The sequence below is a fragment of the Aeromonas bivalvium genome, assembly GCF_000819765.1.
GTDB lineage: Bacteria > Pseudomonadota > Gammaproteobacteria > Enterobacterales > Aeromonadaceae > Aeromonas > Aeromonas bivalvium.
On sequence record NZ_CDBT01000054.1, the window covers coordinates 97609 to 154683 of the forward strand.

General features: G+C 62.2%; 47 protein-coding genes, 2 tRNA genes, 1 pseudogene and 1 other annotated feature (1 of these 51 only partly in view). Of the genes and pseudogenes, 24 read left to right on the forward strand and 26 right to left on the reverse strand.

Translation table 11 applies throughout. The annotated features are described in order from the left end of the window. Positions 1 to 272: pseudogene (locus tag BN1119_RS15290) on the reverse strand (NTP transferase domain-containing protein); the annotation flags it as partial. A gap of 260 nt (positions 273 to 532) precedes the next feature. On the opposite strand from BN1119_RS15290, the gene BN1119_RS15300 reads away from it, so the two are divergent. Both BN1119_RS15300 and BN1119_RS15305 read left to right on the forward strand, forming a co-directional pair. Then, positions 533 to 2248 (forward strand): NAD-dependent malic enzyme, encoded by a 1716-nt coding sequence (locus BN1119_RS15300; protein WP_041999851.1) that lies wholly within the window; start codon positions 533 to 535, stop codon positions 2246 to 2248. A 301-nt stretch (positions 2249 to 2549) separates the two neighbouring features. Beyond that, the gene (locus tag BN1119_RS15305; protein ID WP_041999854.1) at positions 2550 to 3788 is read left to right on the forward strand and encodes a uracil-xanthine permease family protein; all 1239 of its coding nucleotides are present in this window, start codon (positions 2550 to 2552) and stop codon (positions 3786 to 3788) included. 106 nt (positions 3789 to 3894) lie between these two features. Here the strand turns inward: BN1119_RS15305 and BN1119_RS15310 are convergent, their stop codons facing one another. Continuing rightward, complete coding sequence (locus BN1119_RS15310) at positions 3895 to 4605, reverse strand: lipopolysaccharide kinase InaA family protein (protein WP_052448076.1); 711 nt, start codon at positions 4603 to 4605, stop codon at positions 3895 to 3897. Between the two features lie 274 nt (positions 4606 to 4879). Between BN1119_RS15310 and BN1119_RS15315 the strand changes: the two genes are divergently transcribed. Both BN1119_RS15315 and BN1119_RS15320 read left to right on the forward strand, forming a co-directional pair. Beyond that, complete coding sequence (locus tag BN1119_RS15315; RefSeq protein ID WP_041999857.1) at positions 4880 to 5620, forward strand: dienelactone hydrolase family protein; 741 nt, start codon at positions 4880 to 4882, stop codon at positions 5618 to 5620. 98 nt (positions 5621 to 5718) lie between these two features. Continuing rightward, complete coding sequence (locus BN1119_RS15320) at positions 5719 to 6288, forward strand: lipid-binding SYLF domain-containing protein (protein ID WP_041999860.1); 570 nt, start codon at positions 5719 to 5721, stop codon at positions 6286 to 6288. Positions 6289 to 6321: 33 nt separating this feature from the next. Here the strand turns inward: BN1119_RS15320 and pgl are convergent, their stop codons facing one another. Together pgl and BN1119_RS15330 are read right to left on the reverse strand one after the other, a co-directional pair. Then, positions 6322 to 7368 carry a 6-phosphogluconolactonase gene (gene pgl, locus BN1119_RS15325; protein ID WP_041999863.1) on the reverse strand — a complete coding sequence of 349 codons (1047 nt, stop codon included), beginning with the start codon at positions 7366 to 7368 and terminating at the stop codon, positions 6322 to 6324. 199 nt (positions 7369 to 7567) lie between these two features. Then, positions 7568 to 8323, reverse strand: a complete 756-nt coding sequence (locus tag BN1119_RS15330; protein ID WP_041999866.1) for a helix-turn-helix transcriptional regulator — start codon at positions 8321 to 8323, stop codon at positions 7568 to 7570. A 256-nt stretch (positions 8324 to 8579) separates the two neighbouring features. Here BN1119_RS15330 and BN1119_RS15335 point away from each other — a divergent pair, with 256 nt between their 5' ends. The 5 genes from BN1119_RS15335 to BN1119_RS15355 all read left to right on the forward strand — a co-directional run bounded on the left by BN1119_RS15335 (position 8580) and on the right by BN1119_RS15355 (position 16136). Then, positions 8580 to 9659 carry a substrate-binding domain-containing protein gene (locus BN1119_RS15335; protein ID WP_041999869.1) on the forward strand — a complete coding sequence of 360 codons (1080 nt, stop codon included), beginning with the start codon at positions 8580 to 8582 and terminating at the stop codon, positions 9657 to 9659. Positions 9660 to 9716: 57 nt separating this feature from the next. Then, a complete protein-coding gene (locus BN1119_RS15340; RefSeq protein ID WP_041999872.1) occupies positions 9717 to 11201 on the forward strand; it encodes a sugar ABC transporter ATP-binding protein in 1485 nt (494 codons plus the stop codon). Between the two features lie 17 nt (positions 11202 to 11218). Next, positions 11219 to 12196 carry an ABC transporter permease gene (locus BN1119_RS15345; RefSeq protein WP_084205505.1) on the forward strand — a complete coding sequence of 326 codons (978 nt, stop codon included), beginning with the start codon at positions 11219 to 11221 and terminating at the stop codon, positions 12194 to 12196. A 30-nt stretch (positions 12197 to 12226) separates the two neighbouring features. Continuing rightward, entirely contained in the window at positions 12227 to 13834 is a 1608-nt protein-coding gene (locus tag BN1119_RS15350) for a glycoside hydrolase family 3 N-terminal domain-containing protein (protein WP_041999879.1), read from the forward strand. A 112-nt stretch (positions 13835 to 13946) separates the two neighbouring features. Then, complete coding sequence (locus BN1119_RS15355) at positions 13947 to 16136, forward strand: carbohydrate-binding protein (protein WP_244463749.1); 2190 nt, start codon at positions 13947 to 13949, stop codon at positions 16134 to 16136. 160 nt (positions 16137 to 16296) lie between these two features. Here BN1119_RS15355 and mscK read toward each other — a convergent pair whose 3' ends face one another. The 7 genes from mscK to BN1119_RS15390 all read right to left on the reverse strand — a co-directional run bounded on the left by mscK (position 16297) and on the right by BN1119_RS15390 (position 25932). After that, positions 16297 to 19599 (reverse strand): mechanosensitive channel MscK, encoded by a 3303-nt coding sequence (gene mscK / locus BN1119_RS15360; RefSeq protein WP_041999883.1) that lies wholly within the window; start codon positions 19597 to 19599, stop codon positions 16297 to 16299. Between the two features lie 142 nt (positions 19600 to 19741). Then, positions 19742 to 21154, reverse strand: coding sequence for a pyruvate kinase PykF (gene pykF, locus BN1119_RS15365; protein ID WP_041999885.1), 1413 nt, complete (start codon positions 21152 to 21154; stop codon positions 19742 to 19744). 308 nt (positions 21155 to 21462) lie between these two features. Beyond that, complete coding sequence (locus tag BN1119_RS15370; protein WP_041999887.1) at positions 21463 to 22668, reverse strand: transporter; 1206 nt, start codon at positions 22666 to 22668, stop codon at positions 21463 to 21465. 69 nt (positions 22669 to 22737) lie between these two features. Beyond that, the gene (locus BN1119_RS15375) at positions 22738 to 23415 is read right to left on the reverse strand and encodes a hypothetical protein (RefSeq protein WP_041999890.1); all 678 of its coding nucleotides are present in this window, start codon (positions 23413 to 23415) and stop codon (positions 22738 to 22740) included. 7 nt (positions 23416 to 23422) lie between these two features. Beyond that, on the reverse strand, positions 23423 to 24100 hold the full coding sequence (locus tag BN1119_RS15380; RefSeq protein ID WP_041999893.1) for a C39 family peptidase: 678 nt from the start codon (positions 24098 to 24100) through the stop codon (positions 23423 to 23425). Positions 24101 to 24154: 54 nt separating this feature from the next. After that, positions 24155 to 25285, reverse strand: a complete 1131-nt coding sequence (locus BN1119_RS15385) for a hypothetical protein (RefSeq protein ID WP_244463750.1) — start codon at positions 25283 to 25285, stop codon at positions 24155 to 24157. A gap of 65 nt (positions 25286 to 25350) precedes the next feature. Next, the gene (locus tag BN1119_RS15390; RefSeq protein ID WP_244463751.1) at positions 25351 to 25932 is read right to left on the reverse strand and encodes a hypothetical protein; all 582 of its coding nucleotides are present in this window, start codon (positions 25930 to 25932) and stop codon (positions 25351 to 25353) included. Between the two features lie 367 nt (positions 25933 to 26299). Here BN1119_RS15390 and BN1119_RS15395 point away from each other — a divergent pair, with 367 nt between their 5' ends. Both BN1119_RS15395 and BN1119_RS15400 read left to right on the forward strand, forming a co-directional pair. After that, on the forward strand, positions 26300 to 27601 hold the full coding sequence (locus BN1119_RS15395; protein WP_041999899.1) for a sigma-54 dependent transcriptional regulator: 1302 nt from the start codon (positions 26300 to 26302) through the stop codon (positions 27599 to 27601). Positions 27602 to 27705: 104 nt separating this feature from the next. Next, the gene (locus tag BN1119_RS15400; RefSeq protein WP_041999902.1) at positions 27706 to 27900 is read left to right on the forward strand and encodes a hypothetical protein; all 195 of its coding nucleotides are present in this window, start codon (positions 27706 to 27708) and stop codon (positions 27898 to 27900) included. A 61-nt stretch (positions 27901 to 27961) separates the two neighbouring features. On the opposite strand, the gene ggt is transcribed toward BN1119_RS15400, so the two are convergent. Beyond that, on the reverse strand, positions 27962 to 29743 hold the full coding sequence (gene ggt, locus BN1119_RS15405; RefSeq protein ID WP_041999905.1) for a gamma-glutamyltransferase: 1782 nt from the start codon (positions 29741 to 29743) through the stop codon (positions 27962 to 27964). Positions 29744 to 29876: 133 nt separating this feature from the next. Between ggt and BN1119_RS15410 the strand changes: the two genes are divergently transcribed. Beyond that, positions 29877 to 30473: a GDSL-type esterase/lipase family protein gene (locus tag BN1119_RS15410; RefSeq protein WP_041999908.1), complete on the forward strand. Its 597-nt coding sequence runs from the start codon at positions 29877 to 29879 to the stop codon at positions 30471 to 30473. An 81-nt stretch (positions 30474 to 30554) separates the two neighbouring features. Here the strand turns inward: BN1119_RS15410 and rdgC are convergent, their stop codons facing one another. After that, on the reverse strand, positions 30555 to 31466 hold the full coding sequence (gene rdgC / locus BN1119_RS15415; protein WP_041999912.1) for a recombination-associated protein RdgC: 912 nt from the start codon (positions 31464 to 31466) through the stop codon (positions 30555 to 30557). Positions 31467 to 31647: 181 nt separating this feature from the next. Here rdgC and BN1119_RS15420 point away from each other — a divergent pair, with 181 nt between their 5' ends. The 3 genes from BN1119_RS15420 (at position 31648) to BN1119_RS15430 (ending at position 37141) form a co-directional block, all read left to right on the forward strand. Next, entirely contained in the window at positions 31648 to 32076 is a 429-nt protein-coding gene (locus BN1119_RS15420; RefSeq protein WP_041999915.1) for a GNAT family N-acetyltransferase, read from the forward strand. An 89-nt stretch (positions 32077 to 32165) separates the two neighbouring features. Continuing rightward, positions 32166 to 33392, forward strand: a complete 1227-nt coding sequence (locus BN1119_RS15425) for an exonuclease SbcCD subunit D C-terminal domain-containing protein (protein ID WP_041999920.1) — start codon at positions 32166 to 32168, stop codon at positions 33390 to 33392. Next, positions 33389 to 37141 (forward strand): AAA family ATPase, encoded by a 3753-nt coding sequence (locus BN1119_RS15430; protein WP_041999923.1) that lies wholly within the window; start codon positions 33389 to 33391, stop codon positions 37139 to 37141. The genes BN1119_RS15425 and BN1119_RS15430 overlap by 4 nt, the downstream gene beginning before the upstream one ends. Positions 37142 to 37210: 69 nt before the next feature. Here the strand turns inward: BN1119_RS15430 and BN1119_RS15435 are convergent, their stop codons facing one another. The 5 genes from BN1119_RS15435 to cysK form a co-directional block, all read right to left on the reverse strand. Beyond that, complete coding sequence (locus tag BN1119_RS15435; protein WP_041999926.1) at positions 37211 to 37756, reverse strand: cytochrome b; 546 nt, start codon at positions 37754 to 37756, stop codon at positions 37211 to 37213. 275 nt (positions 37757 to 38031) lie between these two features. Next, complete coding sequence (gene crr, locus BN1119_RS15440) at positions 38032 to 38541, reverse strand: PTS glucose transporter subunit IIA (protein ID WP_041999928.1); 510 nt, start codon at positions 38539 to 38541, stop codon at positions 38032 to 38034. Between the two features lie 43 nt (positions 38542 to 38584). Then, on the reverse strand, positions 38585 to 40312 hold the full coding sequence (gene ptsI, locus BN1119_RS15445; protein ID WP_041999931.1) for a phosphoenolpyruvate-protein phosphotransferase PtsI: 1728 nt from the start codon (positions 40310 to 40312) through the stop codon (positions 38585 to 38587). A gap of 45 nt (positions 40313 to 40357) precedes the next feature. Continuing rightward, entirely contained in the window at positions 40358 to 40615 is a 258-nt protein-coding gene (locus BN1119_RS15450) for an HPr family phosphocarrier protein (RefSeq protein ID WP_041999934.1), read from the reverse strand. 442 nt (positions 40616 to 41057) lie between these two features. Continuing rightward, a complete protein-coding gene (cysK, locus tag BN1119_RS15455; RefSeq protein ID WP_041999937.1) occupies positions 41058 to 42026 on the reverse strand; it encodes a cysteine synthase A in 969 nt (322 codons plus the stop codon). A 266-nt stretch (positions 42027 to 42292) separates the two neighbouring features. Between cysK and BN1119_RS15460 the strand changes: the two genes are divergently transcribed. Further along, complete coding sequence (locus BN1119_RS15460; protein WP_041999940.1) at positions 42293 to 43414, forward strand: beta-ketoacyl-ACP synthase III; 1122 nt, start codon at positions 42293 to 42295, stop codon at positions 43412 to 43414. A 101-nt stretch (positions 43415 to 43515) separates the two neighbouring features. On the opposite strand, the gene tsaA is transcribed toward BN1119_RS15460, so the two are convergent. After that, entirely contained in the window at positions 43516 to 44220 is a 705-nt protein-coding gene (tsaA, locus tag BN1119_RS15465) for a tRNA (N6-threonylcarbamoyladenosine(37)-N6)-methyltransferase TrmO (RefSeq protein ID WP_041999943.1), read from the reverse strand. Between the two features lie 163 nt (positions 44221 to 44383). Between tsaA and BN1119_RS15470 the strand changes: the two genes are divergently transcribed. Then, a complete protein-coding gene (locus BN1119_RS15470) occupies positions 44384 to 44773 on the forward strand; it encodes an MAPEG family protein (protein ID WP_041999946.1) in 390 nt (129 codons plus the stop codon). An 8-nt stretch (positions 44774 to 44781) separates the two neighbouring features. On the opposite strand, the gene BN1119_RS15475 is transcribed toward BN1119_RS15470, so the two are convergent. The 4 genes from BN1119_RS15475 to cydD all read right to left on the reverse strand — a co-directional run bounded on the left by BN1119_RS15475 (position 44782) and on the right by cydD (position 49277). Next, complete coding sequence (locus BN1119_RS15475) at positions 44782 to 45168, reverse strand: DUF488 domain-containing protein (protein ID WP_041999949.1); 387 nt, start codon at positions 45166 to 45168, stop codon at positions 44782 to 44784. A gap of 134 nt (positions 45169 to 45302) precedes the next feature. Continuing rightward, positions 45303 to 45674 (reverse strand): Rcs stress response system protein RcsF, encoded by a 372-nt coding sequence (gene rcsF, locus BN1119_RS15480; RefSeq protein ID WP_041999952.1) that lies wholly within the window; start codon positions 45672 to 45674, stop codon positions 45303 to 45305. Between the two features lie 110 nt (positions 45675 to 45784). Beyond that, on the reverse strand, positions 45785 to 47515 hold the full coding sequence (cydC, locus tag BN1119_RS15485) for a heme ABC transporter ATP-binding protein/permease CydC (RefSeq protein ID WP_041999955.1): 1731 nt from the start codon (positions 47513 to 47515) through the stop codon (positions 45785 to 45787). After that, positions 47508 to 49277, reverse strand: a complete 1770-nt coding sequence (cydD, locus tag BN1119_RS15490; protein ID WP_041999958.1) for a heme ABC transporter permease/ATP-binding protein CydD — start codon at positions 49275 to 49277, stop codon at positions 47508 to 47510. Before cydD ends, cydC begins: the two co-directional genes overlap by 8 nt. A 201-nt stretch (positions 49278 to 49478) precedes the next feature. Here cydD and BN1119_RS15495 point away from each other — a divergent pair. Both BN1119_RS15495 and BN1119_RS15500 read left to right on the forward strand, forming a co-directional pair. Continuing rightward, positions 49479 to 49552: transfer RNA gene (locus BN1119_RS15495), tRNA-Gly, on the forward strand. A 75-nt stretch (positions 49553 to 49627) separates the two neighbouring features. Beyond that, positions 49628 to 49702: transfer RNA gene (locus BN1119_RS15500), tRNA-Gly, on the forward strand. Positions 49703 to 49848: 146 nt separating this feature from the next. Here the strand turns inward: BN1119_RS15500 and arcA are convergent. After that, a complete protein-coding gene (gene arcA, locus BN1119_RS15505) occupies positions 49849 to 50568 on the reverse strand; it encodes a two-component system response regulator ArcA (protein ID WP_041999962.1) in 720 nt (239 codons plus the stop codon). 386 nt (positions 50569 to 50954) lie between these two features. On the opposite strand from arcA, the gene BN1119_RS15510 reads away from it, so the two are divergent. Then, positions 50955 to 51374, forward strand: a complete 420-nt coding sequence (locus tag BN1119_RS15510) for a DUF3293 domain-containing protein (RefSeq protein ID WP_041999965.1) — start codon at positions 50955 to 50957, stop codon at positions 51372 to 51374. Positions 51375 to 51502: 128 nt separating this feature from the next. Beyond that, complete coding sequence (locus BN1119_RS15515) at positions 51503 to 51982, forward strand: putative 4-hydroxy-4-methyl-2-oxoglutarate aldolase (RefSeq protein WP_041999967.1); 480 nt, start codon at positions 51503 to 51505, stop codon at positions 51980 to 51982. Between the two features lie 3 nt (positions 51983 to 51985). On the opposite strand, the gene BN1119_RS15520 is transcribed toward BN1119_RS15515, so the two are convergent. After that, a complete protein-coding gene (locus tag BN1119_RS15520; RefSeq protein WP_041999969.1) occupies positions 51986 to 52465 on the reverse strand; it encodes a hypothetical protein in 480 nt (159 codons plus the stop codon). Between the two features lie 156 nt (positions 52466 to 52621). Between BN1119_RS15520 and BN1119_RS15525 the strand changes: the two genes are divergently transcribed. Then, the gene (locus tag BN1119_RS15525) at positions 52622 to 53017 is read left to right on the forward strand and encodes an META domain-containing protein (protein ID WP_041999971.1); all 396 of its coding nucleotides are present in this window, start codon (positions 52622 to 52624) and stop codon (positions 53015 to 53017) included. A 131-nt stretch (positions 53018 to 53148) separates the two neighbouring features. On the opposite strand, the gene aceK is transcribed toward BN1119_RS15525, so the two are convergent. Beyond that, positions 53149 to 54921, reverse strand: coding sequence for a bifunctional isocitrate dehydrogenase kinase/phosphatase (aceK, locus tag BN1119_RS15530; RefSeq protein ID WP_041999974.1), 1773 nt, complete (start codon positions 54919 to 54921; stop codon positions 53149 to 53151). Between the two features lie 156 nt (positions 54922 to 55077). Between aceK and BN1119_RS15535 the strand changes: the two genes are divergently transcribed. Together BN1119_RS15535 and thrA are read left to right on the forward strand one after the other, a co-directional pair. Continuing rightward, a complete protein-coding gene (locus BN1119_RS15535; RefSeq protein WP_041999977.1) occupies positions 55078 to 55773 on the forward strand; it encodes a tRNA/rRNA methyltransferase in 696 nt (231 codons plus the stop codon). 75 nt (positions 55774 to 55848) lie between these two features. Next, positions 55849 to 55983: a sequence feature (Thr leader region), on the forward strand. Between the two features lie 25 nt (positions 55984 to 56008). Next, on the forward strand, positions 56009 to 57075 hold the 5' portion of the coding sequence (gene thrA / locus BN1119_RS15540; protein ID WP_041999980.1) for a bifunctional aspartate kinase/homoserine dehydrogenase I. 1393 nt of this gene lie beyond the right edge of the window; 1067 of the gene's 2460 nt are visible here — the first part of the coding sequence; the start codon lies at positions 56009 to 56011; the stop codon falls past the right edge of the window.

Below are 57075 nucleotides of genomic sequence, written 5' to 3' on the forward strand. Positions count from 1 at the left end.
CCCGCCTCCATGCCCGCGAGAGGCCCCTGAAAATCGACCTGTCGATCGGCGATGACGGGAGCCAGGGCGCGATAACGCTCCTCGCTGCGATTGGCATTGATCAGCACCTCGTCCACCTGGGGGCGCAAACGCTCCAGCACGTGGGTTATCAGGGGCTTGCCCGCCAGGGGCACCCAGCCCTTGTCATCGCCCCCCATGCGGGTGGCGCGGCCACCGGCCAGGATCACGGCACTCACGGGAAAAGGCGGGCGGGTCGGGCTCTTGATCTTCATGACGCTCCATGGGGTCGATAGGGGGGACATGCCGCGCCCGGGATGCCGGGCTGCGGGCGGCATGGCAAGTGCACCGATCTTGCGCCAAGGGCCCCGCCGGGGCAAGCCCATCCCGGCCCGGTTCCGGCAGGAGAGGGCGTTTTGGCCGCAGGGTATGGCCGAGCTCACAAAATCGAATGGTCAAACGTCATATGATCGCGTTCTTATGGGTCTTGCACTCCTGCCAACTGGCAACTTCATGTAAATCAAAGAGAATGACTATGGCTACTGGACAATATCTGCTCTGGAAAGATGCAGAAGGCAACGCCTTTCGCCCCGTGTCCCTCACCGGCACAGACTTGCTCAACAACCGCTACCTCAACAAGAGCACGGCCTTCACCGAACAGGAGCGGGCCGACTTTGACTTAGATGGCCTGCTGCCGCCCCAGGTGCAGACGTTCGAGGCCCAGCTGGAGCGGGTCTATCAGGGATTTCAGAGCGCCTGCAGCGACATCGAGAAGTATCAGTACCTGAGGGCGCTGCAGGACAGGAACGAGACCCTGTTCTACGCCCTGCTCTCCCGCCATGTGGAGGAGATGACCCCCATCATCTATACCCCCACGGTGGGCAAGGCGTGCCAGGAGTTCAGCCATCGCTTCCAGAAGGCACGCGGCCTCTACATCACGCCGCACAATGTCGAGGAGATGGGGGCCCAGGCGCGTCACTTCGACAGCAAGGCGATCCGCATCATAGTGGTCACCGACAGCCAGGGGATCCTCGGCATCGGCGATCAGGGTGTGGGGGGCATGGGCATTCCCATCGGCAAGCTCTCCCTCTATACCCTGGCCGCGGGCATCCATCCCGCCTGCTGCCTGCCCATCGCGCTGGACGTGGGGACCGACAACCAGGCGCTGCTGGACGATCCCATGTACCTGGGTCAGCCCCACAGACGTATCCGCGGCAAGGAGTATGACGACTTCATCGACAAGTTCGTGGCCGGGGTCCGCCGTCATTTCCCCAATGCGGTGCTGCAGTGGGAAGACTTCAGCAAGTCCAACGCCTTCAACAACCTGGCCCGCTACCAGCAGGCGTTGCCGTCGTTCAATGACGACATCCAGGGCACGGGGGCCGTGGTGCTGGCGGGGATCATCGGCACGGTCAAGGCCAAGGGGGAGACCCTGGGGGAGCAGACCTATCTGGTCTATGGCGCCGGTGCCGGCGGGGTCGGGGTGGCGGATCAGATCTGCGCCGGCCTCATCCGCGAGGGGCTTGAGCCCCAGGCGGCGCGGGATCGCATCTACATCCTCGATAGCCAGGGGCTGGTGTGCGACAACCGGGAGGGGCTGGACGAATACAAGCGCCGCTACGCCAAGCCGGGGACCCTGCTCGCGCAGTGGGACACAGAGACGGCGGGGCGTGCCAGCCTCACGGACGTGTTGCGCCAGGTGCCGGTGACAGTGCTGCTGGGCACCAGCGGAGTGGGGGGCGCCTTTCGGGAGGAGCATATCCAGCTGATGCTGAGCCACTGCGAGCGCCCCATGGTGTTCCCCCTCTCCAACCCGACCGCCAACTGCGAGGCCCTGCCGGCGGATATCTATCGCTGGAGCCAGGGCCGCGCCGTGGTCGCCACCGGCAGCCCCTTCGCGGATGTCGAGTACGAGGGGGAGCGCTATCGGGTCGGCCAGGGCAACAACGTCTTCATCTTCCCCGGGGTGGGGCTGGCGGCCATCGTCGGTCAGGTCAGGGAGATAGGGGCCGACATGTTCACCACGGCGGCCTTCGCCCTGGCGGAGTGCGTGAGCCCGGATGATCTGGCCCGTGGCACCGTCTTCCCGCCGATCCGCTCCCTGCGGGCCATCTCGGTACGGGTCGCCACCGCTGTGCTCAAGGACATAGTGCGCCGGGATCCGGGTCACCCCCTGATCGGCCAGGATCTGGAACAGCACATCCTCAGCCATATGTGGGAGCCGACCTATCTGCCCTATCGCCGGGTCTAGGCAGCAACTTCATGATCAGCAGGCGGCCCTCGGGCCGCCTCGTTCGTCTCTGGCTCACGAAACAGACAAATAAAAGATTGTCTCGTGAGCAAACGATTGGCATTTTCGGGAAAGGTGCGTAAAATCGCGTCCTCGATGCTTGTAGCAACGAATCCCGCCTAAAAGGTTAGTTTCCTGCCCTCCCCAAGCAGTAAAAGGTCACGATTGACGCTTTTCTGTGTCATTTTTGCCTTGAAGATATGTTGTGATGATTGAAAAGTGTGACATTTGGCTGTCAGTCATCAAAATCGTAAGGACGCTCATGTTTTCCTTAGTCAAGCAAAGTGTCGCCGGGCTGCAAATCCTGTTTGTCGCCTTCGGTGCCATGGTGCTGGTGCCCCTGCTCACCGGTCTGAACCCCGCCATGGCATTGCTCGGCGCCGGTGTCGGCACCCTGCTGTTCCAGCTCTGCACCCGCCGTCAGGTCCCGATCTTCCTCGGCTCCAGCTTCGCCTTCATCGCCCCCATCATCTATGCCACCCAGACCTGGGGACTGCCCTCCACCATGTTTGGCCTGTTTGCCGCCGGCTTCATGTACTTCATCCTGGCCGCCATCATACGGGTGCGGGGCATAGGCCTGGTACACAAGCTGCTGCCCCCCGTGGTGATTGGCCCCGTGATCATGGTGATCGGCCTGTCGGTGGCCCAGGTGGCCTGCAACATGGCCATGGGCCGCGCCGGCAGTGAACAGGTGGTCGATCCGACCACGGCCCTGATCCTGGCGGGCATCTCCCTCGCGGTGACCCTGATTGCGGCCGTGTTCTGCAAGGGCTGGATCAAGCTCATCCCCATTCTCTCCGGCGTCATCGCCGGTTATGTGGCCGCCGTGCTGATGGGGCAGGTGAGCTTCGAGGGGATGGCCAATGCCCCCTGGCTGGCGCTGCCCCACTTCGAGACTCCGGAGATCAACTGGGCCGCGGCGCTGTTCATGCTGCCGGTGGCCATCGCCCCCTGCATCGAGCACATCGGCGGCGTGCTGGCCATCGGCGGCGTGACCGGCAAGGATTACACCAAGGATCCCGGCCTGCACCGCACCCTGGCTGGTGACGGCATCGGTGTCTGCTTCGCCGGCTTTATCGGCGGTCCCCCCGTCACCACCTATGCGGAAGTGACCGGCGCCGTGATGATCACCCGCAACTTCAACCCGGTCACCATGACCTGGGCTGCGGTGTTTGCCATCATTCTGGCCTTCTTCGGCAAGTTCAACGCCCTGCTCACCTCCATCCCCATGCCGGTGATGGGCGGCATCATGCTGCTGCTGTTCGGATCCATCGCCGCCATCGGTCTCAAGACCCTGGTGGAGTCCAAGGTGGATCTGGGGCTGGCGCGCAACATCGCCATCGTGGCCGTGACTCTGACCGTGGGCGTCGGCGCCCTGGAGATGAAGATTGGCGACTTCGCCCTGGCCGGTGTCGGTCTGGCCTCGGTGGCCGCCATCCTGCTCAACCTCATCCTGCCCCAGCATTCCGAAGAGGGTGCCATGGAGTCCGCCAAGGACTGAGCGACGATTCGTCCACCACAAGGATGACAAGAGGCCACCCCAGGGTGGCCTCTTCTTGTTGCATTACGTCCCGCCGGGACGCACTGCCTCGCCCGGGCGAGACCGGTTATGTGGCCTGGTGGGCACGGTCCAGCTGTTCCAGCTGGTTGAGCAGGTAGTCGCGATACGCCTGGCCAAACAGCTTGCCCGGCTCAAGGGAGGCGATCAGGGCCTGCCTGCGCTGGGCGCGCAGCAGAGGAAGGCGGCGCACATGGGTATCTATCCAGACGATGGTACCGGAAGGCGCCTGCATCAGATTGCCGAGATGGAGATCCCTGTGGTAATAGCCGCGCCTGGCCAGCCGGAAGATGTCCCTGGCCATCTGACGCAGCAGGGCGAGTCTGCCCGCCTCGTCGGCGTGCTGAAAATAGGTTTCGCCAGACTGGTGATCCTGCAGGTAGGTCACGGCGAGAAAGGAGCCGAGCGGGTTGAGGGGATTGAGGGCGAGACCGGCAGCGGTGCAGGGCACCACCTTGAGCTCGGCCTGGCGAAGCAGGCGATTGCTGCGCCATTCCCGGAGGGCATCGATATGGCCGATCAGCCGCTTGCCGAGCAGGTCTCGACAGAACCAGCGCAGGGTCCAGCGAGGGTACTTGTCGGGGACCAGCTTGCAGAGGCTGTTGCTGGGAGAATGGTGCCAGAAGAGGCTGCTTCCCTGTCGTTCGCACTGCCGGGTATGACTGGTTTTGTCCAGGATCCAGCTGGGCAGATGGAGATCGTCATTGATCATCAGATAGTAGTGTTTGCGACCATTGAAGTTGAGGGTGGTCAGTGTCATAGCGCAGTTTTTTTATAAGAGTGGCCCATGGTTTGCCATTCTCGCCCTGGCAAGCTGACGGCAGCTGAATGGCGAGCCAGAAAGTGGCGTCACAGGGGCGCTGCCCTGATCTCCGCTTTTGCTCGCTCCCTGGTGCCAAGTGCTGTGGTCAAGGTATGCGACACCGGAAGAAGGGGGCGAGCATGAGGAGCCGGGCCGGGCACCGGGGGCATCGTCACGGCTGGGATGCTGGCGACTACACTCAGGGGCGTCGTTCACAGTCAAGGAGAGGAAGATGAAGACGAGAGGGATGCTGGCCCTGCTTGGGCTCATATGGGGGGCTGCCGCCCAGGCGGGAGTGGTGCGCTACCAGGTCGATGGTCAGCCCTTCGAGGGCTATTACCTGGCCGCCGCCGACAAGCAGGCCCCCCTGGTGGTGGTGGTTCACGACTGGGACGGGTTGACGGAATATGAGGTGAAACGGGCCGAGATGCTGGTCGGGCTCGGCTACAGCGTGTTCGCGGTGGACTTGTTCGGTGCCGGAGTCAGGCCGACCGAGGTGGAGGAGCGCAAGCGGCTCACCGGAGCCCTGTATCAGGACAGGGCCAAGATGCGCAAGCTGTTGCAAGAAGGGCTCGCCGAGGCGGGCAGACAGGGGGGGCGGCTCGACAATGCGGTGGCGATTGGCTACTGCTTTGGCGGCGCCGCCGTGCTGGAGCTGGCCCGCAGCGGCGCCAGCCTCAAGGGGATCGTCAGCGTCCATGGCGGCCTGACCACCCCCCAGGGCCAGGACTACCAGCAGGCCAAGGGGCGGCTGCTGATCCAGCATGGCAGCGCCGACGAGGCCGTCTCCCTCACCGATCTGGCGACCCTGATCGGCGAGCTGGAGGCGGCAGGGGTCAACCATGAGGCGACCAGCTACAGCGGCGCCCCCCACGCCTTCAGCGTGCTGGGTGGCGCCAACTACCGTGCCGACGCCGATGCCAAGTCCTGGCTGCGCTTCACCGAGTTTCTCGGCGAGGTGACCAAGGGCTAGGAATGGTGGCAGAGAAGGGGCCAGATTGCCCCTTGCCCCGGATGACAGGGGAGAGGGGCTCTGGCCATCGCGGGAGTGAGACGAAAAGGAGTGATGAAATGCGTCAATGGATTCAGATGTTGGCCGTGCTGCTGCTCGTCGGCTGCGCCGCCAAGGGGGATACCCCGGCCGAGCAGCGCAACAGCATCTTGCAGATGCGTCAGCAGGCGCTCTCCACCTTGTATGGACAGGATCCCAACATCAGACAGGAAGTGGCGAGATCCCGAGGCTATGCCGTTTTTACCAATGTGAACAACAACCTGCTGCTGCTCAGCGCGGGCAGTGGTTACGGTGTGCTCCGTGACAACCGCACCGGCCGTGACACCTATATGAAGATGGCGACGGCGGGGATGGGGATCGGCATGGGGATCAAGAAATTCCAGGCGTTGATCATCTTCAACGATGTTGCCGCCCTGGATCGCTTCATCACGACCGGCTTCGATGCCAGCGCCCAGGCGGATCTGGCCGCCAAGTCGGCGGACGATGGCAAGGTGGTGGTCAGCGAGGCGGCCAACGCCGATTTCCAGAAGGTGAAGATGTATCAGCTCACCGAGCAGGGGGTGGCGGTGCAGGCCACCATGCAGGGTTATAAATACTGGCCGGATGATGAGCTCAACACGGCCCGATAACCCTGAACGGATCCTCTCCACACGCGGCGCTTGTCAAGGCGCCGCGTCCATTTCTGCGGCCCGGGCTCCCTGGATGCCCTTGCCCAGAATCAGCACCCTCACCCACATGGCCCCTTCCCCCACCGGATGGCGGGCGATGAGCTCGAGCTGGCCGCTCCCGGGATCGATGCGGTGCAGGGCGACCTGTCGGGACTGCTGCCCGGTGGCGATGAGCCAGCGGCCGCCGTGGTCGATGGCAAAGCCGCGGGGACAGGACTCGGTCGGGAAGTGGCCGAGCGGGGTCAGGGTGCCGTCCTTCTCGTCGACGCCGAACAGGGTGAGCAGGCTGCTGGCCCGCTCGCTGGTATAGAGAAAGCGGCCATCCGGGGTCAGGTGAATGTCGGCCCCCCAGCGCTCCCCCTGGTAGCCTGCCGGCAGCATGTCCAGGCTTTGCCGCGGGCGGATGCGGCCATCTGCTTCCCTCTGGTAACGGTTGAGGGTGCCATCGAGTTCGTTCAGGCAGTAGAGATCGCCGTTGCCCGGGTGCAGGGCGAGATGACGCGGCCCTGCGCCGGGGGCGGTATGGATGTCGCCCTGGGGGTGGGGAGCCAGGCGAGCGTCATCGTTCAGGGCGAAGCGGCGGATGACATCCTCCTTGAGGCAGGCTACCAGCAGCTCCTGTGCCCCCTCTTTCCCCGCAAGCCAGGTCACCGAGTGGGCGGCCATCAGGCCGTCGAGACGCTGGTGGGGAGCCTGCACCCGGCCCGTCTCGTCCATGGCGGAGACGCTGACATGGTCGAAGGCGTAGGAGGCGGCGAAAAAGAGGCGCCCCCTCCCATCCGTGCAGGTATGGGAGGCACTGCCTGCGAGCGGCGCCGACGCCGGTTCGCCGAGTCGGCCATCGGCCAGGATGGGATAGCTCAGCACGCGAAAGTCGGGCCGTACCCCGGCATAGAGCCAGCGTCGATCAGGGCTGATGACCAGGGGTTGTACCTGGTCCCCGGTCTGCACCTGTTGCAAGGGGGTCAGCCCCTCTTCGCTCAGCGCAAAGACATGGATCAACCCGCTGAGCGGATTGGCGACATAGACGACTTGTTGCATGCAGTTCTCCTTTGCGCCGATCACTATCAGTCAGTGGGGCAGTGGGCCATTGTCCACATTGAGCTTGCCCCCGCGCCTGGCCAGTCCCGACCCTGTTGCCGCGCGCGCTATTTTTCCAGGCTGAGCAGCTCCAGGCTGAGCAGATAGTTGCGCAGCTTGACCCCGCGGCTGGCCTGCCCCGACCCTGTTGCCGCACACGCTATTTCTCCAGGCTGAGCAGATAGTTGCGCAGGTTGACGCCGCGATTGGCCAATCCCAGTTTGATGCGCACGCTGTTGCGGTGATTTTCCACCGTCTTGCGCGCCACATTGAGGGCGCTGGCGATCTCCTGGCTGGACATGCCGCTGCGAATAAATTCGGCCACCTGCAGTTCCGAGGGGGTCAGTACCGCCAGCAGGCGCTGGTTTCCCTCCTCCTGCAGGCTGTTCTCCATGCTGGTGCGGATAAGCTCCAGGCACATCTTGAGGGCCGGATCCTGGATCTGGGCGAGCTTTTGCTCGACCTCGGGCAGGTGGCGGGCGATCAGTTGCAGACGCGGTTCGCCGGAGGCCGCCGGGTTGTCACCGAGTGCGGCCAGGGAGTGGCCCAGCTCGTTGATGAGACGGTGATCCTGCTCGATGGCGGAGGCATCCTGGTCCTCGCTCGGCTTGATCTGCAGGCACCAGATGCGGACACCGTCCGTGCCATCGTGGGCGAACAGCTCGAAGGCGAGGTTGAGGATCTCGAACTGCAGGGGGGGCAGGTTGGCCCGGATCCGCTGGCGGATGGCTCTCAGGTGATCGGGTCCTACCAGAAACACCAGGTCGTCGAGGCGGCTGAGGGTCAGGGTATCCACCGGATAGCTGGATGCCACCACCTGCTCCTGCTCATCGAAGCTGATGAAATAGATGTCATTGCGCGCCAACAGTCGATGGCAGAGTCCCTGCTCGTCTGTGGGGGTCAGCTTGTTGCTCATGTCCGATCCAGTCCTGCCTCTCTCATCTCGCCCGTGTCTCCTGATCCGTCCGGTTTTCCGCCCCTGTGTTGCCGCCTGTTCACTCAAGAAATACCCAGGCAGCCAGGTTTATTTTTATGGGTAATTAACAATTAATAAACATTTTGTGAGGCGGATCCCGAAAACAAGCCGCGCTTTAGTGAGGTATGTCTCATTAATGGCTATAAAACACCTAGATAATACCTACAGACCACTCAATGGATATAGGGAGAATACCATGTTGGCAATGCGCTCACACTGTTTACTGGCGGGACTGATCGCCACCCTGCTGCTGGGCACCCCGGCCCACGGCGCCGATATCACCACCACCCTCGGGCCGAACGGTGAACAGCCGACCCCCTATACCCAGGTAACACTCACCCCGGCCCAGCAGGAAAAGGTGAGGGCCCAGGACTACACGGCCGCCATCCTGATGCACACCACCTCGGACTGGTCCAGTGCCCTCATCAAGGGGGCCAAGGACAAGTTCCAGGAGTTGAACGTCAAGGTGGTGGCTGTCACCGATGCCGAGTTCAATGCCAACAAGCAGAAGACGGACGTGGAAACCGTGATGGCCATGGCTCCCGACATCATTCTCACTCTGGTGGTCGATCCCGTCTCCGGCGCCGCCGCCTTTCGTCCCGCGGTGCAGCAGGGCAGCAAGCTGGTGCTGATCAGCAACCTGCCGACGGGGTTTGAATACGGCAAGGATTACGCCGGCATCGTCACCGATGATCTGTTCGAAATGGGGGGACTGGCCGCCGACATGCTGGCCAGGACGGTGGGGGAGCAGGGCAAGATAGGTTTCATCTACCACGAGGCGAACTACTACGTCACCAACCAGCGGGATCAGGCGGTGCTGACCCATCTGGCCAAGCGCCACCCCGGCGTCCAGATCCTCGCCAAGCAGGGCATCGCCAACGCCAATGACGGCGAGGTGGTGGCCTCGGCCCTCATCACCCAGCACCCGGACATCCAGGCCATCTATGCCCCCTGGGACTCCATCGCCGAAGGGGTGGTGGCCGCGACCCGCGCCGCCGGGCGCAGCGACATCAAGGTGATCACCATGGATCTGGGGGCTGCCAATGCCCTGGACATGGCCAAGGGGCGCAACGTGGCCGGCATAGTGACCGACCTGCCCTACGATCTCGGCCAGACCCTGGCCACCATGGGCACCCTGGCCAAGCTGGGGGAGCGGACCCCGCCCTTCGTCACCGTCTCCGCCGATGCGGTCACCCGGGACAATCTGGCCGAAGCCTGGCAGCAGGCCCTGCGCCGGGATCCGCCCGCCGCCGTGACCAAGGCACTCAGCCAGTAATCCCAGGGGCCGCCGCCGTGGCGGCCATCACGCCCATCACAGGGAAGGAGTCATCACATGGAGCTGTACGCCATCGAGGCGAGCGGTATCAAGAAGGGGTTTGACGGCATCCCCGTGCTCAAGGATGTGTCGTTTCGCCTCAAGCGGGGCGAGGTGCATGCCATCGTCGGCCAGAACGGCGCGGGCAAGTCGACCCTGGTCAAGCTGCTCAACGGTTTTCATGGCCGTGATGGCGGCGAGGTGCTGCTGTTTGGCAAGCCCTGCCGCTTCGCCAGCCCGAAAGAGGCCCAGGCCGAGGGGATTGCCATGGTCTATCAGGACTTGAGCCTGGTGCCGACCCTGTCGGTGGCCGACAACATCTTCCTGGCCGGTGGCGGGGAGCCTGGGTCTCTCATCTCCAACCGGGACAGAATACGCCGGGCCGGGCCCCTGCTGGCCATGCTGGGGGTGACGCTGGATCCGGCCTGCGAGGTGGGGCGCCTGAGCGTCGGCCAGCAGCAGTTTGTCGAGATAGCCAAGGCCCTGGCCCAGAATGCCCGGGTCCTGGTGCTCGACGAGCCAACCGCCTCGCTGTCCAACAACGAGATCAACGAGCTGTTCAAGGTGATAGCCACCCTCAAGGAGCGGGGGATGTCCATCATCTACATCACCCACTACTTGAGCGACATCATGCGGGTCTGCGATGCCGTGACCGTGCTGCGGGACGGCCATACGGTGCTCGCCACCAACACCAGCAACACCAGCGTGGCGTCTCTGGTCGAGGCCATGCTCGGCAGCAAGGGGGATACCAGCCTGAGCTGGCCACGCCCGGCCCCGAGCGCCGATGCTGTTCCCCTGCTGGAGCTGGACGGCGTCTGCAACGGGCAGCTGCACGACATCTCCCTCAAGGTGATGCCGGGCCAGGTGGTGGGGCTGGCGGGCCTGCTTGGCAGCGGCCGCACCGAGATACTCGAGGCCATCTATGGCCTGACCCCCATCCAGGCCGGCGAGATCCGCATCGAGGGCAAGGCGGTGCGGATCCGCTCTCCCAAACAGGCCATCGCCCATGGCATCAACATGGTGCCCGAGGAGCGGCGCAGCCAGGGGTTGGTGCTCGATTTCTCCGTGGCCGACAACATGCTGATGGCCGCCTACGACCGCCTCAGCCAGGGGCTGAGTCTGGACAAGCCCAAGGGAGACGCCATGGTGCGCGCCCAGATCAGGAGCCTGGGGGTCAAGACCAGCGGCCCCGACCAGTCGGTGCGATTCCTGTCGGGGGGCAACCAGCAGAAGGTGGTGATAGGCAAGTGCCTCTCCACCGAGGCCAAGGTGCTGCTGCTCGATGATCCCACCTTCGGCATCGATATCCATGCCAAGTACGAAATCATGAAGATAGTGGACAGCTATGTCGCCGAAGGCAACGGCGCCATCTTCGTGTCGAGCGAGTATGCCGAGGTCGCCAGCTTCTGCGATCTCATCTACGTGGTGAACAAGGGACGCATTGTCGCCTGCCTGGAAGGGCGGCGAATGAATGAAGAGACGCTGCTGGCGGCGGTTCAATGACAAACGAGGAGTCAAGGATGAAAGAATTAACCCTGCCGGCCCCCAAGGGGAGCCGCATCAACTGGCGCGACTACATCATCTACTTGGTGTTCGTCGGCATCTTCGTGTTCTTCTCCGTGGTGCTCCACGACAAGGGCTTCCTGAGCGCCGTCAACCTGATGAACATAGCGCGCCAGACCGCCACCATCGCCATCATGGCGGTGGGCATGACCTTCGTGCTGAGCGCCGCCGAGATAGATCTCTCCTTCGGCGCCACCGTGGCCCTCAGCGCCATCGTCTCGGCCCTGACCCTGCAGGAGACGGACAGCATACTGCTGGCGGTCTCGGCGGCGCTGCTGGTGGGCACCATGATAGGGGCCATCAACGGCCTGTTCGTGACCCAGGTGGGCATCCCCTCCTTCCTGGTGACGCTCGGGACGACCGGCATCATCACAGGGGTCGCCCGCTGGTCTACCTCGCTCCAGTCCATTCCCATCGACAACGATCTCTATGTGTTCATCTTCGGCTCCGGAGACATAGGGCCCGTCTCTGTGCTCTTCATCTGGGCTCTGCTGGTGACCGTCATCGGGGCCCTGGTGCTGCGCAACACCCGCTTTGGCAAGCAGGTGCTGGCCACGGGGGGCAACAAGATCTCCGCCATGTACTCGGGCATCAACATCAACCGCATCAAGCTCTACGTGCTGATGCTCAACGGCTTTCTCGCCGCCCTCGCCGGCATCCTCTACTCGGGACGGCTGCAGAGCGCCCGCTACACCCTGGGGGAGAACGACCTCATGCTGGTGATCGCCGCCGTCATCATCGGCGGCACCAATCTCTTTGGCGGCAAGGGCATGGTGGTGGGATCCGTCATCGGCGCCCTCATCATGGGCATGGTCAACAACGGCCTGATCCTGATGGGGCTCAACGTGGATCAGCAGCTGATCCTGCGCGGCATCATCGTCATCGTCGCCGTCACCTTCACCATGGGGCAGCTCAAGCAGCTTCGCAAAAAATAACTTTATTATCATAGCGTTAAGGACAACATCATGAAGATAGATCCCAAGGTGGCGAACATCATCTCCGGCTGGAGTCTCAAGGAGAAGGTGGGTCAGCTGTTTATTCTGGCCTTCCCCGGCAAGTCGGCCGACAAGATCCGCCCCATGATCACCGAATACAACCTGGGGGGCTGTTATCTGAGCCAGGACAACGGCGATACCTTCGCCGAAGCCCGGCAGTTGACCCGGGAGCTGGCCAGCATAGGGAGCGAGCAGGACCGCCTGCCCCTGCTGCTGGGGGTGGATCAGGAGGGGGCCTGGGGCGTGCTGGTGGGAGAGTCCACCACAGGGCCTGGCAACCTGGCCCTCGGCGTGGCCGAGACGGGGCAGGAGACGGAGCGCATGTATCGGGTCATGGCCGAAGAGATGCGCTTTGCAGGCTTCAACTGCATCCTGGGACCCTGCTGCGACGTCAATCTGAACCCAGGCTCTCCCATCATAGACACCCGGGCCTTCGGTGACAGGCCCGCCAAGGTGGCACTCCATGCGGCGGCGGCGGTGCGTGGTCTGCATCAGGGCGGCATCTGCGGCAGCGGCAAGCACTTCCCGGGGCACGGGGATACCCATGGCGATACCCACAGGGAGATCCCCAGGGTCGACAAGTCCCTGGACGAGTTGCGTGCCCAGGATCTGCGCCCCTTCCAGGCCGCCATCGATGCCGGGGTGGATCTCATCATGACCAGCCATATCCTCTACCCCCAGATTGACGGGGACCACCCGGCGACCCTTTCCCGAGTCATCTTGCAGGATCTGCTGCGCGCCGAGATGGGTTTTGACGGCATCATCATCTCAGACAGCATGAACATGGGGGCCATCGTCCATCACTACTCCCCCGCCACGGCGGCGGTGCAGGCGCTCAAGGCGGGCATCACCATGATCATGCTCTCGGAGGAGCATTACGATCACAGCGACGCCTACCTCGACAAGCAGTTCGCCATGATCCACGGCATCATGGCCGCGGTGGCGGCGGGGGATCTGGACGAGGCGGTGATCGATGCCGCCCTGGTCCGCATCGTCGCCTTCAAGCTCGCCAAACTGGTGCCCATGGCGCGCTATCAGCCTATCGACATGGCGGGCAACCAGCAGGTGGCCATGGGCTGTGCCGGAGCGGCCCTCACCTGGTTGCGTCAGGTGCCCGAGCTGGGGGAGGCCCCCTTCTATGTGCTCAACGCCACCCCGGCGGCCAGCTATCACAACCTCACCAACCCCAGGGGCATAGGCCCCAATCAGAAGGAGCCGGCCTTCGATCACTTCCTCGCCGCCCTGAGCCGGGGCAAGCGGCTGGTGCGCGCCGTCATGGTCGATCAGCTGGAGAGCCTGGGAGACGGCTGGCTGTTGGTGGTGACCGAGAACCACCCCCTGCCTGGGGAGGATTTCGCCCAGGAGGAGGCCCAGGCCCTGGTGCGCCGACTCAGCCGCGAGGTGGAGAAACTGATCGTCGTGGCGCTGCGCAGTCCCTATGACCTGCTCGGTTACCCGGATGTGCGCTATTACCTGTGCAGCCACTCGGCTCGGCCCGAGAGTGCCCGCGCCGCCGCCGAGGTGTTGCTTGGCACGCCGGCAACCCAGCAGGGGAGGGCGGTGAGCCTGGTCAGTTAAGGTTTGGTTTTCCTGCCATCCCGGATGGCGGGTTATCTCCTAGGTGTCTGTGGTTGGGAGCTTGTGTGGGCGTTTGCCCAGTGATTAATGGACTAATACGAGGGTTCAAGCTTTGAAAACCACCATGAAGATAGTGTCGGCAACCGTGTTGCTGGCGTTGGCTGCCCCTGCCCTGGCGGCGAAGGGCGGCACCCAGGACTTCCTGGATGCGCTGCGCGATTTCGAGTCAGGCATCAATCCGGCGCTGGCCGATTTCTATCTGCAAAACCTCGACAACCCCGTCTATACCTATGCCCAGGTGACGGCGCCGGGTCGTCTGGTGCGAGACTGTTCCACCGGCACCATGCTCTCCGAACCCACCACCATCAGCGGCTTCTTCAACAAGCTGGGGGTGGGCAATATCTACAACCCGGCCACCCCGACCGATGCGGCCATGTTCAGGACCATGCAGTACAACTCCCTGAACGCCTGGGGTTTCATCGGCTATCAGCTGGGGGAGGCTGTGCTGATCGATGCCGGCTACTACAGCCCGAAACAGGTAACGGTGGACGGCAAGGAGTACGACAGCTTCTACATGTTCGTGCCGGACTCCACCTGGGCCGGTTGCAAGACCGAGGCCCTGGCCGAGATCGAGGGCTCGGGTGGCAACAAGGTCTATGTAACGGACGTGAACCGCTGGCAGGGCACCTTCGTTGGCAAGAATGGCGTCAACAGCCTCGCGGATCTGCGCCTGCCCGAGAAGCAGGAGCTGGTGATGCGCGATGCCATGCATTTCAACTATCAGGTGATCAGCAAGCTGCTCAAGGACGCCAACATGACCTGGGCCCAGGCCCTGGCCAAGAGCTGGCCCGATACCGATGACAACGGTCAGCCCATCCAGGTGCAGGCCACCATGTCCGGCATACTGGCGGCGGCGCACCTGCGTGGCGCCTGGGGGGTGGGATCCCTGCTCACCAAGGATCAGATCACCTGCGACGAGCTCGGCACCTGCATCACCAAGTACGTCCACAAGTTCGGTGATTACAACAGCCTGTTCGATACCCCGGGGGACAGCACGACCCAGGGCTCGCCCTATGATGAGGTGCTGACGGCGGGCTGGGGCAATGACACTGTCATCACAGGTGGCGGCAAGGATCAGATCCTGCTCAACGAGCAGGCAAACGGTCTGACCACTGTCAACGACTTCACCGTCGGAGACGATCTCATCGTCTTGCGTGGCTGGAGCCTGGCCGACCCCCTGGCGGATCTGGTGATCGGCGAGGTGGCCGAGGGCGCCGAGCTGCAGTTCGCCGGTCAGCGGGTGCTGCTCAAGGGCGTCAGCGCGGCTTCGGTACAGGCCAACCCGGCTGCCGTCATCACCAAGTCCGACATCTACACCCTGGCCTGGAACTCGGGCAAGCAGGTGGTGCAGGGCTTCGATCCCGCGGTCGACAAGATTGCGGGCAGCGCCGGCATCGGCTTCAAGCATCTGAAAGCCTATGAAACCGCCACGTCCGTGGTGATGGGTCCCCAGGCGGAAGATGGCGGCATCTACTCCTCCTTCGAGCTGGTGGGGCTGACCCTCAATGATCTGCGGCCCGAGATGTTCAGCAATGTGACCGGCAGTTACGATCGCCTCGGTTACATAGTGCCGCTCAGCTCTCTGAACTGGGGCTGGAACATGACCCTGGTGGTCAATCGCTTCGATCCGGCCAAGACGGTCATCACCACCCCGAGCAATCAGCCGGTGCCCTTCTCCGGCATCAAGCTGACTCAGGAGGGGAGCGATGTGGTCATCACCCTGGTGGAACCCTACGCCAAGGGCGATGCCAAGAAGATAGTGTTGAAGAACACGGCGGTGAACACCATCACGGCCGCCAACTTCGCCGGTTTCAGCGGCAGCTACAGCGAGGCCACCATCGACATTCCCGTCTTCTTCGACATCAGTGTGGACATAGGCACGGGTGGTACCATCTCTCCGGCACCGGCGAACGGCATCCTGCAAGGGAAAGGCGGCACCAACGTCACCGTCACCCTGCTGCCCGATACCGGTTACAAGGTGAAGTCCCTCATCGTCGATGGGGTGGCGCAGGCCGTGACAGGCAGCTACACCTTCAATGCCTTGAATGGGGCTCATAGCCTGTCGGTCAGCTTCGAGCCTGGCAGCAGTAGCACTTGCCCGGCGAGCTGGGCAACCGGCTCCGTCTATACCACGGGCAATCAGGTGACCTACAACGGCAACATCTATGAGGCCAAGTGGTGGAGCAGCGGCAACGTGCCGAGCGCCGGGGATCCCTGGAAGCTGATAGGCCCCTGCAGCTGAGGGGGCAGCACATAGAGATAGACCAGACAGGCCCCTTCGCGGGCCTGTTTTCGTGGTGGCGTCCGTTCGCGACTGGCGCCGGCAGAGGGCAAAAGCGACAGGCCCTGAAGCGGGCCTGTCTGGTAGCAAGGGTGGTCGCCCCTCGGGGGGCGGCAAGGGATCAGGCCGGTTTGTCCTCACCCGGGGCTGGCTGGGGGCTGTGGGACGCTATCTTCTGCTCGTCCCCCTGCATGTTCTTGATGTAGACATCCATCTGGTTGAAGGCGATCTCGATGCCATGCTCCTTGAACAGCCTGTCTATGGTGCGGTTGAGTTCGTCGATGGCGGGGTTGCGATCCCCCAGTTCGTTGACGAAGAAGCGCAGCTCGTGGTCCAGGGTGCTGGCACCGAAGGTGAGGAAATAGACCAGGGGTTCCGGCTCCTTGAGTACCCGGCTGTTGGACTGGGCAGCCTGCATCAGCAGCTGGCGGGTCAGATCGAGATCCGAGCCATAGGCCACCCCGACCCGGGCGATGACCCGGGTGACGGTATCGGACAGGGACCAGTTGATCAGCCGCTCCGTCATCAGTTGCTGGTTCGGGATGATCACCTCCTTGCGGTCGAAGTCGGTGAGGGTGGTGGAGCGGATCCGGATCTTGTTGACCGTGCCCGAAATGGTGCCGATGGTGACCGTATCCCCGATCCGTACCGGCCTCTCGAACAGTATGATGATGCCGGAGATGAAGTTGGAGACGATCTGCTGCATGCCAAAACCGATGCCGACCGAGAGACCGGCGGCGAGCCACTGCAGCTTCTCCCACTGGACGCCCAGCATGGCCAGGGTGGTGAGGGTACCCACCCCTATCAGGGTGTAGTTGAGCATGGTGGTGATGGCGTAGGCCGACCCCTGGGCGAGGCGCATCTTGGAGAGCACCAGCACCTCCAGCAGACCGGGCAGGTTGCGGGCCAGCGACAAGGCGCCCGCCAGGATCAGCAGGCCTGTGATGACATCGCTCAGGCTGATGGGGTAGAGCACGGCGTTGGCACCTGTCCCCTCGCTCTTGTGCCAGAGCACCACGCTGTCGAGGTAGGTGAACACCGCAATCAGATCGGACCAGAGCCAGTAGAAGGCGACGCCGAAGATGGCGAGCAGCACGATGCGGGTCAGCCGCAGGGATTGCTGGCTCACCTCTTCCAGCGCCATGGGTTGCTCCTCGATGGACTCGCTCCCTTCCGCATCCTCCTGGGCCTTGTGCTCGCGGCGCGCCACGGCACGGCGCCAGGCGAGGCGACGGGCCGCCAGCTCCAGACCGCGCAGGGCGGTGCGATAGACCAGGCTCCACAGCAGCAGCAGGTAGAAGGACTCGATGAGCCGGCCGGTGAGCTTGAGCGCCGTGTAGTAGTAACCAAACAGCACCAGGCCGATGAGGGCGATGGGGGTCAGCACCAGCAGCAGGGTGAACAGGGAGGACATCATGCCCAGGCCGCTCTTGAGTCTGGTGCGCAACAAGGGGTAGAGCAGCCAGGCCGTGAGTCCCAGTAGGATCAGGGTCATGGTCTGACCGAGGACATCGTTGCCCAGGGTGGAGGGTTCGATCACCGCCTTGGTGGAGAGCATGATGAGGGGCATCAGGGTGAACCAGAGCGCGCGCAGATGCTTGTGCTTGCTGATCAGCTCCTCCTTGGGCAGACGAAAATGGAGTTCGCCCATGCCCCCCGGCCGCATGACGGCGAGGTAGATGCTGAAGACCAGGTAACCCAGGGCCAGGTTGAGGGTGATCTGCATGGTCAGGTTGACGCTGAGCAGGCCGTTATAGGCGATCAGCAAGCCGGCGGCGCAGATGAAGAGCGCCCCCGGCAGGGAGAGCAGGGCCGTCATCATCAGTGCCTTGGGGGTGTGCCACTGGCTGTCTTGCCGAAAACGTCCCAACTCCTTGTTGATGCGTTGCAGGCGTTGCTTGATGGCTTGGCGCTTCCACAGCAGCAGCAGCCCTATGATGATCAGGGGCAGGGCAAGCAGGCTGATGGCGAGCAGCACCTTGAGCCAGTCCTTGGGTGTCAGGGTCCAGTCACTTATCTGCTTGGCGACCTGGCTCGGCCAGGAGAGGAACCACTTGCCGTCGATGGCCTTGTTGCTGCTGACCCAGAAGATGTGCTGTTGCAGGGTCAGTTCGATGGAGGCATAGACGCGGGCAAGCTGCTGCTGGGTCAGCTGCAGGCTGATGGCATTGGTGAGCTGGGCGTCGAGCTGGCGGTTGAGCTGGTCGAGCAGGGAAATCCGGGTATCGAGCAGGTGCGAGAGGTTGTCCCTGTCTTCCTCGCTGACGGCGAGGCCGCTGCTGTCGATCAGCTTGTCGAGGAACTGGTTCTTCTGAAACAGCTGGTCTCGCTGCTGGCTCAATTCGAACTGGGCCAGATGAAGGTCGGCTATCTGCTCCTCCAGGTTCTTGACCGCGCTGGTGGGGGCCGTTTCCAGCTGCTGGTAGAGCTGATAGAGGATCCGTGACAGCAGCAGGTTGCCCTTGAGCATCTGCACCTGTTCGTTGAGGTTGCGTTCGGTCTGGGTGCCGCGCTCCAGCCAGCTTTTGGCCTGCAGATTCTTCTGCATCAGGGAGTTGAGGTTGTTGGTGGCCGAGACCAGCTGCTGGCTGAGCTGGTGGTTGAGCTCCTGCTCCCGCTGGACCAGGGGGTTGTCCTGGTTGGCGACCAGCTCCCCCGTCTGCTCGGCGGTCTTCTCGGTATTGCCGAGTCGCTTGGCACTGATCTCCTTTTGCAGCAGTTGCAGCTTCTGCTCTTCCAGGGCGAGACGGGCATTGTGATAGTCCCGCTGCTTGATGGCGAGATCCTGCATGCTGGTACGGTTGTCCAGCTCCTTTTGCAGGTAGGCGAGCTGCAGGTCGAGCAGGGCCTGCTCGGCCGTCAGCTTGCTGCGCTCGGCGCTGCTCACCCCGTCGCCGGCATTGAGGCGGTTGCGCAGCTCCTGGCTACGCTGGTACGCCTTGCTCATGGTGCTTTGTGCCCGCTCGGGCAGGGTCTGCAGATTGGTGATCTGGCTGGCGATGGCCCCCAGTGATTCCTGGGCATTCTGCATGTTGGCCATCACCTCGGGCTGACGGCTCTCCAGCTCGTCCAGGCTCATGGCGGCGTACTCGTTGGCTATCTGCTCGGCGCTCTTGCCCTGAGCCAGGGCCTCGAGGCGAGTCGATATCTCCTTGAGATCGGCGGGCAGGGCCTTGATCCGCTGGCTCTGGACCTTGGCCTTGGTGTTTTCCTTGTCGATGCTGTCGAGCAGGGCGAGGGTCTCGCTCAAGAAGGCCTTGTCCGCCTGCTGGCCGGCGGTCAGGTTGTCGGACTTTGACAGGGCGTCGAGTTGACGCTGGACGCCGTCCTGCCGGGGCAGATCCTGGGCCAGGGCCTGACCTGCCGACAACATGATGAGCAGAGACAGCAGGGTGGCGACGCGTTTGAACGTGAATGAGGGCATAGAGGTTCCGCTGATGACCTTGAGAGCGGGTAAGACCCGCACTGATAATTGCGCGAGATTCTAGCACTCACCTCGCTGGGGAAGCAGAGGGGGCAATAAAAAAAACGGCGCCCGAAGGCGCCGTTTTCATCTGTCCTGTCGCTTACAGCACGTGGACGGAGGCGGTGTTGGTGGTACCGCTCGGTACCAGGGCACCGGAAACCATGACGACTACGTCGCCCTTCAGGCCCATGCCGCTTTCCAGCGCCGCTTCCTTGCCGATGCGATAGAAATCGTCGGTGGAGGCGATGTTGTCAACCACGTGAGTCATCACACCCTTGGTCAGTACCAGCTGGGCAGCGGTCTTCTTGTTGGTGGTGATGGCCAGGATCCAGGCTTTCGGGAAGTACTTGCGGATGGCCTTGGCGGATTTGCCGCCTTCGGTTGCTACCACGATCAGCGGGGCATCCAGCTTCTGAGACGTCTCCACCGCACCTTTGCACACGGCTTCGGTGATGCGCAGCTTGTTGCTGTCGTTGGCAGCAGACAGGTTGGACGGCATGACGCCATCGGTACGCTCGCAGATGGTGGCCATGATGGTCACGGCTTCCAGCGGATACTTGCCCTTGGCGGACTCACCGGACAGCATGACGGCATCGGTGCCGTCCAGGATGGCGTTGGCCACATCGCCCGCTTCGGCGCGAGTCGGACGCGGGTTCTTGATCATGGAGTCCAGCATCTGGGTCGCGGTGATGACCACTTTGCGTGCCTTGTTGCACTTCTCGATGATCATCTTCTGGGCGAAGATCACCTCTTCCACCGGGATCTCGACACCCATGTCGCCACGGGCGACCATGATGCCGTCGGAGACAGCCAGGATCTCGTCGAAGTTGTCCAGGCCTTCCTGGTTTTCGATCTTGGAGATGATCTGGATATTCTCGCCACCGTGGGCCTTCAGGTGCTCACGGATTTCCAGCACGTCTTCCTGCTTGCGGATGAAAGAAGCCGCAACGAAATCAACACCTTGCTCACAGCCGAAGATGAGGTCGCGCTTGTCTTTCTCGGCCAGGGCCGGCAGCTTGATGGAAACGCCCGGCAGGTTGACGCCCTTGTTCTCACCCAGATCGCCGTTGTTGAGCACCTTGCAGATGACTTCACGTTCGGTGATTTCGATGACGTCCATGCCGATCAGGCCATCGTCAACCAGGATGCGGTTGCCGACGCGCAGATCGTTGGCGAAGCCGGCGTAGGTCACGGCGACCTTGTCCTGATTGCCAATCACGGTCTGATCAATGGTGAAGGTGAATGTCTGGCCGGCGACCAGAGAGACATCGTTGCCACCTTCCAGTTTCATGGTACGGATTTCCGGACCCTTGGTGTCGAGCAGGATAGCGGCTTGCTTGCCAGTCTCGGCCATGACTTCACGCAGGTTGTTGATACGACCGCCGTGCTCGGCGTAATCACCGTGAGAGAAGTTAAGGCGCATGACGTTCATGCCGGCATCCAGCATCTTGGCCAGCATTTCTTTGGATTCGGTCTTGGGACCTATGGTGCAGACGATTTTGGTCTTTTTCATGTCAGTCTTCATGGTTAAGGAGTTTCCGCCGAGTAATATACACCAGTTTTTGAATACTTTTTATGATCCAGAAACAACGTTTTGAGCCAAAAATGCCTCATTTTGCGCGATAACGTTTTCGTGACCACGAGATTTTAGGCCCTAAAATAATGGCACTTTTCGCATCGAGCCCATATGTGGCTGATGGGTCATGGATCTGGCAGACAGGGAAGATGTAGTTAAATGACGATCTGGACCGACCTCTTGTTGCGGCCGGTGAAAGCATGCCTTCACCGGCCTGGGTGGGGGCCAGAGACGTGATCAGGATGCTAGAAACGATAGGGGAAACGGATCCCTATGCTGTAGTCGGGGGCGTCTGTCGTTAACCCTGCCGACCAGTTGACCGCCATGGAGAGCTTGTCCGTCATGGCCCAGGTTGCGCCCATGCCGAAGCTGGCAGCATTGGCATCGGAGCCCGTCACCTTCTCCATGGGGAAACCTTCGGAACCCTGCTCCGATTCCAGCGTGATGCGCTGGTTGATGTTGAACGACAGACTGAAGCGCTCGTTGAGGGCAAACGCCACCCCCAAACCATATTCGTACCAATCACCAAGCTGTATGCTGCCCGGCTGGTTGCCCGGTAGGTAGGAGATATCATTAAAGTCTCTTTTGAGGCTATGTCCATAGTTGAGGTTGGCGAACAGGATGGCCGGATCCAGGGTCTTGACCAGAGAGAAACCGGTCGAGAGTTGCCACAGGCCGTTGCCGGTGGCCAGCTCCTTGGGGGTGATCAGGTTGCCAGATTCCGAGGTATCGACTTCTATGCCGTAGGGATCCTTGCCGGTCGGTGCCTTGGCTCTCAGGTTCCAGACCAGATCCGGCCAGTTCTCGTCTTCGGCTAGCACCCGGTAGTAGATGGCCAGGCTCAAATCGCCCAGACCACCATCTGTGACGCTCTCCTCCTCGAAGTCACGACTGGAGTTCTCCTTGCCCGTGCTCTGGTAATTGGTGCTGCGCATCATGTAGGGAACGGCCAGTTCCAGCTGCCAGCGATCATTGATGGTGTAGCGGGTGACAAGGTCGGCAACCCATTGATCCGAACGAACCCGGTCGAGGTTGATCTCGCCGAGGAAGATGGCATCGAGGGCAAGAAAGCCACGCAAGGCGAGATCCTTGCGATTGTAATGTTGATAGGAGAGGCCGAAGTCGAGTACCCAGGCTCTGTCGAACACATTATGCTGCTCGATCATCAAGTCTTCCGTGCTACGCCCGGCCTCCGGGGTGCGACGTGTCGTATCCGCCTGGGCGGCCGTCGCTCCCGCCGTACCCGCGACGGCGCCAGTGGCTGCCGCCGCGTTATTTGAACTGGCTTTGACGGCCTCCAGACGGGCTTGTATCTGGTGGAGTGCCTGGTTTTGCTGGATCAGCTGTTGTCGCAGCAGGTCGAGTTGTTGTTGTAGCGCTTGCTCTTCCGCACTGGCTGCCAGACAGCTGAGCGGAGCCAGTGTCAGTAACACAATGGCGTGTTTTTTCATTGGATCCATCCTTGTTGATTTTTGTCTTTGTGTTAGCGCCGTCCAATGATGTCAAGTCAGCAAGAAACGTTAGCGGGAGAGCCAGATGCGAGTCTGATTAAGTGCTCGCAAGCCATCTCCTCTTACTCGGTTGAGCTGCAACAATCCCCGGCTGAAGTTGTCTCCTCGCAGACTCTGTTCCAGTAGGACGTGTCCATCGGCCGAGTTTAGTTGCAGTCCGGCATAATTGCCTGAGATCCGATAACTGGCGGTACCGAGTGCCCCCTGGCTCTCATAATTGCCGGCGACCACGCTCTGACCCACATTGGGTTGGGCGTTCAAGGCGATACCGGTCTGGTTGACGGCGCTATTGCCGCTGCCTTGAAGCTGAAGCACCTGTACCAGGCCAGAACCATTGATGTTGCTGGCGGCGGGGGCTTGCTCCTGAGACTGGCTCTTGAGCGTGGAACCGGGATCATTCTGGATACGGATATCCAGCTTGGGGTTGTTTTGGATCACGCTCAGGGTCAGGTTCATGGCTGCCGTCTGTTGTGCCTGGGCCGTGGTCAGGGTCGAGATGAACTCGATACCGAAATAGCGGATCCCTTGTGAGTTGACATAGCGGCCACGCAGGTTCGCCAGCGCGCTGTCTTCCAGTTGGGGGGCAAAGCTCTCCGAGAGGTGAGCCAGGGGATCCGGTAGAGCCAGAGCCGGGCCAGCCAAGCCTGTCAACAGGCTGGCGAGCCAAACAGAATGTAGGTTGTTCATATCGGCCTCACATCAGCTCCTTGTGCTGGAATCCAAACTCCAGCAAGGAGGTTTCATTGATTGGCGCGAACAGGCCATCTTTCCCTCGCACCGAGAGCGGGGGAGCCGGGTTGGCCAGTGGGGCATCCGGGCGGTATCCGGATCCGATCACTGCCAGCAGGATCCCGTTCCAACTCTCTTTGAATTCGTTGAACGAGATGATGCGATTACCAAGGGCTGGATCGGCCAGATAGACGCGGTCTTGTTTATCGATGGCACGCAGCACGGCGAAGTGCTGATAGCCACGAATATTGAGGAGGACTATGGTCGGGACTCTCACTTGGCGCAGTTTCTCATCGTCAAGTCGATAGCCTCTGACCCGCATGCCCAGCATTTGCAGATACTGCTTCATGTCGAGCATGGAAAAACCATAACGTTGTACCAGGGCTGGATCGGCCATGGCCATCATGCCATCCATGACCCAGCGCTCATTGGTCACTTGACCATAGGCGTAGCGCAGTATGGTCGCCACGGCGGCGGCCCCGCAGCTGAAATCGGTATATTGGCGCTCAATATTGGCAAAGCGCCGCTCCATGATGCTCTGAACTGGCTTGTTAAGACCGCCAACAGCCGGAAGGTGCTCACCAATAGGCAGGTTGGCAGCCCAGACTCCTTGGCAGAACAGCAAGAGAACTAGCCAGCGCATCTTCTCCTCCTTGAGCAGATAAAAGAGGGGGCCTGAGCCCCCTGTATAGACAGATTACTTGGCAAAACCTGCGGCCAGCGACAGGTTGTTCGCTTGCAGGTTGTTGGTGCCAGAGGCCACGTTCACCCCAATGTTGCCCACGGCGCCGTTGAAGGCTCCGCCATTGATTTTGGCGTGGTTGAAGGTTTCACGACTGGTGTAGGTATTGACCACGGGGATGTAGCCAACAGCTGCCCCTGCGAGCGCCACGTTACCCGCTTCCTTGAATTCGAATTTCGAATCATGGCTGCCATCGTCATCCTGGTTGTCATAGTCGATGTGGCCCCAGAGGCTGCCGCCATTGGGATGATCACCATCTTTCCAGATTTCCGGATAGACGTTATTGGACTGCTTGCTGGTTCCGCTGTAGGTACCACCTGCCACGAAGCCCATGGCAACTTTGTTGTAGCCCACGGTTTTGGTCGAGCTCAGGCTTTCGTTGGTGGTGAGGTTATTGGAGACGTTCTGGCTGTTGGCGACGGTGGCCACCGCCATGTTGCCGGTCGAAACGGAGGCTGCCATGTTGTTGGCCTGCACGTTACCCGAGCCGGATGCCACGTTGACCCCTATGTTGCCTGCCGCATCCTTGAAGGCGCCATCACCGATACCGGCCTTGTTCTGGTGACCTTTGTTAGAGGTCCAGTTGTGGCTGGCGCTCTGATCGGAGAAGATTTCCGCATCTGAAGAGCCGCCGGCAGCCCCGTTTTGACCGGGATAGCCACGACCCATCATGAACTCGGCATCGACCTCGTCATAGGCAGCCAGCGAGGCGCTGTTGCCTTGCACGTTGGAATCCCCCGCCGCGACGTTGGCGCCGACGTTACCGGACACATCCTTGAAGGAGCCGTCGATCTGGCTGGTGTTGTCGGTCCGGAAATTGGAGGTGCCAATCATGGAGCTGGATTGCTGGTTGTCCACCACAGCCATCCCCAGCTTGTTGACATTGATATAGCCACCCACGTTGACCCGGCCTTCATATTCCACATCCACCTCGGCTTTGACCTTCTTGGTCAGGGTGGCACCGGTTTCATCTCTGTCGCCTCTGTCATAGGCGAGTGCTGAGCCTGACATGGCCATGACGACCGCGGCGGCTAATGAGCTGTAAATAAGTCCACGCATAATGAGTCTCTCCATTGAGCTTGCCATGGGGGCTTTACCTTCGGCTCCTTTTATCCCTGGAGCGTCAGGGTGGGCCTCCTATCCCTGCGGCATCAAGGCGATGCCGTTACTGCGCCTGCCAAGGGCAGGGAAACCATGTTGACTGCTTGATTTCCCTGTCCCGTGACCTGGTTAACCTGAATGACTCCTTTGCTCCCTGCGAGGGCGTTGTCATCCAGATAGATGCTGGTTGTGGTATTTGCCGGTACCTTGCCACCGGGCAACTTGGCGACACTGGTGCTGAGGTTGATGTCGGTGACCGTACCTATGCCGGTGTCGTCGCCCAGAGACAGCGCGAAGGCATTGACCTGCTGGTTGGCTTCCCCAGCGCCTTGGTTGATGCCGATGAGGCCTTTGCTGTTGGTCAATGCCGAGTCGAAGATGGCAACGCGCTGGCTGCCATTGAGGGTCGAGATGGCTTGAGTTTGTTGACTAAACTGGATGACAGCAGGCCCGGAGATGGCGATCGCCGCGAGGTTGCCCTGCTGGTTGTTGCTGCCAGACACCATGTTTACCCCCATGCTGCCCCGAATATTACTCAGGGCCTGCTGGCCTAAATTGACCTGATTTTCCGCGTGGGGCTGTGTCGTGAATAGCAACAAAGTATAAGCAGCCAATGCAATATATATTTTCACGCTCTCTCTCCATGCCAAGGGGGGGCGAAAGAGATAGAGCAAGGGCTGTGCCAATAGCTAACCAATTGTTTTTTATTGTAAATTAAAATGACCTCTTTATTAATTAGTCTCATAGGTGAGATGGCGATTATTTTTATTTTTATAACGTCATGTTTATTAATGTATTTATATTTTCTCAGGATTAGATCTGGCGTCTCATTGGTGTTGTGTCATTAGTCTATATCTGGGATGGGTTATAGTTATCCCGTCATCAGATCATGAATGCGGTGCCGTTTGATATCGATTTTGTTTCATTCTCTGTCGCTTGCCGATGACAAGGAGTCGTTGGTCTGCGGCGCAATCGGCACGGACGACAGGAGAGCTCAACATGCCGGAAGAAGCATTGCTGGTCATCAATCCCTGTGCAGATTTGCCACCTCTGCTTGCCCGGGGAGAGTGGCGTTTATCTCAGGCGCGCACGTTGGCGGTGGCAGAAGAGAAACTGCGCCATGGGGATTACCCTCTGGTGCTGGTGGTGATAAACCCAGTGGAAAATGAAGCCCTGCGCGCCCTCATCGCCCAGCACCCCAATCGGCTTTGGATAGGGTTGGTCGAGCGAGATCAACTTGCCAATGAGGCGCTGCGCAATCTGCTTGCCGCCTGCTTCCATGATTTCCATACCTTTCCTCTCGATGCCGAGCGTCTCTGCCATAGCCTGGGGCACGCCCTGGGGATGGCGCGCCTGATAGGGGATCACCGCTCTGCCTTGTCTGGCAAGGTGCGGCTCATTCAAGGGCAGAGCGAACCCATCGTCCAGCTCAGGGCGCAGATGATGCGGCTGCAACATTGCCGTCTCCCCGTGCTGGTGACGGGGCCCAGCGGCACCGGCAAGGAGCTGGTTGCCCGGGAGCTGCACTACGGCACTTTCGGGGAAGAAGCGCCCTTCGTGGCCGTCAACTGTGGGGCCATGCCGCACCAGCTGATCCAGTCAGAGCTGTTTGGCCATGTGAAAGGCGCCTTTACCGGGGCCCAGACCCACAAGATCGGCAAGATTGAAGCGGCCGATGGCGGCACCCTGTTTCTCGATGAAATTGGCGAGTTGCCGCTGGAAGACCAGGTCACCTTGCTGCGTTTCTTGCAGGAGCAGTGCATCGAGATGGTCGGCAGCCATACGTCGCGCAGCGTGGATGTCAGGGTGGTCGCCGCGACCAATATCGATGTGGAGCAGGCGGTCGCACAGGGGCGTTTTCGCGAGGATCTCTATTACCGGCTCAATGTGGTGCGGCTGCGGACCCCGGCTCTGCGGGACAGGCGAGATGATGTGCAACTGCTCGCCAACGAGATCCTGGCCGAGGTGCGGGGCAGCAGGCCACTGACCTTTTCCCACCAGGCGCGTCAGGCCATGCAGGCCTATGGCTGGCCCGGCAATGTGCGCGAGTTGCGCAACCGGGTGCAGCGGGCCGCTGTCATGTGTGCGGGGCCCTGTATCGAGGCGCAGGATCTGGAGTTGTCCCACTCGGAATCCCTGTTGTTTGACGGCTCGCTCAAGGCGGTGCGCGAGGCCGCGGAGCGCCAGGCCTTGCTGCAGACCCTGGCCCGTTTTCCCGATCGGCTCGAAGAGGTGGCCCGTCAGCTTGCCATCTCCAGGGCGACCCTCTATCGCCTGCTGGACAAGCATGATCTGCACTAGCGGCACTGGATGGGCAGGGGGATGGGCGCTGTCACGCAGTCGTCATAGGTGAGGAGGAGAATAGGTCGCCGAGAGTGAGACAACCCACAGTACTGGAGCGCCCCATGGCCTGGTATCTTGCAACCCTGTTCGCCCTGCTGCTGACCCTGCCCGGGTGGCCGCTGCCCAGTTGGCCCGTTGCCCCCGCCCAGACATCCCAGACCCAGGCCGCACGACTGGAGCGGATAGAGCGCCAGCAGTGGCAGCAGGCCAGCGCAACGGGGCAGGCTCAACTGACCGTGAGCCTGCCCCGTTCCTGATCATCCTCTTCTGTTTCATCTCTTCCCCCGCCACGAGGAGATCCATGGCGGGGCGTCGGGATCACTCCCCCTTGGCGATGCCTTCCCGGCGCGGATCGGCGGCGCCAAACCAGCCCTGGGCATTGCGCTCCACCCCCTGCAACCCCGAGGTCTGTTCGTTCAACACCACCTCGTGCCCCCTGGCTTTCAAGGCATCGACCACCAAGGCAGGGGTGCGCCCCTGCTCCAGTTCGGTGGGGCCATTGCGGCTGCCGAAGTTGGGCAGGTTGATGGCCTCTTGCAGGTTCAGGCCCCAATCCTGGGTGCCGAGCAGGGTCTTGCCCACATAGTTGATGATGGCCGAGCCCCCCGGTGAGCCCAGGCTCATCTCGAGGGCGCCGCTCTCTTTGTCAAACACCAGCAGGGGAGACATGGAGGAGCGTGGCCGCTTGCCCGGCTCCACCCGGTTCGCCACCGGCAGGCCGGCGGCATCCACCGAGGTGAAGGAGAAGTCGGTCAACTCGTTGTTGAGCAGGTAGCCGTTGACCATCAGCCGTGAACCGAAGCCATCCTCGATGGAGCTGGTCATGGAGACCGCCATGCCCTCGCGGTCGACGATGGAGACATGGCTGGTGGAGGGCAGCTCGGGGGTGGCGTCCTTGCCACGGGCGATGGCCATGGGGGGCGTGCCGGGTTTGGCTGTGCCCATGGAGGTCTGCCCGATGAGGCGTGCCCGCTGCGCCAGGTAGCCTTTATCCAGCATGCCGGCCACCGGCACGCTGACAAAGTCCATGTCCGCCACATACTGGTTGCGATCGGCGAAGGCGAGCCGTGCCGCCTCGCTGTAGAGGTGGATGGCTTCCGGGCTGGCGCTGAGCCTGCCATCGGCGCCCCGCACCGGCTTGAGGGCCGCCATGTCGCGGCTCTCCAGCATGCCGAAGATCTGGCCGAGGGCCAGGGTGCCGGAGGAGGGGGTCGGGAAGCCGCACACCTCGCTCTGGCGATAGTCAAAGCAGAGGCCATCGCGCAGCTTGGCGCTGTAACCGGCCAGGTCGGTTGCCGCCAGCACCCCGGGATTGACCGGGTGGGATCGAACCTTGGTGACCATGGCCTCGGCCAGGGGGCCGCGGTAGAAGGCGTCGGCGCCCTCGTCTGCCAGGGTACGCAGCACCCTGGCCAGGGCCGGGTTGGTGAGTCGGGTTCCCGCCGCCTTGGGGGTGCCATCGGCCTGGTAGAAATAGGCGCGGGCATCCGGGTCCCTGGCGAGATAGGGATCCTTGGCCAGCAGGGTGGCCAGGCGTGGGCTTATCACAAACCCTTGCTCAGCCAGGGTGATGGCGGGCGCGAACAGGCTGGCCCAGGGCAGTTTGCCATAGCGCTCGTGCGCCAGGGCCAGGGCGCGTACCGTGCCGGGGACCCCCACGGAGCGCCCGCCCACCACGCCGTCGTAGAAGGCCATCGGCTTGCCATCTCGCATGAACAGCTGATCCGTGGCGGCGGCGGGGGCGGTTTCCCGGCCATCCACGGAGGCAACCCGTTTGCCATCCCATACCAGCATGAGGGAGCCGCCGCCGATGCCGGAGGATTGCGGTTCCACCAGGGTCAGCACCAGCTGCACCGCGATGGCGGCATCCACCGCAGAACCGCCCGCCTTGATCACCTGATAGCCGGCATCCACCGCCAGCGGGTTGGCGGCGGCCACCATGAAGGCACTGCCTTGCCAGCCCTGCTTGTCGGTCCAGCCACTGGCGGCCTCGGGGGCGATCAGGGTCTGGGGGGGCGGAGCATAATGGAAGGCATCCTGAGGGGCGCAGCCGGCGAGCAGGCCGAAGGCGATCAGCAGGCTGAGGGGTTTGAGGGACATGACACTCTCCTTGTCTGTTTTCTCTACGGGGATAACGAATGTGGCACAGTTGAAACCTGATTGAAAGATTGCCTTTATACTCAAGTGCTTACAAAACTATCAATGACGGCATGGCCCGTGCGGGGAGGAAAGGATGGGAAGAGGCGTGATAGGGGCACTCTGCCTGCTGCTGGTCGCCTGTGGCGAGCCAGGGTTCAGACCTCTGGCGGCGGGGGAGACCATACTGGCGTTCGGTGACAGCCTGACCGAGGGGCGCGGTGCCCCTCCGGCCCAGAGCTACCCCAGCGTGCTGGCGAGCTTGAGCGGCCACCCCGTCATCAATGGCGGAGTATCGGGGGAGTTGAGTGAGGCGGGCAGGGCACGCCTGCCCGGGCTGCTGGCCGAGCACAGGCCCGGACTGGTCATCCTGCTGGAAGGGGGGAACGATATCTTGCGCGGCACGGGGGAGGCGGCTCTCAAGGCCAATCTCGCCGCCATGATAGCGGCGGTGCAGGGCAGCGGTGCCCAGCTGTTGCTGGTGGCTGTGCCCCGCAAGTCCCTGTTTGCCGATGGCGCCCCTCTTTATGGAGAGCTTGCACAAGAGTACGGACTGGTGCTTGACAACGACACCATGGGGGAGCTGCTGCGCAGCCCGGCGCTCAAGTCCGATGCGGTGCACCTCAATGGCGAGGGGTACCGCGCCCTGGCCGAGCGGCTTCACCGGCTGTTGCAGGCCCGCGGTGCGCTATGAGGCCGTGATCCTGCGCGTCTGCGGGGCCGCCCGGAATAAAAAAACCGCCATCAGGCGGTTTTTTTACCGGCAGGGGACAACTCAGATGGACTGCTCTTCCCCGCCCAGGGCGGCAAACAGCGCCGGGATGAACTGGGCCAGCTCGGCGGTCACCAGGGCGAAGTCGGCGTCCAGACGGGCGGCGGGATCCTCGCTGGTGACGTCGTCGTTCTGCTCGCGCAGCTCTTCGCTGAACTTGAGGCGCTTGATGGAGAGGTCATCCCCCAGCACGAAGCTCAGGGTCTCGCCCCAGTTCAGAGCCAGCTTGGTCACCAGCTTGTCGTTGGCCAGGTGATTCTTGATCTCCTCGCTCATCAGATCCTGCTGCTTGCAGCGGATGATGCCGCCGTGTTCCATGGCGCTGCGCAGCTCGGCCTCGTCCTCCAGGGTGAAGGCGGCGGGCAGGTTGCCCTCGTTGAGCCACTCGGTCATGGTGATTTCGGGCGGGTTCTTCAGGGCCACCGGCACCACCGGCAGGGAGCCGATGGATTTGCGCAAGAGCGCCAGCAGATCGTCCGCCTTCTTGGCGGAGCCTGCATCCACCACCATCAGGTTGTCGGCCGGGTTTATCCAGGCAAAGGTCTGGCTGGTGCGGCTGAAGGCGCGGGGCAGCAGGGTGTGCATGATCTCCTCTTTCAGCGCCTCCTTCTCCTTCTTCTTGAGGGCGCGGCCCTGCTCGAATTCGATCGCTTCCACCTTCTCCGCCAGCATCTCCTTGACCACTGTGCCCGGCAGCATCTTCTCTTCCTTGCGGGCGCAGATGAGGATGTGACCCGCCGCGCTGTGGGTCAGGGTCGAACCGAATTTGCCCAGGGGCTTGACCCACCCGAATCGGGAGATGTCCTGACTGCCGCACGGGGTGAAGGCGCAGGCCTCGAGCTGGGGTTCCAGCTGGTCGACGGTCAGGTCAAAGGGGCGGGTAAAGCGATAAATCTGCAGGTTCTTAAACCACATGGCGTCCTCGGTCGTAACAATTGTCCGGCGGGCATTGTACTGCAAAGCGACGCTTTGTGATCGACCAATCACTCCCGGGAAAAAAATCGGATGCGGCTCACAGGCCATGAGGGCTCGACGCAGAAGCGGGGAAAAAGTCTCCTAGACTGCCAGCAGGCGAGTCAGGGATAAGGATGAGGGTATGCTCAGAGCGAGTCGGGCAGAGGATAGGGATGGTATCGTCGAGATCTGGTTGCTGGCTTCATTGCAGTCCCATGATTTCGTCGATGCCTCGGTCTGGTGGAAGGCTCAGGAGGAGCTGCGCACCCGCTACCTCGAGCAGGCCAGGATCTGGGTCCATGAGGAGGGCGGCGAGCTGCAAGGCTTCATCGCCCTGGTCGACGATTACCTGGCCGCCCTGTTCGTGCGTCCCGAGCGTCAGGGCCAGGGGGTGGGCCATGCCCTGCTCCAGGTGGCAAAAGGGGAGGCCCGCAGCCTCCATGCCAGGGTCTTCACCGAGAATGAACCTGCGGTACGCTTCTATCGCCGGCACGGCTTCATCATAGATGGCGAGACGCAGGATCCCCTGACCGGTCACGGCCAGTACCGGATGCACTGGTTCGGCGCCTGAATCCGCCCCGTCCTTGCTTGAAAGGCGCGGGGTCAGGCACCATGTTGACGACATATGCCCATGGCACCCCGCGACCGAGTCCCGATCCAATGAAAATCCTCCATACCGCCGACTGGCATCTGGGCCATCAACTCCATGGCCACGATCGCCGCTTCGAACACGATGCCTTCCTCGACTGGTTGACCGACACCATCAAGGCGCGCCAGATAGACGCCTTGCTGGTGGCAGGGGATCTGTTCGATACCGCCAATCCTCCCGCCAGCGCCTGGCAGCAGCTCTATCGCTTCCTGGCGCGGCTGCGGGCGGAACATCCTGCCCTCGACATGGTGCTGCTCGGTGGCAACCACGACTCCCCCTCCAAGCTCGATGCCCCCCACGAGCTGCTGCGGGCCTTCGACCTGCATCTGGTGGGCAGCATCAGCCGGGACGACGAGGGGCGCCTCGAGACAGATCGCCTGCTGGTGCCGCTGAGGGGCAAGGATGGCGAGGTGGCCGCCTGGTGCGCCGCCGTGCCGTTTCTGCGCAGCAGCGACCTGCGGCCAGAGGGGCTGAGCGAGGGGCAGGACAGGCTGATCGAAGGGGTTCGCCAGGTGTACCAGGCGGTGCTGGCCGAGGGGCGAGCACGCTGTCAGCCCGATCAGGCCCTTATCGCCATGGGCCACGCCTACCTGGCGACGGGCCAGCTCTCCGAGCTCTCCGAGCGGCGGGTACTCGGCGGCAATCAGCACGCCCTGCCCGCCGACATCTTCGCGGCCGCCGATTACACGGCGCTGGGCCATCTGCACCTGGCCCAGAGCCCGGCCGAGGGCGTGCACTACAGCGGTTCGCCGCTGCCGCTCTCGCTGGCCGAGGCGAACTACAACCATCAGGTGCTGGAGGTGACGTTTGAGGGGGGCAAATTGGCGGGGCTGGCGCGGATCCCTGTGCCCAGGCGCGTCGATATGATCCGGCTGCCCCAAAGCGGTCTCGACGAGGCGCTCAACGCCATCGCCGCGCTCGAACTGCCAGACCGTCCCCAGGAGGCGCAGCCGTTTCTCGAGGTGCGGCTGCTGCTGCCCAAACCCGAGGCGCGCATACGCGAGCGGATCCTGGCCGCCATCGGGGGCAAGCCGGTGCGCCTGGCCCGCATTACCACCAGCTATCAGGGCTCGGGCCAGGGGCTGGCCGATGGCCGCGCGCGGCGCAGGCTCGATGAACTCCCCCCCACCGAGGTGTTCCGGCTCTGCTATCAGCGCCAGTTCGAGGGGGAGCCGGAGGCCGCATTGGTTGCCTCGTTTGAAGAGATCCTGGAGCAGGTGAAGGAGTCCGGCGCATGAAGATCTTGTCTCTGTCAGGGGAAAATCTGGCCAGTCTGACCGGCCCCTTCACCATCGATTTTGCTGGTGGCGCCCTGGGGGCGGCGGGCCTGTTTGCCATCACCGGCAATACAGGCGCGGGCAAGAGTACCTTGCTCGACGCCATCTGCCTAGCGCTCTACGACGAGATGCCCCGTTTCATCGCCAATCGCAAGCACGTCGCCGAAGTGGGCCGCATGGATGACGAGGAGAAGCTCAAGGCCAACGATGTGCGCGGCATCCTCAGCCGCGGCCACGCCAGCGGCTGTGCCGAGGTGCAGTTTCGCGGCTGCGATGGCCGCATCTGGCTGGCCCGCTGGGCGGTACGCCGGGCCCGTAACCGCGCCGAGGGGCGCTTTCAGGCCCAGGAGCGCAGCCTGACCGACCTGGCGTCGGGTCAGGTGTTCAGTGGCAGCAAGCGGGAGCTGCAAGAGCGCATCGACGAGCTGGTGGGACTCTCCTGGGAGCAGTTTCGCCGCGCCGTCATTCTGCCCCAGGGGGAGTTTGCCGCCTTCCTCAAGTCGAGCGCCGACGAGCGCTCCGCCCTGCTTGAGCGGATGACGGGCACAGAGCTCTACTCCGCCATCTCGATCCAGACCCACGAGCGGGCGCGGGCCGAGCAGCAGGCGCTGTCGGCCCTCCAGCAGCGCCTCGGCGACGTGGCCCTGATGGACGACGAGACCCGCGAGCAGTGGGCCGCCCAGCAGGCCAGTCTTGCGACCAGCCTCAAGCAGGAGCAACAGCAGCGTCAGCTGTTGCAGGCACTGCGGGATCTCCACGAACGGATTGCCGCCCAGCAGCAGGCCTGTCGGGAGGGGCAGGCGGCGCTGGCCGCGGCCGAGGCGGCCCATGGCGAGGCGGCGTCCGGGCGGGAGGAGTTTGCCCGTGCCGAACAGGCCCAGGTGGCCCGCGCCGATCACGACGAGCTAGCCCGCCTCACCCTGGAGGGGCAGCAGCAGGAATTGCTGATAAGCCAGCTGGGCCCCGAGCTCGAGCAAGGGGAGCAGGCCCGGCAGCGGGCCGAGCTGACCGAGCAGCAGCGGCTGGCGGACAAGATAGCCGCCGAGCGCGAATGGGGCGCCCTGCAGCCCGAGCTCAAGCGGGCTCAGGAGCTCGACACCCGGCTCGAGGAGAAGGGCCAGCAGCTGCAAGAGATCCAGCTGCAGGGGACCCAGGCCCGCACGGCGCAACTGGCGCTGCAGCAGGCGTGGCAACAGCAGGCAGACAAGGTGGCGGTACTGACGGCGCGCCGCCAGCAGTGGGCGCTCTGGCTCGAGCAGCACAAGGCACTGGCCCCGCTGGCACGTCAGTGGCAGCCCTTGCTGACGGCCATGCAGGATTGGGCCGCGGATGGGGAGCTGTTGCAACGCGTACTGCAAAGCCGCGAACACAAGGGCCATGCCCTGGAGGATCTCAATGGCCGCCTGGCAAAGGGGCGGCAGGAGCGCGACGCCTTGCAGCAGGCCCGCGCCCGCCTGCAACAGCGGCACGACGAGTTGCAGGCTCAGGAGTGGGACGCCGAGGTCGCCAGGGAGCAGGAACTGCGCCAGGCCCGGACAGAGCAACTCGCCCGCCTGGGTCAGCTCCTTGAGCTGGCCCAGGCGGGCCGCAACCACGGCGAGCAGCAGGCGCGGTTGCAGCAGGAGATGGCGCAGCTTGCGCAGCAGCTTGCCCGGCTCACCGAACAACATGAGACGCTGGTCCCGGCACTCGAGCGCCTTGTGCTTCAGCGAAACGAGGCGCGCCATGGGTTGGAGCAGGCCCGGGCCGTGGCCAGCCTGGTGCAGTATCGCCATGAGCTGCAAGAGGGCAGCCCGTGCCCGCTGTGCGGCGCCGAGGAGCATCCCTACACCCGGCATCAGCCTCAGGTGGCCGGCATCCTGACGCAACTGGCCGAGCGGGTCAGTCAGCTGGATCTGGAGTGGGAGCGGCTCAATCATCAACACATTCAAGGGGAGGGGGAGCGGGCCGAGCTGAGCCGCCAGCTGGCCATTCGCCAGCAGCATATTCCCGATCTGGAGGCCAGATCCGAGCAGCTTGCCCTGCGCTGGTCGCAGCTGGGGGGGGAGAGCCTGCTGGGTCAGGGGCTGCCCTTGCAGCAGGCGCCGGCACAATGGACCGGCCTGCTGGCACAGCTGGTGGCGCAAGGGGAGGCGCTGGAGCAGGCGCTGGCGGTCGGTGCGCGGCAGCTGCAGCAGGCCCAGCAGGGAATGCAGGCCTTGATGGCGCTGCGGGAGCAGCTGGGGGAGCTGACCACCCGCCAGCAGCTGGGCGAGCAGCAGTGGCAGGAGGCCGAGCGCCAGCAGATAGCCTGGGAGGCGGAGCTCAAGGCGCTGGCCGAACAGGAGACCGCCCTGCGCCAGCGTCTGGCACAGGGGGAGGCCCGCCTCGACGAGCAGATGGGGGCCGAGCCCTGGCGCCAGTGGCTCGGTAGCCGACAGTGGCAGGAGTGGCAGCAGATCTGCGAAGACTATCTGCGTGGCCAGAGTGAGTGGGAGCAGCTTGGCAACGAGCTAGCCAGCCTGACTCCCGCCTTGAGCGCCCAGGAGGCGCGGGTGCAGAGCCAGAATGCGCAGCTGCAACGACTCGAGCAGGAGTACAAGGAGGCCGAGCTGCAGCGTCAGAGGCTGCTGGCCAGTCGGGAAGTTTGCCTCGGAGGGCGCGCCGTCGCCCAGGTCGAACAGGAGTGGCAGCAACGGCTGCAGTTGGCCGCCAGCCAGCACGAGGAGGCCGTGGCGGCCCTGGCCACGGCGAGGGAGCAGCAGACCGAACTAAAGGCCCGTTTGACTCACCTTGACCAGGAGCGGCAGAGGAGCAGCCAGGGGCGGCGCGAGGCGCTGGCGCGCTGGGCGGCGCACGTCACTGCGCTCGGGATCGCCGAGTATGATCTGCGCCGTCTGCTGGCCATCACACCGGACGAGCTCAGGGCTCGTCGCGCCGCCCTGCAGGGGCTGGACGATGCCCTGGCCGAGGCCCGCACCCGGCTGACCGAGCGGCAGCGGGCGCTGGCCCAGGAGCAGAGCAAGCTGGCGCACTATCGGGAACATCATGAGGCCCTGAGCGCCCTCACGGTCGAGGCCCTTGCCGTGGCGCTGGATGACTGCGAGTCACGCTGCCGGGCCCTCGACGAGCAGCTGTTCCAGTGCAAGAGCACCCTGGCGCAGGCCGAGGCGGCGGCCCTCAAGGCGGGAGCGCTGCAGGAGGCGCTGATCGCCCAGCAAGGGGTGGCGGATCACTGGCAGCGCCTGTCCGATCTGATTGGTTCCGCCAGCGGCGCCAAGCTGCGCACCTTCGCCCAGAGCCTCACGCTTGAACGTCTATTGTTGGAGGCCAATGCCCAGCTCGCCGAGTTGTCGCCGCGCTATCGGTTGGAGCGGGTGCCCGGCACGGATCTGGCGCTGCAGGTGGTGGATCTCGACATGGGGGACGAGGTGCGTTCCGTGGACTCCCTCTCCGGCGGCGAGAGCTTCCTGGTCTCCCTGGCCCTGGCCCTGGCTCTCTCCAGTCTGTCGTCGCGCCAGACCCAGGTAGAGTCGCTCTTTATCGACGAGGGCTTTGGCACCCTGGATCCCGACAGCCTGGATCTGGCGCTCGCCAGCCTCGATTCCCTGCAGGCGGCGGGCCGCCAGATCGGGGTCATCTCCCACGTGCAGACCCTGGTGGAGCGGATCGGCGTGCAAATAAGGGTCGAGGCCCTCGGCGGGGGGGAGAGCCGGGTGGTATTGCCCTGATGGTATCGATTGAGTCATGACAAAGACCCCTTCAAAGGGGCCTTTTGTTGGCGTGTTCGAGGCGGGTGCTTATTTCCGCTCGGGCAACATATTGGTCAGGGTGTTGTCCCTGAGCACATGGTGGTGATAGAGAGCGGCCCCTGCGTGCAGGGCAATCAGGGCATAACCCAGGTTGGCCAGCGTTTCGTGCAGATCCTTGATGGTCCCTTTCAGGCCATCATCCGGTCCTATCAGCGCGGACAACTCAAATCCGAAGAAGGGGATGGGCTTGCCACCCGCGCTCAGCAGCAGCCATCCCAGCAGCGGCGTCAGGATCAAAAAGCCGTACAGGGCCAGATGGGCGAGGTGGCCGAGCTTGAGCATCAGGGGCGAGGGGGCGGGCACTATGCGCGGTGAGGGGCTGCCAAAGCGCACCAGCCGCCGCACCACCACCAGCGCCAGGATCAGCAACCCCACCATGAAGTGGTACTCCTTCATCAGATCGCGTCCGGCCGAGCCCTTGGGAAAAATATCCCTGAACTCCATCAGCCCATAGACGGCCACTATCAGCAGCAGGGTCAGCCAGTGCAACCCTATGCTCAGGCTGCCATAACCTTGTTCCGTATTCTTCAGCATCTTTATCTCCTTCCGGAGGGCGCGTTGCATCGCCCTGGTCCATCCCGTCACGCACGGTGCCGGGATCCCGTGGTCTCCACACCCATACTGCAAGGCTTGTCGGGCAATGCCTTGATCTCGACCGCGCTTTTGCATCGGAGTGCCCCTGTCCGGTCAGGGAACTAGCCAGCCCCTGATGGTTGAGAGCAGGTGGACCTAAGGTGTTGCCCATAAAAAAACCGAAGCACCAGGCTTCGGTTTTTTATCGCGGTCACTGGCACAGGGCCAGAGGCGTCTTATTTCTTGATGCGGATCACCGGGGTCTCGCCCACGGTCACGGCGCCGGTCATCTTGATCAGCTCCTTGATCTCATCCATGTTGGAGATGACAACCGGGGTCAGGGTAGACTTGGCTTTCTCTTCCAGCAGGGCCAGATCGAACTCGATGATGGTGTCGCCTTTCTTGACCTGTTGGCCTTCCTGAGCGATACGGGTGAAGCCTTCGCCTTTCAGTTCGACGGTGTCGATACCGAAGTGAACGAACAGCTCGATGCCAGTGTCAGATTCCAGCGAGAACGCGTGGTTGGTCTCGAAGATCTTGCCGATGGTGCCGTCGCACGGCGCGACCATCTTGTTGCCAGCCGGCTTGATGGCGATGCCATCACCCACGATCTTCTCGGCGAATACCACGTCAGGCACATCTTCGATGGGGACGATTTCGCCAGACAGGGGGGCAAAGATTTCGATGCCGCCGGTGTCAGAGCTGTCATCGGAAACTAGCTTCTTCAGTTTATCGAACAGACCCATAGTAAAAGCTCCTAAAGATGATTGTCGCTGTTTGCAGCCGATCTTAGCAGACTGCTTTCTGCTTTATAAAGTTATCTACACAGGCTTCGATTTCGGCGGCGGTGGCATAGCTCAATGCTTGCTCGGCCATGGCCTTCACATCTTCGAAGTTGGTGTTGCGAATGAGTTTCTTGATGCGCGGCACAGAGATGGCGCTCATGGAGAATTCATCCAGACCCATGCCCAGCAGCAACAGGGTGGCGCGTTCGTCACCAGCCAGTTCACCACACATGCCGGTCCACTTGCCTTCGGCATGGGACGCATCGATCACCATCTTGATCAGGGTCAGGACGGAGGGGGACAGCGGGTTGTACATGGCGGAAATCATCTCGTTACCACGGTCGACCGCCAGGGTGTACTGGGTCAGGTCATTGGTACCGATACTGAAGAAATCCACTTCCTTGGCCAGATGATGAGCCATCACGGCGGCGGCCGGGGTCTCGATCATGATACCCACTTCGATGGATTCATCAAAGGCTTTACCTTCGGCGCGCAGTTCAGCCTTGAGCTGCTCCACTGTGGCCTTGAGGCTGCGGAACTCTTCGACGGAGATGATCATCGGGAACATGATGCGCAGTTTGCCGAAGGCAGACGCACGCAGGATGGCCTTCAGCTGGGCGTGCATGATGTCTTCGCGATCGAAGAAAATACGCACGGCACGCCAGCCCAGGAAGGGGTTCATCTCTTTCGGGAAATTCATGTAGGGCAGTTCTTTGTCGCCGCCGATGTCCATGGTGCGGACGATGATCGGCTGATCCGGCATGGCCTCTGCCACTTCTTTGTAGGCCTTGAACTGCTCATCTTCGGTCGGCAGCGCATCGCGGTCCATGAACAAGAACTCGGTACGGTACAGACCCACGCCTTCGGCGCCGTTGCGGATGGCACCTTCGGTATCCTTGACGGTACCTATGTTGGCGCACACCTCGACCTGATGGCCATCCAGGGTGATGGCGGGCAGATCCTTGAGCTTGGCCAGCTCGTCTTTCTCGGCCTGGAACTGGGCCTGGAGTTCTTTGAACTTGGCCAGTTGCTCGGGGCTCGGATTGATGACGACCTGGTTGTTGATCGCATCCAGCAACAGCAGATCGCCATTGTTGACACGGCGAGTGATGTCGTTGGTACCCACGATGGCCGGCAGCTCTAGGGAGCGGGCCATGATGGAGGTGTGAGAGGTACGGCCACCGATGTCGGTGACGAAACCCAGCACGTATTTCAGGTTGATCTGAGCGGTTTCGGACGGAGTCAGGTCGTTGGCGACCAGGATGACTTCTTCGTCTATGGTGCTCAGGTTGACCACTGCGATGCCCAGCGCGTTCTTCACCAGACGGGTGCCGATATCACGAAAATCGGTGGCGCGCTCCCGCAGATAGGGATCATCCAGGTCGGCCATCATCTTGGCGTATTGCTCGATGACCTCATAGATGGCCTTGTCAGCGGTGGCCTTGTTGTCCTTGATGAAGGATCTGATATCCCCTTCCAGCTCCTCATCTTCGAGCAGCATGATGTGGCCTTCGAAGATGGCCTCTTTTTCTTCACCGAAGGTGCGACCGGCCATCTCTTTGATGGCTTCCAGCTGAGCGGCTGACTTGGTGCGCGCTTCGAGGAAGCGGTTGATCTCGGCGTCAATCTGGTCAACAGAAATCTTGCCCTGATTGATAACGATTTCATCTTCTTTCAGAAGAAGCGCCTTACCGAATGCGATACCGGGGGACGCAAGAATGCCAGATATCATAATCCTTCCTATTAAAACGACTGTGGGGGAGGAGTGTGAGCCGGATTACTCCAGCTCGTCCATCAGGGCAACCAGCTTGTCAACGGCTTGCTTGGCATCCGGGCCATCGGCCTGGATGGTGACGTTGGTGCCCTTGGTCAGGCCCAGGGTCTGCAGCTTGAACAGGCTCTTGGCGCTGGCGGACTTGCCACCGGAGACCACAGTAATCTCGCTTTGGAATTCTTTGGCTTCTTTTACGAATTGCGCTGCCGGACGGGTGTGCAGGCCGTTTTCAGCAGTGATAACAACAGACTTCTCGTACATGGTTCACCCCATATTATTGATATTTTATGGTCAATCAGGCCGCTTTGACGCCGCGCTATTCGACCGTTTAAGTATGCATATGTTGTAAAGTAACGAAATCAGACCCGCAAGAGCTTAATCCAGGTCAACTTTCTGTTCAGTATTTGCAGTCTCTGTCAGATTTCCCGAAACAAAGTGTCGCAAGCCGCGCTGTATCTGGCTCTTCGTTATTTTATAACGAAAAATAACACTTTGTTACTTTGTGATACCTGACCCGCAAAAGGTGCGTTACGCCGCACAGGATATGAGATTTATCACAGAATGTCTGCTTTTTTTGTGGCAGCACTCCTTGTTATTTTACCCCAAAAAATAAGGGGGTCGACTGGCACTGTTTGGCGACAAGTTTAGCGTAAAAAAAAACGGCGCCCACCCGGGGCGCCATTTTTACGGAAACCAGCATCACTTACTGTTGCAGTTCCTGCTCGCTGAATACGCCGGCGAACAGGGCGCTGGAGAGGTAGCGTTCGGCGGCGCTCGGCAGCACGACGACTATGGTCTTGTCTGCGAACTCCGGCAGCTCGGCCAGACGGGCGGCAGCCACCACGGCGGCGCCCGAGCTGATACCGGCCAGGATGCCTTCCTCTTCCATCAGGCGGCGAGCCATCTCGATGGCCTCATCGCTGCTCACCTGCTCGACGCGGTCCAGCAGGGTCAGGTCCAGGTTGCCCGGAATGAAGCCGGCGCCTATGCCCTGGATCTTGTGGGGGCCGGGCTTTATCTCTTCACCCGCCAGTTTCTGGCTGATGACGGGGGACTCGGCCGGTTCGACCGCCACGGAGACGATGGCCTTGCCCTTGGTCTGCTTGATGTAGCGGGAGACCCCTGTGATGGTGCCGCCGGTGCCGACGCCTGCCACGAACACGTCCACGTCACCGTCGGTGGCGTCCCAGATCTCGGGGCCCGTGGTCTGCTCGTGAATTTCGGGGTTGGCGGGATTTTCGAACTGCTGCAGCAGCACATACTTGCCCGGCTCGGATTCGAGGATCTCGTTGGCCTTGGCGATGGCGCCCTTCATGCCCAGCGGTCCTTCGGTCAGCACCAGGTTGGCACCGAGCGCCTTGAGCAGCTTGCGACGCTCCAGGCTCATGGTGGCCGGCATGGTCAGGGTGATGGGATAGCCACGAGCGGCCGCCACGAAGGCCAGAGCGATGCCGGTGTTACCACTGGTGGGTTCGATGATCTCCTTGCCCTGGGTCAGGACGCCGCGCTTCTCGGCATCCCAGATCAGGTTGGCGCCGATGCGGCACTTGACGCTGAAGCTGGGGTTGCGGCTCTCGATCTTGGCCAGCACGCGGCCCTTGGTAACACGGTTGAGACGAACCAGCGGGGTCTGACCTATGGTCTGGCTGTTGTCCTCAAAAATCTTGCTCATGGTGCTATCCCTGTTTGTTACGGCGATGAAACAAGATTACTCTGAGATTCCTGAATGAGAAGTGACGTTTTGTTATAACAATATGTTATTACAAGATATAGGGTTTATACCCTCTCGTCTGAATTAATCGCCGACCCACACCGGGTGCCCGGTTATAACGACCCCTTGGGCCACGGCGGCGCCGGGGCGGGCCTGCGACTCGCCTGTCGCCGTCCCGTCCGCCTCGACCCCGATAAGCCGGGAACCAACCCGGCACAGGAGCAAAGATGACCCAGATAGTGATCAGCGGCAGTGGCCTCTATACCCCGCCTTTTGCCGTCAGCAACCAGGAGCTGGTGGATGCCTTCAACCAGTATGTGGACCTCTACAACGAGGAGAATGCTTCCGCCATCGATGCCGGTCAGCTCGCGGCCAGGCAGCACTCCAGCAGCGATTTCATCGAGAAGGCATCCGGCATCAAGAGTCGCTATCTGATGAGCAAGGAAGGGGTGCTGGATCCGGATATCATGCAGCCACTGCTGGCGGAGCGCCCCGACGAGCAGCCCAGCATCATGGTGGAGATGGCGGTCGCCGCCGCCGAGCAGGCGCTGCTCGCGGCCGGGCGCAGGCCCGAGGAGATCGATCTGGTCATGGTCGCGGCCTCCAACATGCCCCGTCCCTATCCGGCGCTGGCCATCGAACTGCAGCACTATCTGGGGGCGGCCGGCATGGCGTTTGACATGAACGTGGCCTGCTCATCCGCCACCTTCGGCATCAAGACGGCGGCGGATCTGCTGGCGGCGGGCACGGCGAAACTGGCGCTGGTGGTGAACCCCGAGATCTGCTCGGGCCATCTCAATTTTCGTGACAGGGACAGCCACTTCATCTTCGGCGACGCCTGTACCGCCGTGCTGCTGGAACGTGCTGAGGATTGCAAGGTGGCCAAGCCCTGGCATCTGGTGGCCAGCAAGCTGACGACCCAATACTCCAACAACATTCGCAACAACTTCGGCTTCCTCAACCGGCTCAGCCCCCGCACCCGCTTTGCCGACGACAAGCTGTTTCGCCAGCAGGGACGCAAGGTGTTCAAGGAGGTGCTGCCCCTGGTGTGCGACCAGATAGCCGATCAGCTGGCCGCCCAGGGCTGGGGCGTCGATGGCTTGAGCCGGCTCTGGCTGCATCAGGCGAACCTCACCATGAACCAGTTCATCGCCCGCAAGCTGCTGGGCCACGACGCCAGCCAGGAGGAGGCTCCGGTGATCCTGGACCGTTACGGCAACACCAGCTCGGCCGGTTCCATCATTGCCTTCCATCTGCATCAGCAGGATCTGCCGAGCGGTGCTCGCGGCGTGCTCTGCTCGTTCGGGGCCGGTTATTCCATCGGCAGCCTGCTGCTCGAGCGAGGGTGAAGCGACCTCTTGCCGTCGGGAGCAAGCCAGCAAAAAGGGCTCTTAATGAGCCCTTTTTTGTTGGCAACAGGATGTGACGCCACTGCCTCGGTACGGCCGTGTCAGGCGGGCTCTATGGCCAGCACCTCGCACTCGGGCTCCCGGATGCGAAAGCGCACATTGAGGTCGAACAGGCGAACCCCGTAGATCTTGTCGTCCGGCTTGCCCTGCTTGTAGGCGGGGCGAGGATCCTGGGCCAGCACCTCGCTCACCAGCTGACGCAGCTCGGGATGGGCCTGGCGCCAGGGTTGCAGCTGCTGCTCCGCCTCTGGGCTGAAACGCACGGTGAGCGGCGGGGTGGGGGCCTCGGGGGCGAAGCCACCCCGGGCGTGGGGCAGGCTGTCGGCGTAGGGGATGTAGGGCTTGATGTCGACGACAGGGGTGCCGTCCAGCAGATCCACGGCGCCCAGATCCAGCCACAACTTGCCACGCTCGCGGCCGACGCCGAGCAGCTCCACCACCGACAGACCCAGCGGGTTGGGGCGAAAGGTGGAGCGGGTGGCGAACACGCCGACCCGCTCGTTGCCACCCAGGCGCGGCGGGCGCACCGTCGGGTGCCAGCCCTGATCCATGGTCTGGTGAAACACGAAGCTGAGCCAGAGGTGGGAAAATTGCTCTATGCCCCGCAGCACGTCGGGCTGATCGTAGGGGGGCAGCAACTCGAGCCGGGCGCGGCTGGCGGTGACCAGACCGGGTTGGCGAGGGATGGCAAACTTCTCCTTGTAGGGGGAGTGGATCACCCCCAGGGTATCGATGTCGAATTTCACGCGGCGCGGCCCAAGCAGAATGGAGAGGGTAGAAAATCGGGGGCAATCTAGCACAGTTCCCTGCAAAAGGCATGAGCGGGCCGAGGCGGACGCCATCGCCAGGGGAGAGCGGTGCGGCTATAGTGCTGCCACTGATCGTCCCCGCCCATCTGGAGGAATCCCTATGATAGTCGCCCCCTATGCCGCCCTGCTGGCCTGCCTGTTTGTCTATCTGAGCCTGAGGGTGGTGCGTTTGCGTCGCCAGCTTCAGGTGGCGGTGGGGGACAGGCAGGAGCCGCGGCTCACCCGCGCCATCCGTGCCCATGGCAACTTCGCCGAATACGTGCCCCTGTGCCTGCTGCTCATCCTCTTCTTCGACGGTCTGGGCGGCCCCATCCCCCTGGTGCACGGGCTGTCACTGCTTCTGCTGTGTGGCCGCAGCCTGCATGCCTATGGCATCAGTCAGCCCAAAGAGGAGTTCAGGTTCCGGATCCTGGGCATGGTGCTCACCTTCACCAGCATGCTGGGGGCGGCCCTGGGGATCTTGCTGCTGACCCTGATCGATCTCTGGTAGGCACGGTATCAGGCCAGGTTGGCCCCCAGCTCGACGAGCAGCTGGCGCAGCACGGCGCGGTGGCAGTGGGCCTCCTGCTCGCAGTAGCAGCCGATGGCGATATCCGTATGGTGGGAGAGGGCCGCGAGCAGGGCCAGGCTGTGTCTCGCCTGGGGGCTGTTCATCTCTTTCTTGTATTGACGCACGAAGTGCGCCCACTGGGCCTGACTGGTGGCCCCCCGACCCAGCTTCATGGTGTCGTTGCTGGGGGCGAGGTCGGGATACCAGACGTCATACCAATCCTGGCTGGCAAATTCCTGCCTGGGCACGCCGCGGGGCGGGCGGCGTACCGTGCCGATGCGCAGCCCCTCTCCCGGCTGGCGCGGGCTGCCGAGGCGCACGATATGAATGCTCATCTTGCCTCCTGATGACGGACATGGGACGGGTTGTCCTGATCCTGCCCCCGGCCGAGGGGGCGGGTCAACCGGGGCGACGGGTCTGGTACGGGGGGAGGCAGAAACAAGCACCCCGGCCAGGCCGGGGTCGGGACTTATTTTTGTTCGGCGACCTTGAGGGCCTGACCGTAGCAGATGATCTGCTTGAGGCAGCCAGGGACATCGCTGTACTCGGCGCACTTGTCGATGGTGATGCCGTTGCCCCCCATGTCGGCCGCTCGGCGCCGGGCCAGGGTACGGGCCTCCCCGGCATTGGGGACCGGCTGGTTGGCATCGCTCTGGCAAGATTCCCCTTCCACTGTGCCGAGGTAGAGGTAGTTGAGCTCGGCCAGGTCGGCCTGATCATAGATGGTCACACGGCCCGGCTTGAAGTACTCATCGAAGTTCTCCTTGTCCAGGTTGCTGTTGAAGGCGAAGTTGGCACAGCCGGAGGCGAGCAGGGGCATCATCAGGATCAGGGGTTTCATATCGGCATCTTGTTGATCAGTGAGGGCAACATTATAGGGGCCAGTCGCCACCGGCGACCAGCCCCTATTTTATCTGGCGGCCCGGGAAGCCGGACCATGGCGGATGGCGATCAGGCCGGGGCCAGCCGCCGATACAGGCTCTGGTAGTAGTCGTCGGCCAGCAGCGCCTGGTGAGGGGCGCACAGCCGGATCTGGCCCTGCTCCATCAGGGCTATCCTGTCCATCTGCTCCAGACCCGTCAGTCGGTGGGAGATGAGCAATATGGCCCGATCGGACCCCAACCTCATCAGCAGCGCCATGATATCGCGCTCGGTCCGGCTGTCGAGGCCCTCGGTGGGCTCGTCCAGCAGCCAGAGCGGGGCATCGTGCAGCAGGGCGCGGGCGATGCCGATCCGGCGGCGCTCCCCACCGGAGAGCGGACGACCGCCATCCCCGAGCCAGGCATCCAGCCCGGCTTCATCCCTGAGCAGGGCATCGAGCCCGACCTGTTGCAGCACCTCGGTGAGCCGTGCATCGCTGGCATCGGGCGCCGCCAGGGTGAGGTTGTCTCGCAAGGTGGCGGCAAACAGATGCACCCGCTGGCTCACCACAGAGAGGGAGGCGCGCAGGGCCTCCTCGCTGTAGTCGGTGAGCGGGATCCCGGCCAGCAGGATCTGGCCGGACTGGGGCGTCCACTCCCGGGTCAGCAGTCCCATCAGGGTGGATTTGCCGCAACCCGTTTGACCCAGCAGCGCCAGCTTCTCGCCGGCCTGCAAGGTGAGGGAGCAGCCGTGCAGCACGGGCTGGGGGTTGCCAGGATAGGCGAAGTGGAGCTTGCTCAGCTGCAAGGCTCCCCCTTCGGCGCGCCGAGTGTGCGACCCCCAGACGGGGGGGCGGGCATCTTGCAGTATCTCGTTGAGGCGGCGGGCCGAGGCCAGGCTGGTGGAGAGGTGCTGGAAGGCTCCGGCCAGGGGCAGCAGAGCCTCGAAGCTTGCCAGGGTCGCGAACACCATCAGGGCCGTCTTGGGATCCGGCACCGCGCCCCCCACCCCATGGCCGGCGAGCCAGAGCATCAGGGTCAGGGTCCAGCCGCTGAGCAGCTGCACGGAGGCATTGGCCAGGCCGCTCACCCGGGCCATGCGGGCCTGGGCGCGGATCAGGGCCTGCTCGGCCTCTTGCAGCTCGGCGAGGGACTGGGGGGCGGCGGCGAACATCTGCAACTCGGCCTGACCGTCCAGATAGTCCACCATGCGGGTACGCAGGTTTGACTTCTCGGCGATGAGCTGGCGGCCCGGCGCGCGCCCGGCAAAATAGAAGACCAGGGGCAGGGCCAGCATGCCAAACAGCAGGATGGCCCCCAGGATCAGGGCGAGGCGCCCGTCAAAGAACGACAGGAAGAAGACCAGACCGGCTGTGCTGAGCAGAGCCGCCCCTATGGGGGTGAGCAGACGCAGGTAGACGTGGTCCATGGCGTCGATGTCGGCCACCAGTCGGTTGAGCAGATCCGCCTGACGAAAACCGGCCAGGGCGCCGGTGGAGAGCGGGGAGAGCTTTTGCCAGAACCAGACCCGCAGCCGGGTCAGCACCCGGAAGGTGGCATCATGGCTGACCACTCGCTCCCCCCAGCGGCCCGCGGTACGGACGATGGAGAAAAAACGTACTCCCCCGGCCGGGGTCATGTAGTTGAAGGTATCGCGGGTGGCGACCGCCATGCCGGCCACGGCGGCGGCAGAGAGGAACCAGCCGGAGAGGGAGAGCAGTCCCATGCCGGCCACCAGGGTGACCAGGGCGAGCAGCAAGCCCAGGGAGAGGCTCAGCCAGTGCTGGCGATAGAGACGCAGAAACGGCAATAAATCAGTCATCGAGAGATCCCCCGGCGCGTTGGGACAAGAGCTGGGCGAAGGGACCCTGCCCCTCGCTCAGGGTGTGATAGTGACCCTGCTCGACCAAGTTGCCATCGGCCAGCACCAGGATCTGATCCATGGTGCTGAGCTGATCGAGTCTGTGGGTGATCATCAGCAGGGTCTGATCCGCCATCGCTTGCTCCAGGCTCGCCATGATGGCCCGCTCCGAAAGCCGGTCCAGGCTAGCTGTGGGCTCATCCAGCACCATCAGCTGGGTGGACTTGAGCAGGGTGCGGGCCAGGGCCAGGCGTTGGGCCTGACCGACGGAGAGACCACCGGCCTGATCGCCGAGGGGATAGTCGAGCCCCTTTTCCCTGGCAAATTCCCAGGCCTGGGCGCCCTTGAGGGCCTCTTCCAGCTCGCGGTCGCTGGCCGTCGGTCTGGCCAGCAACAGGTTGTCGCGCAAGGAGGCATGAAACAGTTGCGGATTCTGGGAGAGCCAGCCCAGGCTCAGACGCCATTGACTCATGTCCAGGCTGGCCAGCTCCTGGCCATCGACCTTGAGCTCGCCGCGATAGGGGGCGAAACCGAGCAGGGCGTTGACCAGGGAGCTCTTGCCCGCCCCGCTGACCCCGACCAGGGCAGTGCGCGAGCCGGGCGCCAGGGTGAAATCGAGGGGGCCGACCAGCACCTTGCCCTCGGCGCTCAGCACCTCCAGGCCCCGGGCCTCGACCCGGATCGGGCGGGTGGCCGCAAAGGGCTGGTTGCCGCTGGCGGGCTCGGCGACCTCGGCCTCCAGAAATTCGAGCAGCTGCTCGGCGGCGCCGATGGCCTGGGCCTTGGCGTGATAGTGGGCGCCCAGCTCCCGCAGCGGGGCATAGAACTCGGGAGCGAGAAACAGCACGAACAGGCCGGTAAACAGGGTGACCTTGACGCCGTAGCTGCCAAAGTTGAGGTGATCGATATAGGAGAAGCCGAAGTAGACCGCCACCAGCGCCACCGACAGGGCGGCGAAAAACTCCAGCACCGCCGTGCTCAGGAAGGCCAGGCGCAGCACCTCCATGGTGCGCACCCGAAAATCTTCCGACGCCTCCTCAATCTCTTTGCCCTCGGCCTGGGTGCGCATGAAGAGTTGCAGGGTGCGCAGCCCCTTGAGGCGATCGAGGAAATGACCCGAGAGGCGGGCCAGGGCATGGAAGTTGCGCCGGTTGGCGTCGGCGGCGCCCACCCCTACCAGGATCATGAACAGCGGGATCAGGGGGGCGGTACCGAGCAGTATGATGCCGGCGGCCCAGTTGATCGGGAAGACGGCCACCAGGATCAGCACGGGGATGAAGACGGCGATGGCCATCTGTGGCAGGTAGCGCGAGAAGAAATCCTGCATGTTCTCTATCTGCTCGAGCAACAGGCTGGCCCAGCTCCCCGCCGGTCGGCGCTGGATATAGGCGGGGCCAAGGCGGCTCAATCGGGTCAGCACCAGTGCCCTGATGGTCTGGCGCACGGCGGCGCCGGCCTTGAAGCTGGTCACCTCCCGGCCATAGGCGAGCAGCGCCTTGCCCAGAGTGACCAGCAGCAGGGCGATGAACAGGGGGATCTGCTGCTCGGGTCGGATCCCCGCCATGATGAAGCCGTGCAACAGGGTGGCCAGCAGCCAGGCCTGAGCCACCATCAGGCTCCCTTGACCCAGTCCGCACAAAATGGAGAGACCGATCCAGCGGCGGCCGTGACTCGACTGCTTGCGCAACCAGCCATAAAGACGTGTTTGGGTTTTCTTATCCATTACCAGCTTCCTCGCTTCGAGTGGCGCAAGACTATCCTCGGCCCCTGGCCTTGGCAACCTTGTCGATCTCGGGAGATGAGGCGAGGTGCTGTAAAAAGCAACGACCTGCTCATTCGTTGGTCGAACAGCTTGATTTACTGTAAAAAAGGGGAAGTGTGCCATTGCGCTTGGCGACAAAATGCATATAGTAGAGGCCCTGACGCGGGTGTAGTTCAATGGTAGAACGGTAGCTTCCCAAGCTGCATACGTGGGTTCGATTCCCATCACCCGCTCCACATTCAAGGCATGTGGAGCCCTGCGCTTCCAGGCCGTGGTGACATCGACAGATGCACCGTACTCTCTGATGCCAGGCGGGCATCGTATAATGGCTATTACCTCAGCCTTCCAAGCTGATGATGCGGGTTCGATTCCCGCTGCCCGCTCCAGCTTTCATGCAAAAAGCCCACTCCTGCGAGTGGGCTTTTTGTTGTCTGCTTGCCGGGCCTGAATCACGAACCCCGGTCCGTCTTGCCTCGCGCCCGGGCAGCAAAAAGGCGCCTGGGTGGCGCCTTTTCCTTATCCGTCTGCTCGCTTATTCCTGCTCGAGCTCGCCGCAGAAGCGGTAGCCTTCGCCATGGATGGTGGCGATGATCTCTGGGGTATCCCCCACGCTCTCGAAGTGCTTGCGGATGCGGCGTATGGTCACGTCCACGGTGCGGTCGTGGGGCTTGAGCTCGCGGCCTGTCATCTTCTTGAGCAGCTCGGCACGGGTCTGGATCTGGCCCGGGTTTTCACAGAAGTGCAGCATGGCGCGAAACTCGGAGCGGGGCAGCTTGAACATGTCGCCGGTCGGGCTGACCAGGGCCCGGCTGTTGATGTCCAGAGCCCAGCCGTTGAACAGGTAGCGTTCGACCTGCTTCTTGTCTTCACCACCGGGCAGCACATTCATGGTGCGGCTCAGCAGATTGCGTGCCCGTATGGTCAGCTCGCGGGGGTTGAACGGCTTGGTAATATAGTCGTCAGCGCCAATCTCCAGCCCCAGGATCTTGTCCACCTCGTTATCCCGACCCGTCAGGAACATCAGGGCAATGTTGTCATCCTCGCGCAATTCGCGGGCCAGCAGCAGACCATTTTTGCCCGGCAGGTTGATGTCCATGATCACCAGATTGATGGTGTGGCTGGTCAGGGCCTGGTGCATCTCGTCACCGTTATTGGCTTCCAGCACGACGTAGCCTTCGGCTTCGAAGATGCTTTTGAGGGTATTGCGGGTAACCAGCTCGTCTTCGACGATCAGAATATGTGGTGTTTGCATGAGTTTTCCCAGATTCTTATCAGTTAATTAGCTAAATTTTAACACTTTTGGCGTTACCCGAGCCGTCTAGGACGGAGCCTGAAAATTTATTACGTCATCCTGGGTATGAGCTTAGGATCGGGTAATCACGAATTTGGTATCAATGCTGGCCAACATCCCTGCGCCATCTGAAGGCTCTCAACCCTGGCGGGAGAGAGAAGCCGGAAAGGTAGTCCATTACGTAAAGTTGCCGCATTTTATCAGTTAACAGGCGCATAACAACAGTCTTTGCTGTCAGATAGCAACTTTTTAACTCTGGTTTGATATAGGTCAAACCCTGACCTGGCAGCATAATAGTGGGGCTGCACCCGCTTTTCGCCACTTATTTATGTAATGAAATGTAACATATGATTGACATGATTTTGTGGGAAAACTACAGAAATATCTGCTTTATCGCCCCGTTTTCCGCGCCAACCTGGCCTGGTTACACCATTTTGACCGCCTGCAACCCCGCCAGCCTGGCGGTGGGGGAGAGGCGCAATGGGCGGCGCACCCGCGCTCTGCTGCGCGCCGTCACCGGGTGGGAGCATCGTTTTCCGATCCAGGCCGGTGATCCCGAGATGCACTGGCAGGAGTGGTCGCTGGCCCTGGCATGCTCCGCCGAGGAGGGACATGCCCTGGCGGCGCGTTTCGGTCAGAATGCCCTTTATCGGGTCGAGCAGGGCCAACTCTGGTTGCAACCCGTCTTGCTGGACGGGTCCGCCGTCTGCCTGGGGGAGATAGGCTCATTCTGGCGCCAGAGTGCGATGACAGCGCCAGGGAGATGAATGGCGGGGCTCTTCGCCAGCAGGAGATCGTCAGCAGGAGTGTGCTGCGGGGGGACTCGTTCAGTCTTGTTCATCCCTGAGCTTGATGAAACAATGAGCAACACCATATCCAAGGAGAGGAGTGAATCATGCTGGATCTGCTGCCGGATCTTTGCGACGAGCATGGCGATGCCTTGCAAGTGGCAGAGCCCCTGTTTCAACACTTTGGCGCGAACGCCATCTTCTATGGTGAGGCGGTGACCCTCTCCTGTTTCGAGGACAACAGCCTGGTGCGGGATCTGGTGGCCCGGCCCGGCCATGGCCGCGTCATGGTCATCGATGGCGGTGGTTCGGTGCGGCGTGCCCTGCTAGGGGATCAGCTTGCCATCAAGGCGGTCGACTCCGGGTGGGCCGGGTTTATCATTCATGGCGCCGTGCGGGATGTGGCTACCCTCAACACACTGGCCCTCGGCGTCAAGGCGCTGGCGGCCTGTCCGGTCAAAACCGAGAAACGTGGCATGGGTACGGAAGGGGCTGTCCTGCATTTCGCCGGGGTCACCATATCGCCTGGGGATTTCGTCTATGCGGATCTCAATGGCGTCGTGGTCAGTGCCAGTCGCCTCATCTGATCATCAGAAATGAAACCCCATGCCGATGCTCAGCGACTGCTCGGCCGTGAGGGGGCTGATGCCATAGTTGGCGGTCAGCGCCAGGTAGGGGAGCTGCAGTCGGCTGTTGAGTTCGAGCTGGGTGGTGGCGCTGCCCAGCTCACGCTGGCTGAGCTGGCTGCCGACATGGAGTTGCGGGCTTAGCTGGTAACGTAATCCCGAGGCCAGGTTGAACCCGGCCTTGCGGGTATCGGTCGAGCCGGCCGGCCCTCCTTCCATGAAGAGAGTGACATCATCCATGATGTTGTACTGGTAACCCGTGTTGATAAGCCAGGTATCGAAGGGATCTGCTCTGCCATCTCCTCTGGGGTCTTGCAGTATTCCCGAATAGCTCCTCAGATAGACCTCCCCCTCACCGGGATCCTGGTCGAGCAGATCCCAGTCGGCGGCGATGCAGTTGAGGCTACAAGCAGATAACAGCAGACAGATGAGTGAGTTAGCCATTCATTCCCCCTCCATGGGTCCCGAACAGGATCACAAGCATGGCACATGCCAGCATGCTGTAAAGGGACTCATTCAAAATTGAAGGGGTTTGCTTTGCGCGTTCAGCATGGTAAACAGAGCCGTCCATTTTATTGCACACAACCGAGAGGGGATCCCATGAACAAGAATCTGATGCTGCTGGCCGCCCTGGCCCTGGGAGGCTGCGCCATGACATCCGGCTCCAACACGGCACAACTGCAGGCACACCCCTGGCAGCTGCAAGGGGCCGATGGCGATGGTTTTACCCTGCAGGTCTCCGAAGGCAAGGTCGCCGGCAAGGGTGGGTGCAACCGCTACTTTGGCGGGATCACCCAGCTCGATGAGCAGGCCCTGACCCTGACGGGCATGGGAGCAACCCGCATGATGTGTCCGGGGGATCTGATGGCAAGGGAGGGGGATTATTTCCAGAAGCTGAGCCAGGTTGCCAGCTACCAGGTCAGCGCCAATCAGCTGGTGCTCAAGGATGCGAGCCAGACGACCCTGCTCACCTTCGAGGCCAGACCGGCTCAGTGACACGCCGTGGCGGGTCAGAGTCTGTCGCGTCCGCTACCTGGTCTGATGCTTTCATGACTCAGGGTTGACAGGGCTGGCTTTTGCCTGAGCAAAAGGGAGGGGCGCCGCGGCGCCCCTCTGCATTTTCTGGCTCAGGGCTTGGCAGCCCCCGTTCTGGATGGCTCCGCCGCTGGCTCACCCTCTCCTTGCTGGTAGCGAAAGCGCTTCTTGCGCCGATAGGGGTAGACATCCTCGAAGGCCCCCCCCTGGATGTTGCGTTGCAGCCCTTGCCAGTAGCTGGCATCGAACAGCTCCTTGTGCAGTGCCATCATGATGCTTCTGACCTGGGGTTTTTGCAGCAGGAAGGTGGCGAACTCTTCGGGAAAGATGTCGTTGGGGGCCACCGAGTACCAGGGCTCGGCGCTGAGTTCGTCTTCCGGGTAGCGTGGCGGCGGGATCTGGCGAAAGTTGCACTCCGTCATGTAGCAGATCTCGTCGTAGTCGTAGAAGACTACACGGCCGTGGCGGGTCACCCCGAAGTTCTTGAACAGCATGTCGCCGGGGAAGATGTTGGCCGCCGCCAGCTGGCGGATGGCGTTGCCGTACTCCTCAAGGGCCAGTCGGGTCTGCTGCTCGTCCGCCTGATCCAGATAGAGATTGAGGGGGATCATCTTGCGCTCCGTGTAGAGGTGCTTGATCACCAGCTTGTCGGCGGTGAGGGTCAGTGCTGAAGGTGCAACCCGTTGCAACTCGCCCAGCAGTTCGGGGGAAATCCTCTCCAGGGGAAACTCGAAGTTGGTGAACTCCTGGGTATCGGCCATGCGGCCGACCCTGTCGTGCTGTTTGACCAGCCCGTACTTCGCCTTGACCTGCTCGTGGCTCACATCCTTGGGGGGAGTAAACTCGTCCTTGATCACCTTGAATACCACGTCGTAGGAGGGGAGGGTGAACACGCTCATCACCATCCCCTTGATGCCAGGCGCGATGACGAAGCTATCCCGGCTCATGGCCAGATGCTGGCGGTAATGGCGATAGAACTCCGTCTTGCCGTGCTTCTGGCAGCCGATGGCGTTGTAGAGTTCATAGTCCGGCTTGTGGGGCAGGATCTGGCGCAAGAAGGCGACGACCAGCGCTGGCTCAGGGGCATAGACCATGAAGTAGGCGCGGGCGAAGCCGAACACGATGGAAGCGAGCTCGGGCTCGAAGATGACGGTGTCCACATAGATGCTCTGCCCCGTGCTCAGCAGGGGCAGTATGAAGGGAAACACCCGATCCCCGGCCCTGACGAGCCCCACCAGATAGGCCCCCTTGTTGCGATAGAACACCTCGCGCAGCAGCTCCAGGGTGAAGGGGCCCTCGCGCATCTGTGCCGGGCCATGGTCGTGGAGATGGCGACAGATGTCACCGAGGTCGCGCTCCTTGTCCTCAAAGGGCAGGGTGAAGGGGTAATCGGCAAACAGCTGACGCAGGGTCTGGGGCAGGTCTGCCTGGCTGCTGGGATAAATCCGCAGAAGGGCCGACAGATCCGGGTGCTCGCCGCGACTGCGAAACGGGTGTATGTAGAGATTTTCGTCGCGGATGTTGCGATGGCGGAAGATGCGCCGGTAGACGGAGTTGAAGAAGGACTCCGCCACCTCGAAGTTGGCGCAGCCCGGCAGCAGATCGCTGAAGGCCCCCTTCACCTGCTTGAGCAGGGCCTGGGTCGGCAACTGCTCTCCCATCATCTGTTTGATCTGCGCCGTGGTGGCGCCGACATGGTGATCATAGAGACGGATGCGCTCGCGCCCCGCTAGCTGGACGCCGAGCCAGTCCCCGTTCTCGAAGCGGCTCTTGCTGCCCTGGGTTATCTCGAGAAACCGGCTGTAAAATGATTCGAACCGCTGCAGTATGGTCTCCGCCACCGCCTGTCCCAATGTTGTTTCCATTGCCACCTTCCTTGTGGTTGTTCGGCCCCATCTGCCCCTGATTTCACCGACGTTCACGGCCACTATGGCAACATTAAAACATCTGTTCAAGTGGCATTTTTCGGGGATAAGCGGTAGATTTCGCCCCTTTGCAGCCCTGCCCGCGAGGAAGTACCCATGAAGCTCTATTTTGTCCTGATGGCGCCCGCCCGCCCACAGAATGTCGGGGCGGCCGCCCGCGCCATGAAGACCATGGGCTTTGACGCCATGCGGGTCGTGGCGAGCCGTGTCCATCAGGAGGAGGAGGCGAGCTGGGTCGCCCACGGCGCTCAGGAGATCCTGGCCAATGCCGAGGCGTTCGATACCTTGCCAGAGGCCCTGGCGGACATGGATCTGGTGATCGCCACCACGGCGCGCCAGCGTGGCCGCTACCAGCACTACCTCACTCCGGGGGAGGTGCGGGATCAGATCCGCGCCAAGCCCTCCCTTGAGAAGGTGGCCATCCTGTTTGGCTGCGAGGAGTCGGGCCTCTCCAACGAGCAGCTCGCCCAGGCCGACCTGCTCAGTTATCTGCCCCTCAAGGTGAGTTATCCCTCCTTGAACCTGGGACAGGCGATCATGCTGTATGCCTACGAACTGAGTCCCCTGCTCGACGAGCCCGAAGCGGTAGCAGAAAATATTGATAGCAGTGGTCAGGTTCGGGTGCTAAAGAGCAAAACAGCAGAAATACTTGGTGAACTCGGTGTCTCTCAGGATGAAAAGCTGCACCAATGGGTGATGGACCGGGTGCCTATGCTGCCGCAACGGGATTTGAATATGCTGCATCTGCTCTGCAAAGACCTCGTCCGCCGGTTTGAACGCAAGGAGTCGTGAGGTTTAGGTTGACAGCTCAAGGCCCGGCGGGGTATTGCTAAAAGCCAGCTTCGTTCAAGAGTGTTCGTCATGCCGCTATTCACCAACGTCATCACCACCACCATTATTACCGGTACCACCACAGGTGGGACTGGGGCCGGTTGATGCGCTGACGAACAAGCACAGAAATCAGAAAAAGGCCCGTACCCACCCAGTACGGGCCTTTTTGTTGCGCAATTTACAGGGAGAGAAAGCAATGAGAGTGTTGAAGTTTGGCGGGTCGTCACTGGCCGACGCAGAGCGTTTCTTGCGGGTAGCCGATATCGCGGTCAATACCCATGGTCAGTCCCAGGTGGCCCTGGTGCTGTCGGCTCCGGCCAAGGTGACCAATCACCTGGTGGCCCTGGTGGAGCAGACCAGCCGCGGCATGGATGCCAGCAATACCCTGTTCGAGATCAACGGCATCTTCTCCCGCCTGCTGGCCGGCTTGAAGGCGGCCTGGCCGGCGCTGGATGACAAGGCGCTGCAGGCTCGCCTCACCGCCGAACTGGATCGGGTGGAGCGACTGATGCAGGGCATCCGTTTGCTGGGCCAGTGTCCGGACAATGTCCAGGCCCACATCCTGAGCCGTGGCGAGAACCTCTCCATCGCCTTCATGCACGAGCTGCTGCGGGTGCGCGATCTCGAGCTGGATCTCATCGTGCCGGAGCAGCTGCTGGTGACCGACGGCGGCTACCTGGAAGCCCATGTTGACATCGAGGCCTCCCGGGTGCGTTTCGCCGCCAAGGGATTGCGTACCGACTGTCTCTACCTGATGCCGGGCTTCACCGGCGGCAGCGACAAGGGCGAAACCGTGCTGCTGGGCCGTAACGGCTCCGATTACTCCGCCGCCGTGCTGGCTGCCTGCGTGGATGCCGAATGCTGCGAGATCTGGACCGACGTGGAAGGTTGCTACAACTGCGACCCGCGCCTGGTGCCGGATGCCTACCTGCTCAAAACCCTCTCCTATAAAGAGGCGATGGAGCTCTCCTATTTCGGTGCCAAGGTGCTGCACCCGAAAACCATCGCCCCCGTGGCCCAGTTCCACATCCCCTGTCTCATCAAGAACAGCTTCAATCCCCAGGGGCCGGGCACCCTCATCGGCGCCGAGCAGGGGGATGATGATCTGAAGGTGAAGGCCATCTCGGACTTGTCCGGCATGTGCATGGTCAACGTCTCCGGCCCCGGCATGAAGGGCATGGTCGGCATGGCGGGTCGCATCTTCTCCGCCGTCTCCCGCGCCGGGGTCAGTATCGTCCTCATCACCCAGTCATCTTCCGAGTA

Bases quoted from the DNA above. Each gene is read 5' to 3' on its own strand.
- BN1119_RS15300 (WP_041999851.1), top strand. From the start codon at position 533: ATGGCTACTGGACAATATCTGCTCTGGAAAGATGCAGAAGGCAACGCC.
- BN1119_RS15305 (WP_041999854.1), top strand. From the start codon at position 2,550: ATGTTTTCCTTAGTCAAGCAAAGTGTCGCCGGGCTGCAAATCCTGTTT.
- BN1119_RS15310 (WP_052448076.1), bottom strand. From the start codon at position 4,605: ATGACACTGACCACCCTCAACTTCAATGGTCGCAAACACTACTATCTG.
- BN1119_RS15315 (WP_041999857.1), top strand. From the start codon at position 4,880: ATGAAGACGAGAGGGATGCTGGCCCTGCTTGGGCTCATATGGGGGGCT.
- BN1119_RS15320 (WP_041999860.1), top strand. From the start codon at position 5,719: ATGCGTCAATGGATTCAGATGTTGGCCGTGCTGCTGCTCGTCGGCTGC.
- pgl (WP_041999863.1), bottom strand. From the start codon at position 7,368: ATGCAACAAGTCGTCTATGTCGCCAATCCGCTCAGCGGGTTGATCCAT.
- BN1119_RS15330 (WP_041999866.1), bottom strand. From the start codon at position 8,323: ATGAGCAACAAGCTGACCCCCACAGACGAGCAGGGACTCTGCCATCGA.
- BN1119_RS15335 (WP_041999869.1), top strand. From the start codon at position 8,580: ATGTTGGCAATGCGCTCACACTGTTTACTGGCGGGACTGATCGCCACC.
- BN1119_RS15340 (WP_041999872.1), top strand. From the start codon at position 9,717: ATGGAGCTGTACGCCATCGAGGCGAGCGGTATCAAGAAGGGGTTTGAC.
- BN1119_RS15345 (WP_084205505.1), top strand. From the start codon at position 11,219: ATGAAAGAATTAACCCTGCCGGCCCCCAAGGGGAGCCGCATCAACTGG.
- BN1119_RS15350 (WP_041999879.1), top strand. From the start codon at position 12,227: ATGAAGATAGATCCCAAGGTGGCGAACATCATCTCCGGCTGGAGTCTC.
- mscK (WP_041999883.1), bottom strand. From the start codon at position 19,599: ATGCCCTCATTCACGTTCAAACGCGTCGCCACCCTGCTGTCTCTGCTC.
- pykF (WP_041999885.1), bottom strand. From the start codon at position 21,154: ATGAAAAAGACCAAAATCGTCTGCACCATAGGTCCCAAGACCGAATCC.
- BN1119_RS15370 (WP_041999887.1), bottom strand. From the start codon at position 22,668: ATGAAAAAACACGCCATTGTGTTACTGACACTGGCTCCGCTCAGCTGT.
- BN1119_RS15375 (WP_041999890.1), bottom strand. From the start codon at position 23,415: ATGAACAACCTACATTCTGTTTGGCTCGCCAGCCTGTTGACAGGCTTG.
- BN1119_RS15380 (WP_041999893.1), bottom strand. From the start codon at position 24,100: ATGCGCTGGCTAGTTCTCTTGCTGTTCTGCCAAGGAGTCTGGGCTGCC.
- BN1119_RS15385 (WP_244463750.1), bottom strand. From the start codon at position 25,285: ATGGCAAGCTCAATGGAGAGACTCATTATGCGTGGACTTATTTACAGC.
- BN1119_RS15395 (WP_041999899.1), top strand. From the start codon at position 26,300: ATGCCGGAAGAAGCATTGCTGGTCATCAATCCCTGTGCAGATTTGCCA.
- BN1119_RS15400 (WP_041999902.1), top strand. From the start codon at position 27,706: ATGGCCTGGTATCTTGCAACCCTGTTCGCCCTGCTGCTGACCCTGCCC.
- ggt (WP_041999905.1), bottom strand. From the start codon at position 29,743: ATGTCCCTCAAACCCCTCAGCCTGCTGATCGCCTTCGGCCTGCTCGCC.
- BN1119_RS15410 (WP_041999908.1), top strand. From the start codon at position 29,877: ATGGGAAGAGGCGTGATAGGGGCACTCTGCCTGCTGCTGGTCGCCTGT.
- rdgC (WP_041999912.1), bottom strand. From the start codon at position 31,466: ATGTGGTTTAAGAACCTGCAGATTTATCGCTTTACCCGCCCCTTTGAC.
- BN1119_RS15420 (WP_041999915.1), top strand. From the start codon at position 31,648: ATGCTCAGAGCGAGTCGGGCAGAGGATAGGGATGGTATCGTCGAGATC.
- BN1119_RS15425 (WP_041999920.1), top strand. From the start codon at position 32,166: ATGAAAATCCTCCATACCGCCGACTGGCATCTGGGCCATCAACTCCAT.
- BN1119_RS15430 (WP_041999923.1), top strand. From the start codon at position 33,389: ATGAAGATCTTGTCTCTGTCAGGGGAAAATCTGGCCAGTCTGACCGGC.
- BN1119_RS15435 (WP_041999926.1), bottom strand. From the start codon at position 37,756: ATGCTGAAGAATACGGAACAAGGTTATGGCAGCCTGAGCATAGGGTTG.
- crr (WP_041999928.1), bottom strand. From the start codon at position 38,541: ATGGGTCTGTTCGATAAACTGAAGAAGCTAGTTTCCGATGACAGCTCT.
- ptsI (WP_041999931.1), bottom strand. From the start codon at position 40,312: ATGATATCTGGCATTCTTGCGTCCCCCGGTATCGCATTCGGTAAGGCG.
- BN1119_RS15450 (WP_041999934.1), bottom strand. From the start codon at position 40,615: ATGTACGAGAAGTCTGTTGTTATCACTGCTGAAAACGGCCTGCACACC.
- cysK (WP_041999937.1), bottom strand. From the start codon at position 42,026: ATGAGCAAGATTTTTGAGGACAACAGCCAGACCATAGGTCAGACCCCG.
- BN1119_RS15460 (WP_041999940.1), top strand. From the start codon at position 42,293: ATGACCCAGATAGTGATCAGCGGCAGTGGCCTCTATACCCCGCCTTTT.
- BN1119_RS15470 (WP_041999946.1), top strand. From the start codon at position 44,384: ATGATAGTCGCCCCCTATGCCGCCCTGCTGGCCTGCCTGTTTGTCTAT.
- BN1119_RS15475 (WP_041999949.1), bottom strand. From the start codon at position 45,168: ATGAGCATTCATATCGTGCGCCTCGGCAGCCCGCGCCAGCCGGGAGAG.
- rcsF (WP_041999952.1), bottom strand. From the start codon at position 45,674: ATGAAACCCCTGATCCTGATGATGCCCCTGCTCGCCTCCGGCTGTGCC.
- cydC (WP_041999955.1), bottom strand. From the start codon at position 47,515: ATGACTGATTTATTGCCGTTTCTGCGTCTCTATCGCCAGCACTGGCTG.
- cydD (WP_041999958.1), bottom strand. From the start codon at position 49,277: ATGGATAAGAAAACCCAAACACGTCTTTATGGCTGGTTGCGCAAGCAG.
- arcA (WP_041999962.1), bottom strand. From the start codon at position 50,568: ATGCAAACACCACATATTCTGATCGTCGAAGACGAGCTGGTTACCCGC.
- BN1119_RS15510 (WP_041999965.1), top strand. From the start codon at position 50,955: ATGATTGACATGATTTTGTGGGAAAACTACAGAAATATCTGCTTTATC.
- BN1119_RS15515 (WP_041999967.1), top strand. From the start codon at position 51,503: ATGCTGGATCTGCTGCCGGATCTTTGCGACGAGCATGGCGATGCCTTG.
- BN1119_RS15520 (WP_041999969.1), bottom strand. From the start codon at position 52,465: ATGGCTAACTCACTCATCTGTCTGCTGTTATCTGCTTGTAGCCTCAAC.
- BN1119_RS15525 (WP_041999971.1), top strand. From the start codon at position 52,622: ATGAACAAGAATCTGATGCTGCTGGCCGCCCTGGCCCTGGGAGGCTGC.
- aceK (WP_041999974.1), bottom strand. From the start codon at position 54,921: ATGGAAACAACATTGGGACAGGCGGTGGCGGAGACCATACTGCAGCGG.
- BN1119_RS15535 (WP_041999977.1), top strand. From the start codon at position 55,078: ATGAAGCTCTATTTTGTCCTGATGGCGCCCGCCCGCCCACAGAATGTC.